This is a genomic window from Pseudomonas sp. FW306-02-D09B (assembly GCF_058782685.1).
The window spans coordinates 115344-173014 of the sequence record NZ_JBYSXY010000002.1 but is presented as its reverse complement, the minus strand read 5'-3'; the positions used below and the strand labels follow the sequence as shown (position 1 = coordinate 173014).

Below are 57671 nucleotides of genomic sequence, written 5' to 3'. Positions count from 1 at the left end.
CCATGACTGATCCGCTCGCGAATCAGCTCGGCAAACAAATGATCCAGCGCCAGCAACTCAGCTTCAGGCGCCTCACCACTCTCAACGAACGGCGCAAAGCGCTCAATAATGTCCGGCCCCGAAAGGTACTCGGTAATCAGATAGGCCCGACTGCGCAGCCAGAAAAAACGCTTCTCCAACAGCGCCAACGGCTTGGGCGTAGCGATACCGAGGAACCCCAGGCGATGCCCCTCGCGCCATGAATGCCAGGCGCGACTCGGGCGCCAGAAGCGCTTGAACCAATGGGCAACGCCCTTGATGTTGTAGCGCTTGACCAGCAGCGTGCGCCCCGCCACCTCGACCTTGCCAACACTCGCCGCACCACCGGTCTTGTACAGATGCCCCTGATCGAGCAACGCATCGGCCTGCGCCAATACCGGCAACATGGCCGCTTCTTCCTCGCGACGAATCGCGCGCAATCCGAACGCCCCGCGCTGCACACTGAACAACGTGCATTCGCGGCCGACCTTGATCAGGAAGTCTTTCAAACGCCAACTGCGGACCTTGTCGACCTGCTTCTGCAAAGCTTCCAGTGGCAAGGCATGCTCGCCGTTGCTCAACAGGTAATACACCAGTAATTCTTCGGTGAACGGCTCAAGCGACTTGGGCAACTGAGCGAAAAACACCCCGAGGTTCTCCAGGACTTTTTGTCGAGACAACGGCTGACCAGCCTGCTCGACCCGAATCCCCGCACCGTCGATCAAATACAGTTGGCCGTTGTGGCGCAGCAGGTTGTCCAGGTGCAAATCTTCCTGCCACAGGCCTTTGCTGTGCAATTGACCGATGGCGCCCAGCGCCTCGGCCAACACCGCCGCTTGCTCGTCCGCCAGCGCCGGCAGCGCTTCGACCTGCTTCCAGGCATCGCCGAGGCTCTCGGCGCCTTCGAGGAAATCGAACAGCAGCCAGCCGCCCTCACCATCCTTCAGGCCATCGGCCAGCAGCCTCGGCGTGGTCAAGCCTTGAGCGGCGAGCAGACGGACACCGTCCAGCTCACGCTGAAAATGCCGCGCTGCCTTGCTGCCCACCAACAGTTTGGCCAGCACCGGACGCCCACGCCAAACAGCGGCGCCCACGTAACGCTGGCCCGGTAAAACCCGCAACACGCTGAGCAGTTGCAACTGCGCCGGGCCTGCGGCGTCCGCCAGCTCGATGCTCAATGGCAAGTCTGGCGTACGACCGGCGCTTTTCAGTTCAGACAAACGCATCAACGCGTCTCCTTGTGGCTGCGTCGAGCGATCAGGCGCTGCACCCAACGCTCGACCTGCGGGCTATTCGCCGACTGATTCAGATAAGTTGCCAGCAACAGCCGCACCTCCTCGCAAGTCCAGACCGGCGCCCGGCGTACCAACGGCTCCAGATCCTTGATCCGGTCGCGCTGACCAAACAGCAGCGGCCGGGTTTTCTCCAGATCGATCAGTTGCGCCTGATAACCATCGCCAGCAGGCCGCAAAAAAATGTGCTTGGGATAAAAGCAGCCGTGCACTTGACCCACATCATGCAGCCGACGTGCAAGCCGCGCGCAGGCACGCAGAATCCCCGCCTGCTGCGCATCACTGAGACCCGACCACTGCTCCAGCAGCGAATCCAGATCATTCCAGCCGTCCAGTGCACGCGTCAGCAGAATCGCCCGAACTTCACCCTCTAGCTTGCGCTCACCAAAAAATACCGCCTGCAGCGCTGGAATTCCCAACTGTTGGTAGCGGCTGATGTTACGAAACTCACGGGCAAAACTGGGCTCGCCAAACGGCCGGAACAAGGACCGCGTCAAGTAGTTGCTCTGTCGTTTGAGGTAGTAACCATTACCCTCAAGATCCAGCCTGAAAACGCTGCTCCAACCGTCTTGTGACGTGTTCGGCTCATCCACTGCATCGAGCCGCCTGGCCCATAGGGCATCGAACCCATCGAGGCCATGACGTTCCAGCAGTTCGCGGTCGTCAGTGGCCAGAAAATCAGTCATTCGTATCCCTTGAGAATCTCACGCTCTTCCGGTTCCGGCGCGTGTCGAAGGCCTTGAGTCGAGACTCTTGGCGGTACAGCAGTTTCAGGCTCCATCCCCACCATCAGAGCGCATCTCCATAGCGCTGCTTGCGTTCATAAAGCTTGTTGGCCTTGCCCTCGAGCCACGCCAGCAACGACGCTTCCTCACGCAAAATCTGACGCAAGGGTTGCTGGAAGTAACCTTTGAGGAAACGCAGCTTGTCGCGACGCGTCAGGCCGATATCCAGCGCCGAGAAATACAACGCCGCCAGATCCTTGTTACGCCAGCGCCGGGTGATCGCCCGGCGGGTCTGGGCACGGTGCAAATCAATCACCGAGAGCTTGAAGTCGTCGGCTGTCACCGGTTTATCCGTGTGCAGCAGAAAGTGGCAGATGTAGCAGTCGCGGTGGTTGACCCCGGCACGGTGCATCATGCCGGTCATGCGCGCCACTTCGGCGATCAGCGCGCGCTTGAGTTTTGGCTCCGGCGGCTGCTTGACCCAATCGATGCTGAAGTCTTCCAGGCTGACAGTCGGCGCCAGTTCTTCAGTGACAATGAACGAGTGCTGGTCCGCCGGGTTACTGCCGCGCTCGCCGTAAGCCACGGCGGTCATGGTCGGCACGCCGACTTCCTGCAAACGCTGGATAGCCCGCCATTCCTGGCCGGCACCGAGTACCGGCAGCTTGGCGGTGAGCAGGTTCTTGCAGATCTCGCCCCAGCCAATGCCGCGGTGAATTTTCACAAAGAAGCCGTTCCCGGCCACTTCGGTGCGCAGGGTCCTGCGAGCTTCGAGCTCACGGTACACCTCGCCCTTCAGGCCTTCGACTTCGGTGAACGCATCGCGTCCGGCCCAAAGGCTCTTGAACGGTTCGGCAAGAATCAACTTCATCAGTGTTGCTCCGCCAGAATCACATCCGCCGCGTGCTGCGGCATGCTGTAGAGATCGGCCGTGTCAGCGAAGACCAGGCCATTACGGCTCCAGGCCGCACGCGCTGCGTCATCGCTCAACATGGTCGTCAGGTACTGCGTGAGTTGCGCCTGTTCGAACGGTTCGTCCAGCACCAGGCCACTGTCGGCCTCAGCGATGTAATGCGCGTAACCGCACACCGCACTGACCAGCACCGGCAAGCCCGCTACCAGCGCTTCAAGCAATACCGTCCCGGTATTTTCGTTGTACGCCGGGTGGATCAACAGATCGGCACCGAGCAGGAAACGCGGGATATCGCTGCGGCCCTTGAGGAACTGCACGTTATCGCCGAGCCCCAACGTGGCACTCTGTAGCTGGAATACTTTGGGGTCGTCCTGGCCAATTACAAACAGCCGGGTACGTTTACGCAGTTCCGCTGGCAACGCGGCCAGCGCCTTGAGGCTGCGATCGACACCTTTGGTCTTGAACCCGGACCCGATCTGTACCAGCAACAAATCGTCGTCGCCCAGGGAGAACTCGCGACGAAATTCAGCGCGAATTTCGGCCGCATTGGCCGGCGCACGACGGTCCAGGGCAATGCCCGGTGGCAACAGGTGGAAGCGCTCAAGCGGCGTGTCGTAATGCTTGATGAACAGCGGCTGCTGGACTTCGGAAATCATCAGGACTTCGGTTTTCGCATCCTTGGCGAACACCGCGCGCTCGTACTCGGCGAAGTGCCGGTAGCGGCCCCAGCGACGATAGAGGGAATTGCGCAGGGTCTGCGCCTTGTCCTCGAAACAACCATCCGCAGCGTAGTAGACGTCGAGCCCCGGCATTTTGTTGAAACCGATCAGCCGGTCCACCGGACGCTTGGCCAGGTCGGCTTCCATCCAGGCACTCAGTTTTTCGTTGCGGCGATGGTTGAAGATCGCCTTGACCGGCGCCACCAGCACTTCGAAACCCGGCGGCACATCGCCTTCCCAGATCAGCGTGTAGACGCGGATCTGATGCCCGCGCTGCTGACATTCCAGGGCGATGCGCATGAAATCGCGCTGCAATCCGCCAAACGGGAAATATTTGTAAAGGACAAAAGCCAATTGCATCAGCGCAGCTCCTCAGCCAGTAGCGGCGGCTGCAAAAGCGTGCTTAAACGGCTCGCGACACGCTCGGGGTTCAGGCGAGTGAAGCACAATGGCCACTCGCGCTTGAGATCGAATCGACGCTGATCTTCAGCGGTCGGTTGGTAAGAACATTTCTTTTGCATGCATGGCGCACACGGGAAGTCGCTCGCCAGGTGCACCTGGCTTTTGCCATAGGCACCGGTCAGGCCCGGATTGGTCGGGCCGAACAACGATATCGTCGGCACGTCCAGCGCAGCGGCCAGATGACCGAGACCGGTGTCTACCGCCACGCAGGCTTGCGCACCGGCCAGCACTTTGGCGACGCCGGCCAGGTTCAATTTGGGCAGCACTTCGGCATTGCGCAGACCCTTGGCGATGCGCTCGGCCCGGGCCTTTTCGGCCGGGTTGCCCCACGGAAGTTTCACCGCCATGCCGAGGTGGCCCATGCGTTCGGCCAACTCACGCCAGTAAGCTTCCGGCCAGTGCTTGGTGTCCCACGTCGTGCCGTGCAGAAACAGCACGTAAGGATTCTTGCGCGGCAGCTCGACCAACCGCTCGACGTTCAGGCCATAGTCGCCCAACCCTTGCGGCAGGTCGTAGCCCAGCGCCACGGCGAACAACTGACGCAGTCGTTCCACGGCGTGTTGCCCACGGGCTACCGCCAGACGTCGGGAATAAAATCGCGCGGCAATGGGCTCACGGGCAGAGTTCTTGTCCAGCCCGGCTATCGGCGCGCGGACGTAGCGGGTCAGCCAGGCGCTTTTGAGCAGGCCCTGGGCATCGATCACCAGATCGTATTTGGTGGCACGAACGTTTTGCTTGAAGCGTTTCCACTCGCCGCTTTTGAGGGTTTGCCAGAGGTTCTTGCGCCAGCGACGGATCGCCACCGGAATCACCTTGCCAACCGCCGGGTGCCAGCTCGGGATCTCGGCGAAGCCTTCTTCCACTACCCAGTCGAACTTGATGCCCGGGATCGCCCGTGCCGCGTCGGTCAACGCCGGCAACGCATGAATCACATCGCCCAGCGAGGAAGTCTTGATCAACAGTACCTGCAACTTAACGGACCTCGACCGGAGCGCCTTGCAGGCGTTCTAACGCTTCGTTCACCGGTTGCGGCGTAAGCTGGCGCAAGCAGTTGTAATGACCGAAACGGCAGGTACGATCGAAACACGGGCTGCACTCGATACCCAGGCGAACGATCTCGACCTTCTCGGCCAGCGGCGGCGTGAAGCCCGGCGACGTCGAGCCGTAGACCGCTACCAGCGGGCGGTTCAGCGCTGCCGCGACGTGCATCAGGCCGGAGTCGTTGGACACCACTGAATCGGCGCAGGACAGCAAGTCGATGGCCTCGGCCAGCGAAGTGGCGCCACTGAGGTTCACCGACTCTTCACGCAGGCCCGGAATCAGTCGCGAGCGAATGTCTTCGCCGACCGCATGATCGTTCTTCGAACCGAACAGCCAGACTTGCCAGCCTTCGCGGATTTTCGCCTCGGCGACCTTGGCGTAGTGCTCCGACGGCCAACGCTTGGACTCGCCGAACTCGGCACCCGGGCACAGCGCCAGCACCGGACGATCAAGGGCCAGATCGAACTTGGCCAGCGCAGCGTCGCGGCTGCTCGGGTCGATTTGCAGGCTCGGGCGCGGATACGGCTTGGGCAACTCGGCGCCCGGCTCATAGGCGAGCGCCATGAAGCGCTCGATCATCAGCGGGTAACGCTCTTTATCGAGGGTGCGCACATCGTTGAGCAGGCCGTAACGAAACTCGCCACGCCAACCGGTGCGTTTCGGGATGCCGGCAAAGAACGGCACCAGTGCCGATTTCAGCGAATTGGGCAGCAAAATCGCCTGATCGTACTGGCCAGCCAGGGACTTGCCGATCCGCCGCCGCGTTGCCAGCTCCAGCACGCCGTGGCCGAGCGGAAAGCTCAAGGCCTGACGCACTTCGGGCATCCGCTCAAGGATCGGCCGACTCCACTCGGGGGCCAGCACGTCGATTTCGCACTGAGGATGACGCTGTTTCAGGCACTGGAAGAGTGTCTGCGCCATCACCATGTCACCGACCCAACTGGGCCCAACGATCAGAATTTTCATAGTTATCCACAAACGAATAAGGGAGGCATAAGCCTCCCCGCCTCGATAATTACTGTGGGAGCAGGCTTGCTCCCAGCGGCGTTCCGACGATAGGGTCATCACATTCAACATTGATGTCGACTGTCATTGTGCTATCGCGAACATGCTCGCTCCCACATCAAGAGTTGTTTCGTCCATGACTTCGAGTTCAGCTTAACCCCAGCTCGCGCCAGATCCGCAACACTTCGCGTCGCTCGGCCACAAACTGGTCCCCCGCAATCACCCCGGCCTCATTCTGCAGGGCCTGGCGGTGGGCCGCCGCGCGGTAGGTTTTATAGGCCTCACGCAGCAGGCTGGCGTCTTCGGCGGGCATCAACCCGACTTCCTCCAGACCTTCCAGGATGCGGATGTTATCCGTATAGCGGAGCAGCGAAGGGTGCGTGTCAGACCACGCCAACGCGGCGTATTGCACCATAAATTCAATATCGACGATACCACCGGCGTCCTGCTTGAGGTCGAACGGCGCAGTGGCTTCGAAGGCGTTTGGCGCGGTCCCGGCAGCGGTGCCCTTGCTCCCCAGGTTGTCGCGCATCTTGGCGCGCATCTCACTGACTTCCTGACGCAGCTTGGGTAAATCGCGTGCCCGACCCAGAACCTTCGCCCGGACTTTCTCGAAGGCCTGGCCGACATCCTGACTGCCGACCAGCACCCGCGCCCGCACCAGCGCCTGATGCTCCCAGGTCCAGGCTTCGTTTTCCTGATAGCGCTCGAACGCCCCCAACGAACTGACCAACAGCCCCGACGCGCCGGAAGGGCGCAGGCGCATATCGACTTCGTACAACTGGCCGGAGTTGGTCTGGGTGGTCAGCAAATGGATGATCCGCTGCCCCAGCCGGGTGAAGAACTGCGCGCCGTCGATCGGTTTCGCACCGTCGGTTTCTGCTTGCGGATCACCATCGTGGATGAACACCAGGTCGAGGTCCGAACCATGCCCCAGCTCCAGACCACCGACCTTGCCGTAACCGACAATGACGAACCCCGGGTCGCACAAGGTTCCGTCGGAACGCTGCGGCGAGCCGTACTTGGCGACCGTCTGACGCCAGGCCAGGGCCAGCACTTGCTCCAGAATGGCCTCGGCGAGCCAGGTCAGGTAGTCGCTGACTTTCATCAGCGGCAGGCTGCCGGCGATTTCCGAGGCCGCCACCCGCAGGCGGTGCGCCAGCTTGAAGTGCCGCAAGGCTTCCATCTGTTGTTCGAGATCATCCTCGGGAATCCGCGTCAGCCGCTCGCGCAATTCGGCGGCCAGCTCCGGCGCCAACGGTGGCTTGAACAGCCGCCCTTCGTTGAGCAGTTCGTCGAGCAACAACGGAAAACGGGTGATCTGTTCGGCAATCCACGGGCTGGCCGCGCACAAGGTCATCAGCCGCCGTAGCGCACCAGGGTTCTCGGTGAGCAACACCAGGTAAGCCGAGCGCCGAGCCACCGCTTCAACCAACGGCAACACGCGTTCCAGCACCAGGTCCGGGCTGGCGTGTTCAACCGCTTGCGCCAGCAAACGCGGAATAAAGGCATCGAGCCGTTCGCGCCCCAGACGTTGCATCGCCCGCAATTGCGGACTGCTGCGCAGGCTGGCAAGCGTTTTCAGGGCCTTGGGCGCATCGACAAAACCACCCTCTTCCAACTGACGGCAAGCGGCCTCTTCATCCTGGGCTTCCTCCCAGAGCGGCAACCACTCACCGCCGACCACCACTTCGCTCTCCTCGCCGTCCTCTTCATCCGGGTCAGCGATCACTTGACGGAAGTGCCAGTCGACCCGGCCGCGCCAGTACATCAGTTGTTCATGGAACGCTGTCCAATTGGCAAAACCCAACATAAAGGCAATGCGCGCCTGATCTCGCTCATCATGCGGGAGCATTTGCGTCTGCCGGTCGGCAATCGCCTGGATCGCATGCTCGGTGTAGCGCAGGAATTCGTAACCTTCGCGCAGCTCGCTGATCACCGCCGGCGGCAGGTAACCTTGCCCTTCCAGCGTGCTGAGTACTTTTAATAGAGGACGCTGCTGCAAACTCAGGTCGCGCCCCCCGTGAATCAGCTGAAAGGCCTGCGCGATAAATTCAACTTCGCGAATGCCGCCAGAGCCGAGCTTGATGTTGTCGGCCATGCCTTTGCGCCGGACTTCCTGCTGAATCAACTGCTTCATGGTGCGCAGCGCTTCGATGGCCGAGAAATCCAGATATCGCCGGTAAACGAACGGCCGCAGCATGTCGAGCAATTGCGCGCCCGCCGCCTGATCACCGGCCACCACCCGCGCCTTGATCATTGCGTAACGCTCCCAGTCGCGCCCCTGGTCCTGGTAGTACTGCTCCAGCGCATTGAAGCTGAGCACCAGCGCGCCGGATGAACCGTACGGCCGCAAGCGCATGTCGACACGGAAGACAAAACCGTCGACGGTCATCGGGTCCAGCGCCTTGATCAACCGCTGGCCCAGACGAATGAAAAACTCCTGGTTGTCCAGCGCACGCTTCACGCCAACCGTTTCGCCACCTTCGGGGTAAGCGAAGATCAAATCGATGTCCGACGACAGGTTGAGCTCCACTGCGCCAAGCTTGCCCATCCCGAGGATGACCATTTGCTGTGGCTCGCCACTGCGCCGGCCAGTGGGCGTACCGAACTGCTGGCAATGGCGCTGATACAACCATTGATAAGCCTGATCGATGCTCGCATCGGCCATGTCCGAGAGGTCACGGCAGGTCTGGATCAGATCGGCCTGGCGGGTCAGGTCGCGCCAGATGATTCGCACTTGCTGACGGTTGCGCTGACGGCGCAATACGCGGCCCAACTCATCGTCGGTGGTAGCCGTCTGCACAGCAGCGGCGATCTGTGCGCACAACTCACCGGCGGTGAAACTTCGGTCGAGTTCGCCGGACTGCACAAGCTCAAGCAACATCAAAGGGTCACGCAGGCTCTGCTCAATGACGAAATCGCTGGCCGCTGTCACTCGGGCAAACGCTGCCCAGCGCTCTGGCGACCAGGTCGACAGGCCATGATCATCGTCAAACAGGGCAACAGCGGCACGGAACGACTGCTCGGCGCGGCTGGCAAGCGGAAGAAGAAAGGCCGGCAGTTCGGCAAGCGAAGGAAGGCTCATGGTCTATCCTTGATCGGCGTAGAAAGGGCCGTCTGTAGTGAATGAGTGAAATGCACTACGCAAAGGACTGTCGAACAAAAGTTAGAAATAGCTGAAATTTCGGTTTTTTTGGCAGCGAGCATCAAACTTCCACCTATCTCGGTTAGCTAAAGACCAACAGTAACGATTATTCTCACAACGCAGCAGGAGGCCACACGCCCGTCTTCTGTAGTTTTACTACTCGTATATACATCCGAAAGGCTGAAATGGCCGACGATTTGTAGTAAAACTACACGCCGCCGAATCAACCTCCGGCATTCCAAGAATTTATAACGTCTGCCCACAAGGCCAGTCGCTAACTCAGGCAACCGATTCTGGAAGCCTTTCCGCCCTGGAGCAAGCCATGCAAGACCTCGATCCCGTCGAAACCCAGGAATGGCTGGACGCCCTGGAATCGGTTCTCGACAAAGAAGGCGAAGACCGTGCTCACTATCTGATGACCCGTATGGGCGAACTCGCAACCCGTAGCGGTTCGCAATTGCCTTACGCCATCACCACGCCATACCGCAACACCATTCCCGTTACCCACGAAGCACGCATGCCTGGCGACCTGTTCATGGAACGCCGCATTCGCTCGCTGGTACGCTGGAACGCGATGGCCATGGTGATGCGTACGAACCTGAAAGATTCTGACCTGGGCGGTCACATCTCCAGCTTCGCCTCCAGCGCAACCCTGTACGACATTGGCTTCAACTATTTCTTCCAGGCCCCGACCGACGAACACGGCGGCGACCTGATCTACTTCCAGGGCCACACCTCGCCAGGCGTTTACGCCCGTGCATTCATGGAAGGCCGCATCACCGAAGACCAGATGAACAACTTCCGCCAGGAAGTCGATGGCAACGGCCTGTCGTCCTACCCGCACCCTTGGCTGATGCCTGATTTCTGGCAGTTCCCGACGGTATCGATGGGTCTGGGCCCGATCCAGGCGATCTACCAGGCACGCTTCATGAAGTACCTGGAAGCCCGCGGCTTCATCCCTGAAGGCAAGCAAAAAGTCTGGTGCTTCCTGGGCGACGGCGAGTGCGACGAGCCGGAATCCCTGGGTGCGATCTCGCTGGCTGGCCGCGAGAAGCTCGACAACCTGATCTTCGTCATCAACTGCAACCTGCAGCGCCTCGACGGCCCGGTTCGCGGCAACGGCAAGATCATCCAGGAACTCGAAGGCGTGTTCCGCGGTGCCCAGTGGAACGTGACCAAGGTCATCTGGGGCCGTTTCTGGGACCCACTGCTGGCCAAAGACGTCGACGGTATCCTGCAACGCCGGATGGACGAAGTCATCGACGGCGAGTACCAGAACTACAAAGCCAAAGACGGCGCGTTCGTGCGTGAACACTTCTTCAACTCGCCAGAACTCAAGGCGATGGTTGCCGATCTGTCCGACGACGAGATCTGGAAGCTCAACCGTGGCGGCCACGACCCGTACAAGGTCTACGCGGCGTACCACGAAGCGGTCAACCACAAAGAACAACCGACCGTCATCTTGGCCAAGACCATCAAAGGTTATGGCACCGGTGCCGGCGAAGCGAAAAACACCGCGCACAACACCAAGAAAGTCGATGTCGACAGCCTGAAGTTGTTCCGTGACCGCTTCGACATTCCGGTCAAAGACGAAGAACTGGAAAACCTGCCATTCTTCAAACCGGAGCCAAACAGCGCCGAAGCCCGCTACCTGAGCGAGCGCCGCACTGCATTGGGCGGTTTCGTGCCACAGCGCCGCGCGCAGAGCTTCAGCGTGCCGACACCATCGCTCGATACCCTCAAGGCGATCCTCGACGGCTCGGGCGACCGTGAAATTTCCACCACCATGGCCTTCGTGCGGATCCTCGCGCAGCTGGTCAAGGACAAGGACATCGGCCCGCGCATCGTCCCGATTATCCCGGACGAAGCCCGTACCTTCGGTATGGAAGGCATGTTCCGTCAGTTGGGCATCTACTCGTCCGTCGGCCAGCTCTACGAGCCAGTCGATAAAGACCAGGTGATGTTCTACAAGGAAGACAAGAAGGGCCAGATCCTCGAAGAAGGCATCAACGAAGCAGGCGCCATGAGCTCCTTCATCGCCGCCGGTACTTCGTACTCCAGCCACAACCAGCCGATGCTGCCGTTCTACATCTTCTACTCGATGTTCGGCTTCCAGCGTATCGGCGACCTGGCCTGGGCCGCTGGCGACAGCCGTACCCGCGGTTTCCTGATCGGCGGCACCGCCGGCCGGACTACGCTGAACGGCGAAGGCCTGCAACACGAAGACGGTCACAGCCACATTCTGGCCGCTACCATCCCGAACTGCCGCACCTTTGATCCAACCTACGGCTACGAGCTGGCGGTGATCATCCAGGACGGCATGAAGAAGATGACCGAAGAGCAGCAGGACGTTTTCTACTACATCACCGTGATGAACGAATCCTACCAGCAGCCAGCCATGCCGGCTGGCGTGGAAGAAGGCATCATCAAGGGCATGTACCTGCTCGAAGAAGACAACCGCGAAGCGGCGCACCACGTTCAGCTGATGGGCTCCGGCACCATCCTGCGTGAAGTTCGTGAAGCGGCGAAGATTCTGCGTGAAGAGTTCAACGTCGGCGCTGACGTGTGGAGCGTTACCAGCTTCAACGAACTGCGTCGTGATGGCCTGGCCGTAGAGCGCACCAATCGCCTGCACCCTGGCCAGAAGCCTAAGCGCAGCTACGTTGAAGACTGCCTGATCGGCCGTAAAGGTCCGGTCATCGCGTCGACCGACTACATGAAGCTGTTCGCCGAGCAGATCCGTCAGTGGGTTCCGTCCAAGGAATTCAAAGTGCTGGGCACCGACGGTTTCGGCCGCAGCGACAGCCGCAAGAAACTGCGTCATTTCTTCGAAGTCGACCGTCATTTCGTGGTGTTGGCAGCCCTTGAAGCGCTGGCTGACCGTGGTGACATCGAACCTAAGGTGGTGGCTGAAGCCATCGTCAAGTTCGGTATCAACCCGGAAAAACGCAACCCACTGGACTGCTGAGGAGAGACTCTGTGAGCGAACTCATTCGCGTACCTGACATCGGCAGCGGTGAAGGTGAAGTAATTGAATTGCTGGTCAAGGTCGGTGATCGCATCGAAGCTGACCAGAGCCTGCTGACACTTGAGTCGGACAAGGCGAGCATGGAGATTCCGGCCCCCAAGGCCGGCGTCATCAAGAGCCTGAAAGTGAAGCTGGGCGATCGCCTGAAAGAAGGCGACGAGCTGATGGAACTGGAAGTCGAGGGTGCCGCTGCGGCACCTGCGGCTCCGGTCGCTGCACCTGCGGCCGCTGCAGCACCTGCTGCTGCACCGGCACCGCAAGCTGCTCCAGCGCCAGCCGCTGCGCCTGCTGCTGCCACCGTTCAGGACATTCACGTCCCGGACATCGGCTCGTCGGGCAAGGCCAAGATCATCGAAGTACTGGTCAAGGTTGGCGACACCGTTGAGGCTGATCAATCGCTGATCACCCTGGAGTCTGACAAGGCCAGCATGGAAATCCCTTCGCCGGCTGCCGGCGTAGTGGAAAGCATCGCGGTCAAACTCGAAGACGAAGTCGGCACTGGCGACTTTATCCTCAAGCTGAAAGTGGCAGGCGCTGCGGCACCTGCTGCGCCAGCACCAGCTGCCGCTGCCCCGGCTCAAGCCGCTGCGCCTGCCGCTGCTGCACCTGCTGCGCCTGCTGCAAAAACCGAGGCCGCTCCGGCGCCGGTGCAAGCTCCAGCGCCAAGCGGTGCCAAGGTTCACGCAGGCCCGGCGGTTCGTCAGCTGGCCCGTGAGTTCGGCGTCGAGCTGAACGCGGTGAGCCCAAGCGGCCCACACGGTCGTGTGCTCAAGGAAGACGTGCAGGTTTACGTCAAAGCCATGATGCAAAAGGCCAAAGAAGCTCCAGCCGCAGGCGCAACCGGCGGTGCCGGTATTCCGCCGATTCCGGTTGTGGACTTCAGCCGCTTCGGTGAAACCGAAGAAGTGCCGATGACCCGCCTGATGCAGGCTGGCGCCGCCAACCTGCACCGCAGCTGGCTGAACGTGCCTCACGTGACCCAGTTCGATTCGGCTGACATCACTGAGCTGGAAGCTTTCCGTGTCGCACAGAAAGCCGTGGCCGAGAAGGCTGGCGTCAAGCTGACCGTACTGCCACTGCTGCTCAAGTCCTGCGCGCACCTGCTCAAGGAGCTGCCGGACTTCAACAGCTCGCTGGCGCCAAGCGGCAAAGCGATCATCCGCAAGAAATACGTGAACATCGGCTTCGCCGTCGACACTCCTGAAGGCCTGCTGGTACCGGTCATCAAGAACGTCGACCAGAAGAGCCTGCTGCAACTGGCTGCCGAAGCCGCTTCCCTGGCTGAAAAAGCCCGGACCAAGAAGCTCTCGGCAGACGAGATGCAAGGTGCCTGCTTCACGATTTCCAGCCTCGGGCACATTGGCGGCACCGGCTTCACGCCGATCGTCAACGCGCCGGAAGTGGCGATCCTCGGTGTTTCCAAGGCAACCATCCAGCCAGTCTGGGACGGTAAAGCCTTCCAGCCGAAACTGATGCTGCCACTGTCGCTGTCCTACGATCACCGTGTGATCAACGGCGCTGCTGCTGCACGCTTCACCAAGCGTCTGAGCGACCTGCTGGGCGACATCCGCACCATTCTGCTGTAAAGACCGAGCGGCCCTCCTTCACCGGAGGGCCACTCGCGCCCCACGTTTTCCGAGCGCCACGCTCGTACCTCAACCCCGCCAATTTGGCGGGGCTTTTTTTGCCCGGAAAAACACCCGCCACTTAAGCATGCGTCAACGTTCGATCAAGCGTTGTATGTATTCCTACCGCCGATAGCAGTCGAGACTACTTTCGTGGCTTATTCAGACCACAGCCAAAGTCCACTTACCTATCAATATTTATCACCTGACGAACAATAGGATAGTGCCAACAAAGCACACTGACTGCTTTCACAAAACACTGTAACTTTCACCGCTACATTTCGAACGGATTCGAAAATGTTTAAACTGACTGTCGGCCCGATTATTGGCCATACCACAACTAACCATGTGCGCATTTTTTTACGTGGCGATATAGAAAACAATACCCAGGCCTTTGCAGGGATACGTTATCGCCGCGTCGGTGATACTCACTGGCCCACCGGTCAGTTTGTTGCGTTAACAGCACTTCGCGACCTGTCCGACGTTATTGCGCTCAACAACCTCGACGCCGATACCGCCTATGAGTACCAGGCTGGCTGGTTCAGCACCATGAGCCCGGTACACACCGTGGATACGGTGCAAGAGCTACTCCTGCAATGGCCGAAAGAGATCTACCGCTTTCGCACCGCCTCAAGCAAAACCACTGTAGCACGCGGCTATATCGTCGGCTCATGCCGCTACCTGCGCATGACAGCGGGCGAGCCGTCGACACCCGCCAAGGGCGACCGGATTTTTGCCGCCATCGGCGCCCTGGCTGAAACTGCATCGCCACCGATCAGCGCCTTGTTGATGACGGGTGACCAGGTTTATCTGGATGACCTGAACATAATCGCCCCCGACCGGGAGTACACGGACATTCTCGGCAAGTATCGAGCCGCTTTTTCCCAGCCACATATAAAGAAGGTAATGGCATCCCTTGCGACTTACATGATCCTCGATGACCACGAAATAGAAGACAACTGGCCCGCCAACGAAAGCGCAGACGACAAACTCCTCTACACCAACGCAATGGCCGCGTATGAGTTATATCAGGCCAGTCATAGCCCTGTTCATGAGTTACTGCCCAACGGGCAACCCAGCCGCGAACTAAAACATTACTGGTATCAGTTTTCCGAAGGGGATATCGAATGGTTCGTGACCGACAGCCGAACCCGACGCACGCTCGCGGCCGATGACCGACGTATCCTCGATGCGGAGCAGGAACACACCTTGTTCAAATGGCTGATCAACAGCCCGGCACGGGTCAAGTTCGTGGTCACCAGCGTGATGCTCTACCCCGACCGCAAGCACTATGGCGACGACGCCTGGCAAGCCTTTCCCGAGCAGCGCCTGCGTCTGCTGGAAACCATCCGGACCCACAAGATCAAGAACGTCATCATCGTTTCCGGTGATGTTCATGGTTCGCTCACCAGCCGTCTGAGTCACAGCGAAGACCCGGACTTCGAGGTTCACACCATCGTCTCGTCGCCTCTGTGCAACAGCGCACTGCTGCCCTACGCCAAAGCCTCGACCTTCGTACTCGACCAGCCACTGGTGCGGACTGCCGCGGGCGACTATTACCACCAACTGACCAGTAACGTGGTCAGCCAGGATAACTTTGCGCACCTGGTGGTCGACGCACAGCAGATTCGCGTCGGTTATCACGACCGGGAGGGCAACCCTCTGCAATCGACAAACATTAAATTGCGTTAAGCCTGGAAAATATCGCAGCCTTCGGCAGCTCCCCCAAGGCGGCGATCTTTTCGCACTACCACATTACTTTCAGCCCCCAGCTGGAGAAAACCCCGCCCTCGCCGATACAGTCTTATAGCACTTAGCCTTCATCCTTACTTGTCAGTCAGTGCAGCATGATGCAACCTTGCCGCAGGCAACAGTAAAGAGGGCGCGAGCCCGGCGCGATCAGCATTTTCGAAGCGAGTTTCTTCCATGAAAAGCCATCCCGATGCCGCCAGCCGTATGGTGGCCGAGGTAGTGACGCAGTTGCCCGTGCCCTCGCGGCTCGGCATGCTGCGTTTCGAACGGCTGAATGAACCAAGCTGGGCGCTGCTGTTCCTTGACCCAAACTGCGAACGCCAGTTCGGTTTGCCCGCTGTCGAGCTGTGCGCTCTGGTCGGCTCACCCTATGCGAGCCTGATGGAGCCCGAAGCGCGCTATCAGTTGCACGATGCGATCCAGCAGCAATTGACCGCAAGCCCGCATTACCTGGTCCGCTACACGCTGCACACCGCCCAAGGCTCCCTCAGCCTGCTCGAATTGGGCGAAGCCTATAAACAACACAATCGCCACCTGCTACGCGGCTATCTGCTGGTGGTCGACGGTTTGTTTACCGATGATCCGCTGCTACCGGCGCTGGACCTGGAAACCCAGAACTCGCGCCTGCAGATTGCCCTGGAACTGAACCAGCGCGCCCAGCAGGAACAACTGCTGCACCTGGATCGCGTTCGCGCCCAGCAAGACCTGATCCTGCTGCTCGCCCGCCAGCGCTACAGCACCGGCAACTCCTTGCAAGAAGCCGCCGAACTGATCACCCGCAGCGCCTGCGACATCTACGAAATCGACTGCGCGAGCCTGTGGAACCTCGAAGGCCAGAAGCTGGTGCCGATTTCCGCCTACCACCGCGACTCTCAAGAGCACTGGTTACCGGACGTGATTGACGCCAGCAACTTCCCGGATTACCTGGAAGCCTTGCACACCAGCCGCGCAATCGACGCCCACAATGCCATGCGCGACCCGCGCACCCGAAGCATGGCCGAGAGCCTGCGCCCGCGTGACATCAATGCCATGCTCGACGCCAGCATCCGTGTCGATGGTCAGGTAGTCGGCGTGCTGTGCCTGGAGCAAACCGGCATGACCCGCGCCTGGCAGTCGGACGAAATCGCCTTCGCCGGCGAGCTGGCCGACCAATTCGCCCAGGTCATCAACAACCACAACCGCCGCACTGCCACCAGCGCCCTGCACCTGTTCCAGCGCGCGGTCGAGCAAAGTGCCAACGCCTTTTTGCTGGTCAATTGCGACGGTGTGGTCGAGTACGTCAACCCAAGCTTCACCGCAATCACCCAGTACAGCACCGAAGAAGTCCACGGCCATCGGCTGTCGGAACTGCCGGCGCTGGAGAACCTCAGCGAATTGCTGTTCGACGCGCCCTCAAGCCTGGCCAAGAGCAACAGCTGGCAGGGCGAGTTCAAGAGCCGGCGCAAAAACCTCGAACCCTACTGGGGCCAGTTGTCGATCTCCAAGGTCTACGGCGACAACCGTGAACTGACCCACTACATCGGCATCTACGAAGACATCACCCAGACCAAGCTCGCCCAGCAACGTATCGAGCGCCTGGCCTACACAGACAACCTGACCAACCTGGGCAACCGTCCGGCGTTCATCCGCAACCTCGACGAGCGTTTCGCCCGCGACAGCGACAGCCCGATCTGCCTGCTGCTGGTGGACATCGACAACTTCAAGCGGATCAATGACAGCCTCGGCCACCAGACCGGCGACAAACTGTTGATCAGCCTGGCCCGGCGACTGCGCAACAGCTTGAGCCCGAGCGGCAGCCTGGCGCGTTTCGCCAGTAACGAGTTCGCGGTGCTGCTCGACGACACCAGCCTTAAAGCCGGCCAACAGATCGCCAGCCAATTGTTGATGACGCTGGATAAACCGATGTTCGTCGACAACCAGTTGATCAGCGTCACGGGTTCCGTGGGGCTGGCTTGCGCACCGCTGCACGGCCGCGATCCGCAAACCCTGATGCGTAACGCGGGGCTCGCGCTGCACAAGGCCAAGGCCAACGGCAAACATCAGGTTCAGGTGTTTACCGAAGCGCTGAACGCCGAGGCCAGCTATAAGCTGTTTGTGGAAAACAACCTGCGCCGCGCCCTGACCCAGAACGAGCTGGACGTGTTCTACCAGCCCAAGCTGTGCCTGCGCTCCGGGCGCTTGCTGGGGATGGAAGCGTTACTGCGCTGGAACCATCCGGAAAAGGGCATGATCCGCCCGGATCAGTTCATCAGCGTCGCCGAAGAAACCGGCCTGATCATTCCCATCGGCAAATGGATTGCCCGCCAGGCATGTCGCATGAGCAAAGAGCTGACCGCCGCCGGGCTGGGCAATTTGCAGGTGGCGATCAACCTGTCGCCCAAGCAGTTTTCCGATCCGGACCTGGTGTCGTCGATTGCCAACATCCTCAAGGAAGAACAGCTGCCCGCGCGCTTGCTGGAGCTGGAACTGACCGAAGGCCTGCTGCTGGAAGCCACCGAAGATACGCACTTGCAGCTCGACCAACTCAAGCGCCTGGGCCTGACCCTGGCCATGGACGACTTCGGCACCGGTTACTCATCGCTCAGCTACCTGAAAAAATTCCCGATCGACATCATCAAGATCGATCGCAGCTTCATCCATGAAATCCCGGACAACCAGGACGACATGGAAATCACCTCGGCCGTGATCGCCATGGCCCATAATCTCAAGCTCAAAGTGGTCGCCGAAGGCATCGAAACCGCCGAACAACTGGCGTTCCTCCGTCGCCACCGCTGCGATGTCGGCCAGGGCTATCTGTTCGACCGACCGATCCCGGGCGCCGAGCTGATCGAGAAGCTGAAACGCTATCCGCGTGGCCCAATCGCCTGACAGCGCTTTAACACTCGGGCACACTGTGGGTCTTATTGCGTATATCGCTCATCCCAACCTGACTGAGAGGACTGATCATGGTTCTGCGCTCGGAAATTCTGGTGAACAAAAACGTGCTCCCGACTAAAGAACAAGCTCTGCCTGGCCGCGAAACTCCGATAAAAGTACCGGACGAACACTTCGTCAACGGTCATCCGTTGCTGGGCCCGTTCCCGGGCAACGTGGATTTCGCGATCTTCGGCCTGGGTTGCTTCTGGGGCGCCGAGCGGCGCTTCTGGCAGCGCGAAGGTGTGTACAGCACGTCGGTGGGTTACGCCGGTGGCTTCACACCGAACCCGACCTACGAAGAAGTCTGCTCGGGCCTGACCGGCCACAGCGAAGTCGTGCTCGTGGTCTACGAACCGGAAAAGGTCAGCTACGAACAATTGCTGGCGATGTTCTGGGAACTGCACAACCCGACGCAGGGTATGCGCCAGGGCAACGACATCGGCACTCAGTACCGCTCGGTGATCTACGCCACCAACCCAAGCCAACTGGCAGCGGCCAAGGCCAGCAAGGAAGTGTTCCAGGCTGAACTGACCAAGGCCGGCCTCGGCACCATCACCACTGAAATCGAAGAAGCCCCGACGTTTTACTACGCCGAGGCCTATCACCAGCAATACCTGGCGAAGAACCCTGAAGGGTATTGCGGGATTGGCGGCACGGGCGTGACCTGCCCGATTTGAGGGGTGAACGCAGTACCTGTGGCGAGGGAGCTTGCTCCCGCTGGGGCGCGAAGCGGCCCTAAAATCAGTGACAACGTTCTTTCAGATAGAACCTATATACCGATTTTACGACTGCTTCGCAGCCGAGCGGGAGCAAGCTCCCTCGCCACACATTATTCAGCGATCAACCAATCCATCTGCCACCCGCCCTGGGTCTGACCGAGTTTCTTCGACAGCCACGGCAGCAACTCGCGCAACTCTTCCTCCAGCCCCCACGGCGGATTGGCAATCGCCAGCCCGGAACCGTTCAGGCTGTTTGGCGTATCCAGCGGATGCACCAGCAACTCCACGCGCAACAACTTCGGCGCACCGGTGCCCGCCAGGTCCTGGTAGAACCGACGCAACATGCGCTGGTCCTTCACCGGGTACCAGATCGCCGCCACGGTTTGACGCATCCGGCCAATCGCCTCTTTCAGCGACGCGGCACAACGCTGCATCTCGTCGAGTTTCTCGAACGGCGGATCAATCAGCATCAACCCACGCTTCTCCGGCACCGGCAACAGTGCCCGGGGCACGTGCCAGCCTTCGCCCAGATGCACTTTGACCCGGCGATCGCCCTTCATGTTGTCCTTGAGCAGCAACCCGTCTTCCGGGTGTTTTTCGTTGAGCAACACCCGGTCCTGCGGACGGGTCAAACGCCGCGCCAGCTCAGGTGAGCCCGGGTAGTAGCGCAACTCGCCATCCGGGTTCATCTCATGCAAGACGCGCATGTAATCGGCGGTCAGCGGCGGCAGATCCTGCTCGCCCCACAAGCGTGCGATGCCTTCCAGGTATTCACCGGTACGGCTCGCCTGATCGCCCTGCAGGTCATACAGACCAATGCCGGCGTGGGTGTCGAGATAGGCAAACGGCTGCTCCTTGCGCGACATCAAGGCGATGAGGCGGGTCAAGGTCAGGTGTTTGAACACATCGGCGTGATTGCCGGCGTGGAAGGCGTGACGATAATTCATGGCTGCTCCTGCGAAGGAGGCGAAGTTTACCTTGTACCGCGCCCAGCGTCAGGGGTTCGCAGCCGAGCGGGCAGACAAACCATGATCGCCTGCTGATCGTTCCCACGCTCCGCGTGGGAATGCCTCAAGGGACGCTCAGCGTTCCAGCCGCAATGGTCGGTATCAAGCCTGGCTCCGATGTGACGCAGAGCGTCACGGGCTGCATTCCCACGCAGGAGCGTGGGAACGATCAATATTAACCAGCGGTTATTTTTCTTGTGTTGCTTGCGATTGATAACGCATCAAACACTCCAAGAGGACCCGCATGAACTGACGCTGATCCTTAACATCCTCATCAAAATAAGTATCAATCTTTGAAAATACCCCATCAAAATCATCGTTTATGCCTAAAAAATATACCAAAGTATCAATTAACAACTGTCGTTCATTCTGGCTATAAATAAGAAATTCTGGCCGCATTAAAATATCAAAAAGCTCAGCAAGCTCAGCAAGCTCTTGCTCATCGTTCACATCCTTCGAAACGATAATCTCCTCCCTCGCCACGTCACGTGTGTTTTCTATATCAAATACGAAAAGCAAACTACGTATATCCCAGATATTGTAGGCATCTTTCATTAATCAAAGTCCGTATAAGAAATTTCGCCTCCGTTTCGGGGTCGCTTCTTTACCAAGTGGACTGATCTTCAAGACTGGCTTTATGGAGGTCGTCTTTCCACGCTTCGCTTGCCAACCGATATATGTCCTCGAAAAATCCACGAGGATCGTCTATTTCTGTTTCATTCCACGCAATAGTGCGTGGCTCATCGTAATCACTTTCAAACTGAGCAGCAAAATCAAAATTTTCTTGTCTCAGGATATCCTCAAGCATTTTGAACGTTACAAATCTATGCCTATAAGTTAAATAGTCAAAGTCCGGAAGTATAAATACCTTTATTATCTTCTCCCTATCATTTTTCTCATTCGGATTATATACCCACAGCTCCTCACCCAGCGTTTCCTCTCTATCGTATATTGATATCCCTCCAAGCAAATACAAAGGGACTGGTACATAAGGGATGTTCACAAACGGATGAGTCAACATTCATTTCACCTTTCGTGGAAAAGCAGTAAATGGTCGTTTTATATTTCTCTTATCAAACTTAATTTCCGCGCCATCCAAACCCTCAATATACTTGGGGCTATTTCTATCTTTATCATTCGGCTTATACCCACGACCGGCTCCTGGCAACTCCATTCGAACAATAGGATTCCGTTCGCTATCATAGCCAGTTGGTTCAGGTGGGTCACGATGCATTTTCGACAGAGCATAACTTATCGCCCGAAACTGCATAGTCCAACTTTTAAACTGAGAGCTAGAATTAATCTTCTCTCTTACTCCTTTTTTTGTTGGATGCGAGCCGTCAATTGCCCGTTGCTTTAAGGCCTTGTCACCAATTTCCGGACCATGCTTCGCGACCGTATGCATTTTGTATTGTTTTTCCCAATCCAAAACTTGGCGTTTGGCCTCTGCCTCATTTTCTGGCTCAAACTTTTCCGTCTTAGGTAGTGCTGGAGACTGCTCATCAACCGCAGCACCACCCACATCATCCGGCGCCTTACAATCTGGCTTGTTCGGTGGCGGACAATTTCCGTTCAACCCCAACGGGTCAATCCACCCCGTTGGATTCGGGGTGTACTGGTAGCCGTTCAGCCCGCCCGCCAATTTGATCGGGTCGGGTGTCAGGTAACGGCCGATGTCCGGATTGTAGTAGCGATGGCGGTTGTAGTGCAGGCCGCTTTCGGCATCGAAATACTGCCCCTGAAAGCGCAACGGTTGCTCAAGCTGTTCTTCGCCAAAGTGCTTCAGGCTGGCGAGTTTTCCGTAGGCCTTGTAGGTCGCCGACCAGACGATCTCGCCGCTGTAATCCGTCAGTTCCTGCGGGGTGCCGAGGTGATCGAGCTGGTAGTAGAACGGGCAGGCCTTGCGCGGACCGAAGCCGTCGAGCATGGCCAGGGGGCGGAAGCTGCCGGGTTCGTAGACGTAGCTGCGGTAGTGTTCTTTGCCGCGTTCGGCGACGAGGTTGTCGCCTTGCCAGAAGAACTCGGTGGTGTGGCCATCGACGGTTTTGGCGATGCGCCGACCGAAGGCGTCATAGCGGTAGCTGGCAGTTTTGCCATCCGGCAGCGTGATGCCGATCAACCGGTGCTGGCAGTCGTAGCGGTATTCGGTGACGAGTTTCTGCCCGGTGCCTCGGCGTTCGCGGATCAGGTTGCCGAAGGCGTCGTAGTCGTAATGGCGGTCGCCTTGCAGCAGCAGGCGGTTGCCTTTGATCGTCGCCAGGCCCGGGCGATCGTGCATTTGCAGGTTGCCGGCCGGGTCGTGCTCAAAGCTTTGCGCGGGTTCGCCGCGGGCATGGCGTACGCGGGTCAGGCGGTTGAGCGCGTCGTAGTAATAGCTGCGCTGACCGTGGCGACTGTCAGCGATGGCAGCCAGGTTGCCATTGACCGCATAACTGTAGTGGCGCATGTACAGCGGGCGGTCTGACTGGTTGACCGCGTGGGATTGCAACCGGCCCTGTTCGTCATGGTGGTACTGGCTAAGCAGTTGGCCTTGCTGGCGTTGTCGCTCACGCCCTGCGTTAAAGACGTGCGTGGTCAGCCGTGTGCCGTTGAGGTCGATAGCGCTGAGCGCGCCGCCCTTGGCGTGGTGGTAATCGAGGGTGCTGTTGTCCGGCAAGCGCAGGCGATTGAGCTGGCCGCAGGCGTCGTAGCCATAACGCAAGGTGCCCCAACCCTGATGCTCGGTGATCAGGCGGTCCTGCTGGTCGTACTCGAACTCCAACGGGTGGTCGTGGCCGTCATCGACGCTGACCAGTCGGCCAAGACCGTCGTAGCAATACTCGACGTTGACGCCATCGGGCAGCGTCTTGACCAGCAGTCGTCCTGCCGAGTCCCGCTGGTAGGTGGTGATCAGCGTTGAGCCGTCATCGCCGAACTCGGTTTTCTCCAGCAGATGGCCATTGAGGTCGTAGGCATAGGCGGTGCGGCGGCCGTCGAAACCGGTTTCCTGTCGGATCTGGCCATTGGGCGTGTAGTCCAGCTGATACTTTTCGCCGGATTCGTTCTCGATTTCTGTCAGCAACAACAGCGCGTTGTCGTAGCGATAACGCAGTTGTGTGCCGTCGGCATTGATTCGACGGCTGACCAGGTGCAGGTCATCGACGTATTCGTAGCGCGTGACCTGGCCCGACTCATCGCGTTCGGCGATGATTTTTCCGTAGGCGTTGTAGCTGAAGGCGCGACTGGCACCGCTGGGAAGTGTTGTCTGAATCAGCCTTCCGATGGCATCCCATTGATACTGGGTGACGGCACCGTGTTCGTCCTGCCGGGTAATCTGCCGCCCCAAAGCATCATAGGAAAACCGACGCTGGCCACCGTCTGGCAACGTTTCTTCGAGCAGTTGCCCCAAGCCGTTCCAGACAAACACATGCCGACTGGTGTCCGGATAACGGATCGACAGCAGCCGCCCCTGAGGGTCGTAGTGGTAATGCGTGACATGCCCGTCGGGATCGGTCGCTTCAGTGACATCACCCTGAGCATTGCGCTGATACTTCCACACGGCTTTACCGCGATACCGCGCATACAGGAAACCGTCGCGGTATTCGTAGGCCGTCGGTTCGTCTTCCGGTGGAATCAGCGCGACAAGCCGTCCAACCTCGTCGTAACGGTACTCAGTGACGGCCCCCAGCGGATCCTGCTCGGCAATCAGCCGACCTTTGTCATCGTAGGCCTTGAGATGTTCGCCACCTTCCAGGTCGACCTTGCGCACCAGCCGCGCCCGATCGTCATGGACATAAACCTCTTCGCTGCCATCGATATTCAGGACGGTGACACCGCCCTGGTCATCCCAGACGTACTGCGCGTCCATCTGCGAAAACGACGCCCAGTGCCGAATGCATCTGGCAGCCTTGCCGGACCTTTCCCACTCCCAGAAAAAGCTCGCGCCACCGGCCAATTGCCGCTGCAAAATGACCTGCTGATCGTCGTAGTCGTAGCGCTCGCTTTCGCCTGCGGCGTTGGTCGCTTCGATCAGTTGATCGCGTTCGTCGTAGCGATAATTGACCAGCGTCTGCTCGGTGTGCCACGCCTCATCGAGGGTTGGAGCCGGGACAAAACGCTGGTAATCGACGGCGATCAAATGTCTGCGGTCATAGCGCAACAGCAAGGCGCGGCCCACGCCGTTATCGAGGCGCTTGATGCGTTCCTGACGGTCGCGGGTGATGCGCAATCGGTTGTTGTAAGCGTCGCTGACAGTCGTCAGCCGGCCGTTATGAAAGTGATAAAAACGCGCGTTGTCGCCGGCCTGGACGAGGATCAGTTCCTCGGGCTCATCGCCCAGATAAATCGCCGCCCGCGACAGACTGTTGTGGATCGCCGGGCGCTCGACGTTCGGTAACGGGAATGCCGTACGACGGTTTTCGTGGTCGATCCAGATGACGTTGTCGCCATCGATTTCCAGGCGGTGCGCCAGCGAATGGCTCCATCCAAAGCCCAGTCCGCTATCGATCTCGGCGGCGCTGGTGCGATAGAGCCGGGTGAAGTCGAACGGCAGAATCCCGTCGAGCGAACCATCGACCAGGGTCAGCAGTTCTTCGCCAGTGACCATCGACACCGGGCATTTGTTGGTGGCGGTTTTATCTGCCGAATCGGCGCTGTCGCCGTTGGGGTTTTTCGCCTGCGCCGGGACGTCGACGTGAGGTTCGTGTTTATTCAGCGTGGAGTTTTTGCGGCCATTCCAGCGCAGTTGCATCCGACCTTTTTTCAGGCCCGCTACGACACCCCGTGCGGCGATTTTTTTGTAGCGGTCAACGTAGGTCATGAAGTTGTTGATGATCGTGATCATCGACCTCACGAAACCCATGGCTGCCTGAAAAATCTGCGGGCCGTACTTGGCCAGGCGCACCGTCAACCAGGCAACACCGATGCCGACCACGCTCAGCACCAAGCCAATCAGCAGGTCGATGATCAAACCAACCACCACCTTGGAAATGGCCTCGGCCGAGGTGCCGGCCAGTTGCGTCGGTGGCAACATTTCCAGCCACAGTGCTGCGGTGCGCATCAACAAACACAGCGCCGCTTCATCACTGGCCAGCAGCATGGCTTTTTCCATCAAGTCCGGAGCGCTTTCGGCCAGATCAGCCAGTTGCCCGGCGCTGTCCCCAAGCTTTTCGACAAAGGCTTCGGGATTCTTCAAGATGTCGCTCAGCTCGCCAATCCCATCCCAGACACCCTGAATCGCCGCCCAACTGCCGGCGAGCATTCCATTGCCCACCGCCGCCAGCGATGCCGACGCCGACTGCTGTGACCACTGCGGCTTGAACCCTTCCCACTCGCTGCGCAGCCAGCGTTCCAGGTCCTTGGTCAGCCCACCGTAAGCATCAAAAAGCTCATCGACTTGCTCCGGCGTCACTTCGCTCTGGACATGAACGCGATAGAACTTCCCGGCGGTCCCCTTAAACGTCCCTTTGCCGTTTTCATCCAGCAGGACCGGCGTCTTTTCACCGCCCTCCACGGCAATCACATCGACCTGAATATTCCCCAGCGGAATGTCGTAGACCGATTCGAACTTGCTCTCGATCTGCAACAGGCCGCCGGCCGGACACTGCGCCACACTGGAGATGAAATCGTCATCGCCGCTGCCCACCGCAGTGGTCGTGCTGCCGAACTTGATCAGCCGTTCCATGCCCATCAGCGACGGCATGTCAGTAGCGTGGCTAACCTTGTCGGCGGCCTTGATGAACCAGTGGTTGAGTTGTTCGCGGTAGAGGCTGAGGGTGTCTTTAAAGCTGTCGAATTCCTGCTCGATACGTACGATCTGCTCCATCAGTTCAGCTCCGCCATCAGGAACTCCACCAAGGCAGTTTTCGGTGCTTGAGGCAGGTCAGGTGCGTCAAGAAAGATCGCGACCTTGTGCCGTAAAACGCTTTCGGAAAAGGCTTCGTACAGGTCCGGGCGATCGTCGCTCAGCCACGTCAGCAGGTTGTTGATTCGGGTGGCGGCAGACTGCACCGCGAGCTGTTCCAATAGCGCGCCGGGAATCTCCCACCATGGAAAAACCTTCGATGTTTTCAGCGCACAGCCACCGATTTCCAGGGCCTGCCCATTGATCAGGCAGCGCCCGATCGGCGGCATCAGTTGCGCGACATCAACCTGTGCAGACTGAAGAATCGGCAGCAAATAACGTCCGTCCCAGAAACGGAAAAATACTGCGTTGCCGTTGGGTAACAGGGCTTGCGTAAGGCTGCGCAGATGGTCGACCAAAGCCTCTTGAGGAGCAGAAGACACCGCCAGCCAACCCCAGTCGCGAGACTCGGTAGTGGCGACCCACTCCAGAAACTCACTGTCCGCAGCGACGATGCCGACATAGGGCATCACCGACATCCACTCGGCGTATGCGCTGTCGGCCCAGATGGCGCTCGGTGCTTGCGTAGTGATCGAGCGTTGCCAGGCTTTAAGGGGCTCGGCAGAGCTCGCATTGCCGAACACCGCGAACAACTGCTCGGAAGGTTTCAGCGGATGGCGCTCCAGCCAGGCACGAGGTGACAAGGCATCAGGCTGCACAGACACCCTCCTTGCAGCGCTCGCATTCTTCGCAGAACGGCGCGTCGCTTTTCAGGCTCAGAATCTGTGCGGCGCTCAGCAGCGCAATTGGAATTGCGGCGAGTTTCAATGGAACGTCCAGCGACTTCGGCGCAGCAGCAACCATCGCCACCATCGGCACGCCACCCAGCTGAATCGGCACACTGCTGAAGATCCCGGCAGCGCTGATGTTGATCCACTGCCCACCCGCCTGAATGGTCGCGCTGGCACCACCGTCGATGACCACTTGCTGGCCGGCGCTGACATGGAATTGCTGACTGGCATTGAGCGCCTGACTGGTCACCCGAATGTGCCGGTCGCCAACCACTACCAGATGATCGTCCTGCTTCACTTCGGTTTGGCGCTGACCGTGGGTGATGCGCTGTTCGTCAGCCTTCAGTTCATGGCGATCGAGACCCGCGACCACCACACTTCGCTGGTTGCCCACTTGCGTGTACAAGTCGTGCAATACGTGTTGTGTCCAGTCGCGCTGGGCCCGCAGATAGATTTCCTCGGCGCCCTTGCGGTCTTCAATGCGCAGTTCGTTGTAACCACCGCCACCGGGACTGCTCTGGCTGCGAAAAATGCTGCGGGTCTTGTCTGCCGGCAGATCGAGCGGCACCGAATTGGCCCCATTTGCCAAGCACGCCATGACCAAGGGTTTGTCCGGGTCGGCATCGACAAACCCCACCAACACTTCCATCCCAACCCGCGGGATCAGCGCACTGCCGTAACCGTCATGAGTCCAGCCACTGGCGACTCGCAGCCAACAACTGGAATGTTCGTTGCGCTGGCCTTCGCGGTCCCAGGCAAATTGCACCTTGACCCGCCCAAACTCGTCGCAATGGATTTCGCTATCGGTCGGCCCAGTGACGACCGCGTTCTGATAGCCCGGAATCCGCGGCTTGTTTTCGGCCAAAGGCGGACGAAACGGTACGTCCCACGGCGTCGCCAGAAAGGTATTGCGATACCCCTGAAAATCACCGCTGTCAGCGGACTCTTCCAGCACTTGCGGTTGCCGGCCGTGGTGCTGAATTTCTGTCAGTAGCCACAGGTCATTCCACTCTGTGCGCGGGTGTTCGGCGATCTTCAGAAAATGGCCGGTGAGCAACGCCGATTGATCACTGCGACCTTCGGCCTGACGGAAATCCGCGCCATGGCGCTCCAGCGCCCGTTGCGCCAGGTGTTTGCCGTGGTCGCGATCGGTGAACTGACCGGGATAGCGGTAATCCTCCAGCACCGTACGCTGCTCGCTGTCGACAGCGCTTTGCAGCAACAGGCCGGGTTTGTGGAAGTCATAGTCGCGACGGGTGACTGCGGTGGTGCGGGTTTCCAGGCGGACGTTGAAGCGCTTGATCGCAGGCTGCTCGGCGGCCATTCCACTGCCTGGCAAGTAAAGGGTCGGCTGCGCCGGTTTGCGGAAAACTGTCTGGTCGTCACCGAACACCAGCAGATGGCCGTGCGGGCTGTGCTGGAAGTGGTAGTGAATGCCGATCTCGGCGCACAACCGCTGAATAAATTCCAGATCGCTTTCGGCGAATTGCACGCAGTACTCGCGCTTGGGGTATTGGCTGCCAAGCTGTAACTCGAATGCATCACCCAAGATGCCGTGATCCTTGAGCACCAGAGCAATGATCTCGGGAACGCTTTTATGCTGGAAGATTCTCTGGTTGATGCGCTGACCAAGATAGGCCAGGCGCGGCGCCAGACTGATCTGATAACGAGTCAGGCGCGTGCCCGAATCGCCTTGGGCGATGCGATAAACCTGACCGTGAACACCAGCGCCTTGCGCGTCAAAACCGAGAAAAGCCTGACGATACAGCAGGCTCTCGAGGTCGAGGTCCGGGCGCTCACTGACCAGTTCCAGGTCGAAACGAAAGGGTTGGCTGATGGCTTCCTTGCCCGTGAACTCAAGCACTTTGAGCTCATTCTGGACGCCGTCGAGGGTCAACGTGAAATGCGGTTGATGGGCAGACGTGAGCATCCGATGCCTCTGAAGCAGAATGAAGGCGGGCGATTCTGCATGAGCGACAAGGGGGGGAGATCGAGGGTCAGAAAAATCAGATTTGCCCTGATTTTTTAGAGAATTTTCCTTCAGATATCGGGATGAACCACTACAGACATTTCTGTCGAACAGGCTGTATCGACGCCTTCTTGAGCCACAACACGATCCCTGTAGCAGCTGGCGCAGCCTGCGTTCGGCTGCGCAGCAGTCGTAATCCTGATGACGTGGTCATCCAGAGAAAGCGCGGTATGCCATTTACGACGGCTTCGCCGCCGAACGCAGGCTGCGCCAGCTGCTACAGGGATCGTGCGATGGCTTAAACCGGCGGAGGAAAAAAACGGCCCGCATCCATAAGGCTGCGGGCCGTTTTTTTTTCAGCGAAGGGTTAGCTCATCCAATCACTTGTTCAGGTGGAAATCTTTTTCCGCCGCGGCGAAACGCTGCAGCATACCGGCCGACGGCTCACCCATTTTGCTGACCAGCAAAATAGCGAGGCTGGCGAAGATGAAGCCCGGGATGATTTCGTACAGACCCAGCAGGTTGAAGTGCTTCCAGACGATCACGGTGAGCGCACCCACCACGATACCGGCGAGTGCGCCGTTACGGGTCATGCCTTTCCACAGTACCGAGATCAATACCACCGGACCGAACGCCGCACCGAAGCCGGCCCAAGCGTAGCTGACCAGACCCAGCACACGGTTTTCCGGGTTGGCAGCCAATGCGATGGCGATCAGTGCAACGGCCAGAACCATCGCGCGACCAACCCAGACCAGTTCAACCTGGGAAGCGTTTTTACGCAGGAAGGATTTGTAGAAGTCTTCGGTCAGGGCACTCGAGCACACCAGCAACTGGCAGCTCAGGGTGCTCATCACGGCAGCCAGAATGGCCGACAGCAGCACGCCGGCGATCCATGGGTTGAACAGGATCTTGGCCAGTTCGATGAACACGCGCTCGTGGTTTTCACTTACCGGCATTGCCACGGCCGGGTTCGCCGAGAAGTAAGCGATACCAAAGAAGCCAACCGCCACGGTGCCGCCCAGGCACAGGATCATCCAGGTCATGGAGATGCGACGGGCGTTGGCAATCGACTTGACCGAATCCGCCGCCATGAAGCGCGCCAGGATGTGCGGCTGACCGAAGTAGCCCAGCCCCCAGCCCATCAGCGAAATGATGCCGATGAAGCTGGTGTTTTTCAGCATGTCGAAGTTGCCTGGATCTTGCGCTTCGATGGCCAGGAAGGTGGTGTCGATACCGCCGGTAGCCAGCAGCACGATGATCGGTGTCAGCAACAAAGCGAAGATCATCAGCGTGGCTTGAACGGTGTCAGTCCAGCTCACCGCCAGGAAACCACCGACAAAGGTGTAGGCAATCGTCGCCGCAGCGCCGGCCCACAATGCAGTCTCGTAGGACATGCCGAAAGTGCTTTCAAACAGACGGGCACCGGCCACGATGCCGGAGGCGCAATAAATGGTGAAGAACACCAGGATCACCACAGCAGAGATGATCCGCAGCAAGCCGCTCTTGTCTTCAAAACGGCTGGAGAAGTAATCCGGCAGCGTCAGCGCATCGCCGTTGTGTTCAGTCTGCACGCGCAGCCGGCCGGCCACGAACAGCCAGTTCAGGTACGCACCGACGATCAGGCCGATGGCGATCCAGCTTTCCGACAGACCCGACATGTAGATGGCGCCCGGCAGGCCCATCAACAACCAGCCACTCATGTCGGAGGCACCTGCGGAAAGCGCAGTCACGACGCTGCCCAGGCTACGGCCACCCAGAATGTAGTCAGAAAGGTTGTTGGTGGAGCGATAGGCCATGAAGCCGATCAGCACCATTGCCGCGATGTAGATCACGAACGTGATCAAGGTTGGATTGCTTGCACTCATTGAGTTACGCCCTGGCTTTGTTTTTATGTAGCGGCGGTCTGCTGAACCGCCGCCAAACAATGAAGTTTGAGAGACGATCAGGGCATCCGCGCATTTATGACTGATGTTTCCCCAGGAAAGCCATCAGCCGATGAACCGCATCAACAGCGGTTGCACCTTGGTGCGCGAATGCTATTCAACAAAGCAAATGAGGTGCAACCAGTTTTTGGGAATAAGTTGCACCTAATACAAAATTTCTTTTAAACAGCGGTTTTTGCTCCTTTTCGGAGCAAGAACCTTCGCTAACTGCTGCAAAAAACACCAAGCAAGAGCGGAGGCCACGAACCAGAATTTATTTCCTGACAAGCTGCCGATTATTCCGACAAAAAAAGGGTTGCACCCGGTTGCACCTCTTTCGGCGCACGGCTAATCTTGCCGCCAGCTGATGCCACGCAGTCGTGGCAAACATGAGGATAAAAATATGGCTACCACCACCCTTGGGGTCAAACTCGATGACCCGACCCGCGAGCGCCTCAAAGCTGCCGCGACCTCGATTGATCGCACGCCGCATTGGCTGATCAAACAGGCGATTTTCAATTACCTGGAAAAACTCGAGGGTGGTGCAACCCTGACCGAGCTGAGCGGCTTGACCCGCTCCGAAGCTGATGAAGGCGCCGAGGTCCACGTCGATCACGCCCATCAGTGCTTCCTCGAATTCGCTGAAAGCATCCTTCCGCAATCGGTGCTGCGTGCCTCGATCACTGCCGCCTACCGTCGTCCGGAGCCGGAAGTGGTGCCGATGCTGATCGAGCAGGCGCGCCTGCCAGCCCCAATGTGCGACGCCACCAACAAGCTCGCCGCCTCGATTGCGGAAAAACTGCGCAATCAGAAGAGCGCCGGCGGCCGTGCAGGTATTGTTCAGGGCCTGTTGCAGGAATTTTCCCTGTCATCCCAGGAAGGCGTGGCGCTGATGTGCCTGGCCGAAGCGCTGCTGCGTATCCCGGACAAAGGCACTCGCGATGCGCTGATCCGCGACAAGATCAGCACCGGTAACTGGCAGCCGCACCTGGGCAATAGCCCGTCGCTGTTCGTCAACGCTGCCACCTGGGGCCTGTTGCTGACCGGCAAACTGGTCGCCACCCACAACGAAGCAGGCCTGACTTCGTCCCTGAGCCGGATCATCGGTAAAAGCGGCGAGCCGATGATTCGCAAGGGCGTCGACATGGCCATGCGCCTGATGGGCGAGCAGTTCGTCACCGGCGAAACCATCGCCGAAGCCTTGGCCAACGCCAGCAAGTTCGAAGCCAAAGGCTTCCGCTATTCCTACGACATGCTCGGTGAAGCCGCACTGACCGAACATGACGCGCAGAAATACCTCGCGTCCTACGAGCAAGCCATCCACTCGATCGGCAAGGCTTCCCACGGTCGTGGCATTTATGAAGGCCCGGGCATCTCGATCAAGCTCTCGGCCCTGCACCCGCGTTACAGCCGTGCCCAGTACGAGCGCGTGATGGACGAGTTGTACCCGCGCCTGCTGTCGCTGACCCTGCTGGCCAAGCAATACGACATCGGCCTGAACATCGACGCCGAAGAAGCCGACCGCCTCGAGCTGTCGCTGGATCTGCTCGAGCGCCTGTGCTTCGAGCCGCAACTGACCGGCTGGAACGGCATTGGTTTCGTGATCCAGGCCTATCAGAAGCGTTGCCCGTATGTGATCGACTACGTGATCGACCTGGCTCGCCGCAGCCGTCATCGCCTGATGATCCGTCTGGTGAAAGGCGCCTACTGGGACAGCGAAATCAAACGCGCCCAAGTCGAAGGCCTGGAAGGCTATCCGGTCTACACCCGCAAGGTGTACACCGACGTTTCCTACATTGCCTGCGCACGCAAACTGCTCTCGGTGCCGGAAGTCATCTACCCGCAGTTCGCCACGCATAACGCCCACACCTTGTCGGCGATTTATCACATTGCCGGTCAGAACTATTACCCCGGCCAGTACGAGTTCCAGTGCCTGCACGGCATGGGCGAACCGCTGTACGAACAGGTTGTAGGCAAGGTTTCCGAAGGCAAGCTGAACCGTCCGTGCCGCGTGTATGCACCGGTCGGCACTCACGAAACACTGCTGGCGTACCTGGTACGTCGCCTGCTGGAAAACGGCGCAAACACTTCGTTCGTCAACCGTATCGCCGACCAGTCAATCTCGATTCAGGAGCTGGTAGCCGATCCGGTGAGCAGCATTGAGCAGATGGCAACGCTGGAAGGCGGCTTCGGTCTGCCGCACCCGCGTATCCCGCTGCCGCGTGACCTCTATGGCAGCGAGCGCGCCAACTCCAGCGGCATCGACCTGGCCAACGAACATCGCCTGGCATCGCTGTCCTGCGCCCTGTTGGCCACCGCGCACAACAACTGGAAAGCCGCGCCGATGCTGGGCTGCGCCGCCAGCGCCGAAACACCGGTACCGGTGTTGAACCCATCGGACCTGCGCGACGTGGTCGGTCATGTGCAAGAAGCCACCGTCACCGACGTCGACAATGCCATCCAGTGCGCACTGAACGCTGCTCCGATCTGGCAGGCCACCCCGCCCGCCGAGCGCGCCGCAATTCTCGAACGTGCCGCCGATTTGATGGAAAGCGAGATTCAACCGCTGATGGGCCTATTGGCTCGTGAAGCCGGCAAGACCTTCGCCAACGCCATTGCCGAAGTGCGTGAAGCCGTGGACTTCCTGCGTTACTACGCGGTGCAGGCACGCAACGATTTCACCAACGACGCCCACCGCCCATTGGGTCCGGTGGTGTGCATCAGCCCGTGGAACTTCCCGCTGGCCATTTTCAGCGGTCAAGTCGCCGCCGCACTGGCCGCCGGCAACCCGGTCCTGGCCAAGCCTGCGGAACAAACGCCGCTGGTGGCCGCTCAAGCCGTACGCATACTGCTCGAAGCCGGGATTCCGGAGGGCGTGCTGCAACTGCTGCCGGGCCGTGGCGAAACCGTCGGTGCCCGTCTGGTCGGCGACGACCGGGTCAAAGGCGTGATGTTCACGGGTTCTACCGAAGTTGCGCGCTTGCTGCAACGCAACGTCGCCGGTCGTCTGGATGCCCAGGGCCGTCCGATTCCGCTGATCGCCGAAACCGGCGGCCAGAACGCGATGATCGTCGACTCCTCGGCACTGACCGAACAAGTGGTCATTGACGTGGTGTCTTCGGCTTTCGACAGTGCCGGCCAACGCTGCTCGGCCCTGCGCGTACTGTGCTTGCAGGAAGATTCCGCCGACCGCGTGATCGAAATGCTCAAGGGCGCCATGGCTGAATGTCGCCTCGGCAACCCTGAGCGCCTGTCCGTGGACATCGGCCCGGTGATCGATGCCGAAGCCAAGGCCGGCATCGAGAAACACATCCAGGCCATGCGTGACAAAGGTCGCAACGTCTACCAGGTCGCCATCGCCGACATGGAAGAATGCAAGCGCGGCACGTTCGTCATGCCAACCCTGATCGAGCTGGAAAGCTTCGACGAGTTGCAGCGGGAGATCTTCGGCCCGGTGCTGCACGTGGTGCGCTACAAGCGCAAAGACATCGATCAACTGATCGGGCAGATCAACGCTTCCGGCTACGGTCTGACGCTGGGCGTGCACACGCGTATCGACGAGACCATCGCCAAGGTGATCGACAACGTCAACGCCGGTAACGTCTACGTCAACCGCAACATTGTTGGTGCTGTGGTCGGCGTGCAGCCGTTCGGTGGTGAAGGCCTGTCGGGTACTGGTCCGAAAGCCGGTGGTCCGTTGTACCTGTACCGCTTGCTGTCGACGCGTCCTACCGACGCAATCGAACAATCTTTCGCTCGCAACGATGCTATCGCAACGCCGGACGTTCGTCTGCGTGACGCCATGAGCAAACCGCTGACCGCCCTGAAAACCTGGGCCGACAGCCACAAGCTGACCGAACTGAGCGCGTTGTGCACGCAGTTCGCCACACAATCGCAAAGCGGCATTACCCGCACGCTGAACGGCCCGACAGGCGAGCGCAACAGCTACGCCATCCTGCCGCGTGAACACGTGCTGTGCCTGGCAGAAGTCGAAAGCGATCTGTTGAGTCAACTGGCTGCAGTACTGGCCGTGGGTGGCTCGGCGGTGTGGCCGGAAGGTGAACTGAGCAAAGCGTTGTTGGCTCGTCTGCCGAAAGACGTGCAAGCGCGCATCAAGCTGGTCGCCGACTGGAACAAGGACGAAGTGGTCTTCGATGCAGTCCTGCATCACGGCCACTCCGACCAGTTGCGTGCGGTCTGCCAGCAAGTGGCCAAGCGTGCCGGCGCGATCATTGGGGTTCAGGGTCTGTCGCAGGGCGAAACCAACATTGCGCTGGAACGCCTGGTGATCGAGCGTGCGCTGAGCGTCAACACCGCTGCAGCGGGTGGTAATGCCAGCTTGATGACTATCGGTTAAACCGCAATACGACCGGGTGCCCGCAATAGGCGCCTGGAACGCAAAACCTGTGGGAGCGGGCTTGCTCGCGAAGAGGTCGGCACATTCAACATAGATGTTGGCTGCCAGTCCGTCTTCGCGAGCAAGCGAACGTCGCCCGGCCCTTCCCACATTTGATTGACGGTGTCCGCTAAGCCGCCGCTCTGCCCCTCCATCACCCGCATCAATCATCCTGTTCAGCCCACCCTCCCCGCACCTAGACTCGGTCCATTCCAATATAGGTAGGCCGCCATGTCCGAGACGTTGCTCAGTTCCCGCAATCTGGCTTTCGAGCTGTATGAAGTCCTTGATGCCGAGGGCCTGACCCTGCGCGAGCGTTTCGCCGAGCACAATCGCGAGACGTTCGACGCCGCCATTGGTACGGCGCGCAGCCTTGCCGAGAAGTTCTTTGCCCCGCACAACCGCAAGGGTGACGAGCACGAACCGCGCTACGAAGACGGCAAGGCGATCCTGATTCCGGAAGTGAAACCTGCGGTGGATGCATTCCTCGAAGCCGGCTTTCTCAACGCCGCACGCAGTTTCGAGGCCGGCGGCATGCAGTTGCCGACGCTGCTGTCGCAAGCTTGCTTCGCGCACTTCCAGTCCGCCAACGCCGCGACGACCTCCTACCCGTTCCTGACCATGGGCGCGGCCAACCTGATTGAAAGCTTCGGCACCGATGAGCAGAAACGGCGCTTCCTGCAACCGATGATCGACGGCCGCTTCTTCGGCACCATGGCCCTGACCGAACCTCACGCCGGTTCCTCGCTGTCGGACATCCGCACTCGCGCCGAACCGGCCGCCGATGGCACATACCGACTCAAGGGCAACAAGATATTCATCTCCGGCGGCGACCACCCGCTGTCGGAAAACATCGTGCACATGGTGCTGGCCAAACTGCCGGATGCACCGGCCGGGGTGAAAGGCATTTCGCTGTTTATCGTGCCTAAATTCCTGGTCAACGATGACGGCAGCCTGGGCAAGCGCAACGACGTGCTGCTGGCCGGGCTGTTTCACAAGATGGGCTGGCGCGGCACCACCTCCACCGCGCTGAATTTCGGCGATAACGGCGAGTGTGTCGGCTACCTGGTGGGCAAGCCGCACCAAGGTCTGAGCTGCATGTTCCAGATGATGAACGAAGCGCGAATTGGCGTCGGCATGGGCGCGGTGATGCTCGGTTACGCCGGTTACCTGTACTCGCTGGAATACGCCCGCGAACGCCCGCAAGGTCGCCTGCCGGACAGCAAGGACCCGAACACTGCGCCGGTCTCGATCATTCAGCACGCCGACGTCAAACGCATGCTGCTGACCCAAAAGGCTTACGTCGAAGGCGCCTTCGACCTCGGTTTGTATGCCGCGCGACTGTTCGACGACACCACCACGCTGGCGACCGAAGCCGAGCGTAAACAGGCCCATGAATTGCTCGACCTGCTGACGCCGATCGTCAAATCCTGGCCATCGGAGTTCTGCTTGAAGGCCAACGAACTGGCGATCCAGATCCTTGGTGGCCACGGCTACACCCGCGAATACCCGGTAGAACAGTACTACCGCGACAACCGCCTGAACCCGATCCACGAAGGCACTCACGGCATTCAATCGCTGGACCTGCTGGGTCGCAAACTGGCGCAAAATGGTGGTGCCGGGCTCAAGCAGTTGATTCGACTGATCGCCAATACCGCCAAACGCGCCCATGCGTACGAATCATTAACGCCACTGCGTGAGCCGCTGGAAAAACTGGTGGCACGCCTGCAAACCGTGACCATCGGCCTGCTGACAGATCTGGGCCAAGGCAAGGTCAACAGCAGTCTGGCGAACTCGGCGCTGTATCTGAAAGTTTTTGGCCACACGGTGATCGGCTGGCGCTGGCTGGAACAGGCGATCCGCGCAGAAGAAGGGTTGGCCAAGGGCAATGCGGCGGATGTCGGCTTCTATAAAGGCAAGCTGCAAGCGGCGCGGTATTTCCTGACGTGGGAAGTGCCGGCTTGCCATCATGAACTGGCGATTCTTGAGGCGCGGGATGATGTTTGCCTGAACATGCAGGAAGAGTGGTTCTGATCCCTGACAGTAACTGAGCGGGTAGCCAACATCGTATGTCAGTACGCGCACACCTGTCATATATGACAGGTGTGCACGTTAAGGATGCAGGATAAGGTATTTTCGCGGGACATCCAGTTTGCCCGGCAAGTATGGACTCAAGGTCCACCTCTTACCTCTAAACGAGCGAATTACCATGAACAGCCAAACTTTCGAAGAGCGATCCATAAAGCTTTCAGGGCTTATAACAAAGGATTACTGCATCCTCGCATCGATCTCAAATACGCCGTTGCGAAACGGAACTGTCTGGACGAATGAAAACTCAACTCTTTCCACAGTGATCACCAAAAACCATAACCGGCTTTCTGATGAAGAAACGCAGATAAGCATTACATCAACTCCCGACAATGCTGAATCCAGTGTAAAAACATCAGCGACGGCGATGTTCGAAGTCACTTCGGCGGACGACCACTATCTAGGCACCCATCGTGTCACTTACAAAGAGTTTACGTACATCGGGCCCAATCAATGGAATGCAACGGTTTATGGCACCCCATTACGCAAGGAAACGCCAGAAATAAAAATAGACCCTTATGTAAAGCTCACTGACAATCAATTTTTCTTGTCGGCCAGGGTCAACGATACCGTGAAGGATCAAGGTAACGTACGAATCACTGAAAAGAGACACATAAAGACAGGTAACAACACTTACATCAATGAAATTATAACTCCGACCAAACGTTATAGTAACAATGTATCGATCACGCAAGACGACATGTTCAGAACGCTGGCTGCAGACGATATCTACATTGATGAACAAGCAGCAGAATGGCGAGTTAAGGTAAAGTGGGTTTTTTACTTGCTGACAATGGGCGGGGTCGATTTTTATGGGCGGGAGATCTTGTTGATAAAGGTGTAGTTGCGGTCTTGCAGACGCGCTCTTATCGGCGCGTCTGCAAGACCGAAACGATCAGGTTCAACTCAAGCGAAACCCACCCATCTGCCGCGCCAAATCATCCGCCAACCGCTGCAACGTCTGGCAATCCTCCCGACACGCCCTCACCTCACCCGCCGTAGCCCGCGCCAGATCGGAAATCCCCTGCACGTTGCGGTTGATCTCTTCAGTCACCACCGACTGTTCTTCGGTGGCCGTCGCCACTTGATGGTTCATGTCGCTGATGCGCTCGACCTGTCCGGTAATCGCGGTCAACGACGCCCCGGTGCGCTGGCTTGACTCGACGCCGGTACCGGTTGCCGCTTGCCCTGAGTGCATCGACGACACGGCATTCTCCGCACCCTGCTTGAGGCTGCCGATCATCTGCTGGATTTCATCGGTGGACGATTGCGTACGGCGTGCCAGTGTCCGCACTTCATCCGCCACCACTGCAAAGCCGCGGCCCATGTCTCCGGCCCGCGCGGCTTCAATGGCTGCGTTCAACGCCAGCAAGTTGGTCTGCTCGGAGATCCCGCGAATCACCGCCAGCACCTGATCAATGGACGCAACCTGCGTCGCCAGCTCGCCGACAGCACTGGCCGCAATACCGATTTCATCGGACATGCTTTCGATATGCCGAATGGAACCGCCGACCACTTCACGCGCCTGCAACGCTTCATCGCGGGCGGTTTGTGAGGCGACCGCCGCGTTGCCGGCGTTCTGTGCAATTTCCTGCACGGTGAGGCCCATCTCGTGCACGGCAGTGGCGACCATGTCGGTCATTTCCTGCTGCCGACCGGAACGCTCGGCAGTGTTCTCCACCACTCGCGCAACCTGCCCGACAGCGGTGCGCAAACGCTCGCTGGTGGCCAGCACTTCGCCGATCATGTTGCGTTGATTTTCAAGGAACCGGTTGAAGCCGCGAGCCAGATCACCCAGCTCATCGGCACGACTGGAATCTAACCTGTGGGTCAAATCGCCACCACCGCTACCAATCGCTACCAGTGCCGCTGTTACCTGCCGGATCGGCCGCACCAGGCCACGAGCCAGCAACACCACCAATAACAGGCACACCAGCGCAACGCCCAGACCGATGGCGCTGGTCAACCACATCGCCTGTCGGGCCTCGGCGTAAATTTGCGATTGCGGCACTTCGGCCACCAGCGTCCAGCCCAGATCGCGTAATGGCAGGCTCAGGGCCAGGTAGTCTTCGCCATCACGCACAAAGCCGCTGCTGGTCGGGCCTTGATGGCCCATCACCGCTTGCGCAGCCGAGTCGCCGATCTGTTCGGCTAGCTGGCGCTTGTTGCTGAGCCCGGCCTCGGGATGGACCTGGATCAACCCGTCGGAACGCACCAGATAGACCTTCCCGCGCTCGCCGAAGCTGAAGTTGTGAATCAGCTCCGAGAGTTCCTTCATGCTCAGGCCCAGCCCGGCAACACCCACGACTTTGCCGCCCTGCGAGACCTTGAGGTCAATGAACAAGGCCAATTCGCCGGTCGCCGTATCGTTGTCGATATTGAGGGTGCGCGGCTGGTTGCCGTCGAGGAAGGCGTAGAACCAGGCGTCTGCGGGATTGGATCGACTGAGGGTCCGATCAAGCCCTTTTTCGGTGAAGTAGTGGCCCGACGCAGTGCCAGCGATCAGCGCGGTAAAAGCTTTATGCTCGGCGCGGATACCTTCCAGGTAGCTGACGAAGCCGCTGGCCCGGTCGGCGTTTTCTCCTTCGGCCAACCACTCGCGCACCATGCTGTTGCTGGCGATGTCCTTGGCCGCGGTGAGCGGCTGGACCAGAATCCGCTCGATGTCGTTGCGCATCGCTTCGATGCTCGACGGCAGCGCTTGCTCGACCAGATAGCGCTGGGCAAGGCGGTTGACCACCAGGGTATAAATGCCGACCACGATCAGAATACTGACCAGCAGGGCGGTGCCCATACTCAGGATCAACTGCCATTGAATACTGCGTCGCCAGAACTGCATGAAGCACCCCCAAAGAGTAAGAGGCAAAACTACTGCAACAGCTGTGCCGATTGTATACAACTCAATCGACAATCTACTCTTTGGTTGTGCGCAAGCTGATCAAGCCTGATTGATCGTCTTCGAAATCACTTCAACCGTGGCGCTGACTTGCTCTTGGTAACGGTCGAGTTCCCGCTGATGACGTTTCTGCATTTCGAGCTGCTGCGAGCACAGGTTCATTGCCGTCAGCACCAGCAGTTTGTCCCCGATCAGAGTCGGGTATTTCTTTTTGGTCTCGGCCAACACCGCTTTCAACATTAATGCGGCGTCCAGCAGGGTCTGCTCTTCCCCGGCCGGTGCCTTGATCGAATAGTCTTCCCCGAGAATCGAGACGACTTTTATCCCGTCGGCACCGTGTCTCATGCGTTCACAGGACCTGCGCTCACGCGCTCAACCAGCGCTTGAATGCGCGCGACGGTGGCGCCCTGTTTCTCTTCCTGTTCCATCAGGCTCAGTTGCAGGCTTTCGTTTTCATCCTTGGCCTGGGCCAGTTCTGCGCTCAGTGTTGCGTTCGTGCCGAGCAGCTCCTGGTTCTGCTGCACCAGATCGCTGACCAGTTGTTCCAATTGGCTTAGGGATGCTTCCAACATTTTGATTTTCCGAGCATTTTCAAAGGGCGCGTACGATAAAGAAAAGTCACCACTGGCGCCAGGGTTATTCAGGCGTAAAGCCTTGATTTGCCTGGCGGCAACCTTGCTTGCGAGTTTTAAAGACTGCGTTTGTCCGCTCTGGTTCCTGACAGCTCGTCAGTACGACCGATCTGCGGCAAAAGCGCACAGCGGCTCAAGACTTTAGTCGTATGACCGATAAGTCATACATACCTCGTCTCAGACTCGTGCCAATGCGCGCTTTACGGTGAACACCATGTCCCTTCGCAATATGAATATCGCCCCCAGGGCGTTCACAGGCTTCACCCTGATTGGCGCACTGATGTTGATTCTGGGTGTGTTCGCCCTGAACCAGATGAGCAAGATTCGCGCTGCCGGCGAAGACATCGTTCAGAACAGCGTGCCGAGCATCAAGGCCCTGGACGAGTTCACTCAAATCGGCCTGCGCCAGCGCACTCTGGCCTATCGCCTGCTGGTCAACCGCGAACCGGATATCCAGCAAAAAAACTTGGAGTTGCTCGACACCCGCAGCCAGCAGATCCGTTCGGCACAAACCGCCTATGAAAAACTGATCAGCAGCCCTCTGGAACGCACGACCTACGACCAGTACGTGCAATTGCTGGCTCAGTATCGCCAGATTGAAGACCGGATGAAGACGCTGTCGCGTAATAACCAACTCGACGAACTGCGCACGCTTCTGAATACCGAATTGCTGACCAACTCCGATGCGATTAACACCACTCTGAACCGCCTGGTGGAGATCAACAACGATCAAGCCGCCGACTTCAACCAGAAAGCCGCCGACCAATATTCCTCCGCCTTCAATCTGGTAGTGACCCTGCTGGTGATCGCCACGGGTTTGACCCTGCTGTTTGCCTGGCTGCTGACCAACAGCATCACGCAGCCCATCGCCAAGGCACTGAGCGCTGCTGAAGAAATCGCCGAGGGCAATCTGACCCGACCGATCATCGTCGACGGTAGCGACGAAGCTGGCCGCTTGTTGCAGGCCATGTTGAAGATGCAGGAAAAACTGCGCGACACCCTGCAGCGGATCTCGGGTTCGGCGACTCAGTTGGCCTCCGCCGCCGAAGAGCTGAACAGCGTCACCGACGAAAGCGCCCGCGGCCTGACTCAGCAGAACAACGAAATCGAGCAAGCCGCAACGGCCGTCAACGAAATGACCAGCGCCGTGGAAGAAGTTGCGCGCAACGCAGTGAGCACCTCCGAAGCCTCGAAAAACGCCACCACTTCTGCCGGTGACGGCCGTGACTTGGTGCAGGAAACCGTCAGTGCCATCGAACGCATGAGCGCCGATGTACAGAGCACTGCCACCCTGATCGGCGATCTGGCCAACGAGTCGCGCGACATCGGCAAGGTGCTGGACGTGATTCGCGGCCTGGCTGACCAGACCAACCTGCTGGCGCTGAACGCCGCCATCGAGGCTGCGCGTGCCGGCGAAGCCGGTCGCGGTTTTGCGGTGGTGGCCGACGAAGTTCGCGCCCTGGCGCATCGCACGCAGCAATCGACCAGCGAAATCGAACGCATGATCGGCAGCATCCAGAGCGGTACCGAACACGCCGTTGATTCGATGCGCAACAGCACCGAACGCGCTGAATCGACCCTGAACATCGCCCGTGGTGCCGGCCTGTCGCTGGACACCATCAACAGCGCCATCGTCGAAATCAACGAGCGCAACCTGGTGATCGCCAGCGCCGCCGAAGAGCAGGCCCAAGTGGCCCGTGAAGTCGACCGCAACCTGGTGAACATCCGCGACCTGTCGGTGCAGTCGGCCACTGGCGCCAACCAGACCAGCGCCGCCAGCAACGAGCTGTCGCGCCTGGCGCTGGACCTGAACAATATGGTTGGGCGGTTTAGCCTTTAACGGCGACTGCTATCCTGTGGCGAGGGGGCTTGCCCCCGTTGGGTCGCGCAGCGGCCCCAAAGCAGCCGCTGTGGTCGTTCAGACACAACTCAAACGCAGATTTGACGCCTGCTACGCAGCCGAACGGGGGCAAGCCCCCTCGCCACAATGACCTCACTCGGCTCAGATAGGGAAACGATCAGTTCCTTCGTCAAAAGCTTTTTGACAGCATCACATTTCAACAGGTTAGAATCGCTGGCACGCAGACTGCATGGTCAGTTTGCGCCCGCCTTTAGCTTTCTGGAGTACTGCCATTGAATGCGACGACCATCAACAGCCTGTTCTTGATCGGCGCGTTGCTGGTAGGTGCGAGCATTCTGGTGAGCTCACTTTCGTCCCGCCTCGGGATCCCGATTCTGGTAATCATCCTGGCCGTGGGCATGGCTGCCGGCGTCGACGGCGGCGGCATCATCTTCGATAACTACCCCACCGCTTATCTGGTCGGCAACCTCGCACTGGCCGTGATCCTGCTCGACGGCGGGTTGCGCACCCGGGTCGCGAGTTTCCGCGTGGCATTGTGGCCGGCGTTGTCGCTGGCCACCGTCGGGGTGCTGATCACCACCGTGCTGACCGGCATGGCCGCCGCCTGGTTGTTCAACCTGAACCTGATCCAGGGCCTGCTGATCGGTGCCATTGTCGGCTCCACCGACGCCGCGGCGGTGTTCTCGCTGCTGGGTGGCAAAGGCCTGAACGAGCGGGTGACCGCCAGCCTGGAAATCGAATCCGGCAGCAACGACCCGATGGCGGTGTTTCTCACCGTCACCCTGATCGACATGCTCGCCAGCGGCCAGACAGGTCTGCACTGGAGCCTGCTCGGGCACCTGGTCCGCGAGTTCGGTATCGGCGCAATCATCGGTCTGAGCGGCGGTTGGCTGATGCTGCAAATGGTCAATCGAATCCACCTGGCTGCCGGCCTGTACCCGATTCTGGTGATCGCTGGCGGTCTGGTGGTGTTCGCCCTGACCAACGCCTTGCACGGCAGTGGCTTTCTTGCGGTGTACCTGTGCGGCCTGGTGATCGGCAACCGTCCGGTGCGCAGCCGCCACGGCATTCTGCACATGCTCGACGGCATGGCCTGGCTGGCACAAATTGGTATGTTCCTGGTGCTGGGGCTGCTGGTGACACCTCACGACTTGCTGCCCATCGCCCTGCCCGCCCTCGGCCTGGCGCTGTGGATGATTCTGTTTGCGCGCCCGCTGTCGGTGCTGGTCGGCCTGCTGCCGTTCAAGGCTTTCCATGGGCGCGAAAAGGCCTTTATCTCCTGGGTTGGCCTGCGCGGTGCGGTACCGATCATTCTGGCGGTGTTCCCGTTGATGGCCGGGCTGCCGAATGCCCAGCTGTATTTCAACCTCGCGTTCTTTATCGTGCTGGTTTCGCTGCTGGTGCAGGGCACCAGCCTGCCGTGGGTCGCCAAGCTGCTGAAGGTGACTGTCCCGCCTGAACCCGCGCCGATCTCCCGGGCCGCCCTCGAAGTGCATGTCACCAGCGAGTGGGAGTTGTTCGTTTATCGCCTTGGCGCGGAAAAATGGTGCATCGGCGCCGCCCTTCGCGAGCTGAAAATGCCCGAGGGCACGCGTATCGCGGCGCTGTTTCGCGGCCAGCAACTGCTCCATCCGTCGGGTAGTACGGTGCTCGAAGTCGGCGATTTGCTCTGTGTTATCGGCCATGAACACAACCTGCCGGCCCTCGGAAAACTCTTCAGCCAGGCACCCCAACGAGGTCTCGATTTGCGCTTCTTCGGCGACTTCGTTCTGGAAGGCGACGCCCAGCTGGGCGCGGTTTCAGCGCTGTACGGGCTGCAACTCGAAGGGGTCGATCCGGACATGCCGCTGGGTCGTTTCATCACCCAGAAAGTCGGCGGTGCCCCGGTGGTCGGCGACCAGGTGGAATGGAATAACACCATTTGGACCGTCGCGGTCATGGACGGGAACAAGATCGCCAAAGTGGGCGTCAGATTTCCCGAAGGAAGTCGCCCGGGCCCCGGATTGTTCCTCTAAACTCCTTTTTTCGTTACGTTTTCGATCGGTCTCTATGCCAACTTTGCGCACATTTTTAGCTATTGCCCTGCTAGGGCTGAGTCTCTCCGTCGGCACCCTGCAAGCGGCCGAACCACCGTCCGCCGAGTCTGTCCAGAAGAGCCTGGACAAGATCGCCGAGCGCAAGCTGCCCGAGGCCGATCAAAAAGCCCTGCAACTGGTGCTGCAACAGACGCTGACCCAACTGTCCAATCGGGACGATTATGAGAAGCGCCTGGAAAACCTCAAGCAGCAACTGAGCACGGCACCCAAGCAGAACATCGAAAACCAGCGTGAGCTGGAGCGCCTCAAGGCCAGCAAAGCCGTACCGGTAGAGCAACGTTACGCCAACCTGTCGGTGCCACAACTCGAGCAGATGCTGACTGAACGCAGCACCCAGCAAAGCGATCTGCAAAAAGCCCTGGCCGATGCCAACAGCCTGATCATCACCGCCCAGACCCGCCCCGAGCGCGCCCAGGCCGAGATCAGCACCAGCCAGACACGCATCCTGCAAATCAACAGCATCCTCAAGCTGGGCAGAGACAACGGCAAAGCCCTGACGAATGAACAACGCGACACCCTCAACGCCGAGCTGGCAGCGTTGAATGCGCTGATCCCGCTGCGTCGTCAGGAACTGGCTGGCAACAGTCAACTGCAGGACCTGGGCAGCAGCCAACATGACTTGCTGCTGGAAAAAACCGCACGGATGGAGCGGGAGATCCAGGACCTGCAAACCCTGATCAACCAAAAGCGCCTGGCCCAGTCTCAACAGACGGTGACCCAACAATCGATCGAAGCGCAAAAGGCTGGCGGCAGCAATCTGCTGGCCACCGAAAGCGCCGCCAATCTCAAGCTCTCCGACTACCTGCTCAAAAGCACCGACCGTCTCAACGAACTGACCCAGCAGAACCTGCAGACCAAGCAACAACTCGACAGCGTGACCCAAAGCGACGCCGCGCTGGACGAGCAGATCAGCGTGCTCAAGGGCAGTCTGTTGCTGTCCAAGATCCTCTACAAACAAAAGCAGGCCTTGCCCCGCCTCAAGCTTGATCGGGACCTGGCCAATGACATCGCCGACATTCGCCTGTACCAGTTCGAGGTCAATCAACAACGCGAACTGATCAGCACGCCCGGCGCCTATGTGGATAACTTGCTGGCGAGCCAGCCGCCCGATCAGGTCACCCCGCAACTGCGCAAGAACCTGTTGGACCTGGCTGTCACCCGCGCCGACCTGCTGGAGCGCCTGAGCCGCGAACTGAGTGCGCTGCTCAACGAATCCATCACCCTGCAACTGAACCAGAAACAACTGCTCACTACCGCTCAGAACCTGCGCGCGACCCTCGACGAACAGATGTTCTGGATTCCCAGCAACAAGCCGCTGGATTTCGAATGGATGCGCGGCGTGCCGGACCGCCTGGAGAAACAGGTCGTCACTCTGCCGTGGGCTTCGAGCCTGAGCGAGCTGGCCGACGGCCTGACCCAGCGACCACTGCTGTTTCTGCCGCTGGTGCTGCTGATCGGCTTCCTGGTCTGGCGGCGCAAGTACCTCTATGCGCGACTGAACAAGGTGCACCAGGACATCGGTCACTTCAAACGTGACAGTCAATGGCACACACCACAGGCGATCCTGATCAACGTGCTGCTGGCAATGCCGGTGTCCCTGGCCCTGGCCCTGTGCGGTTTCGCCTTGCAGATCGACGCCCGCGGGCAAAACGCCAACCTCGGCGCCGCCCTGTTGCAAATTGCCCAGGCGTGGCTGCTGTTCTATACCGCGTACCGGATACTTGCGCCGGGTGGCGTGGCAGAACTGCACTTTCGCTGGGAAAGACCGCAGGTGGAATTCCTCCGCGGCTGGATCCGTCGTCTTGGCCTGGTGGTACTGGCGCTGGTCGCCGTGGTGGCGGTGGCCGAATTACAACCGGCGGCCCTGACGGACGACGTAATCGGCATCGCCGTGGTGCTGACCTGCTACGCCTTGATGGCCTGGCTGCTCAGCCGCCTGCTGATCAACAGTCCGACCCATAACAGCGCCTCCCTGTTTCGCAAAGCTGTCGGCGTTCTATTCACTGTGCTGCCGATCGCCTTGTTTATCGCCGTGTGCTTTGGCTACTTCTACACCGCACTGAAACTCAGCGACCGGTTGATCAACACCCTGTACCTGCTGATGTTCTGGCTGATCATTGAAGCCACCTTTGTGCGCGGTCTGGCCGTCGCGGCACGGCGCCTGGCCTACCAGCGCGCCCTGACCAAACGCCAGGCCGCCAAAGAAGCCGGCGACGGTGAAGCGGTCGTCGAAGAACCGACACTGGACATCGAGAAAGTCAACGAACAGTCCCTGCGCCTGATCCGCCTGGCCTTGCTCGGCGGCTTCATCGCTGCATTGTATTGGGTCTGGAAAGACCTGATCTCGGTGTTCTCGTACCTCGACAACATCACGTTGTACGAATACACCAGCGGTGTCGGCGCCAACATGAGCATGGTGCCGATCAGCATCGGCGACATGCTCGGGGCGTTGATCATCATCGGTATTACCGTAGCCCTGGCGCGAAACCTGCCGGGGTTGCTCGAGGTGCTGGTGCTGTCCAAGCTCGATCTGGCCCAGGGCAGTGCCTACGCCACGACCACCCTGCTGACCTATGTGATTGCCGGTGTGGGTTTCGTTTCCACCCTGTCGACCCTCGGCGTGAGCTGGGACAAACTGCAATGGCTGGTGGCCGCGCTCTCGGTCGGCCTGGGTTTCGGTATGCAGGAGATTTTCGCCAACTTCATCTCCGGGATCATGATCCTGTTCGAACGCCCGGTGCGGATCGGCGACACGATCACCATCGGCAACCTGTCAGGCACGGTGAGCAAAATTCGCATCCGCGCCACCACCATCACCGACTTCGACCGCAAGGACATCATTGTCCCGAACAAGACGTTCATCACCGGGCAACTGATCAACTGGTCGCTGACCGACACCGTGACCCGGGTCACCCTCAAGCTGGGCGTCGGCTACGATTCGGATCTGGAGCTGGTACGTACCCTGCTGCTCAGAGCGGCCATGGAAAACCCGCGCGTGCTGAAGGACCCTGCGCCCTCGGTGTACTTCCTGAACTTTGGTGAAAGCACCCTGGATCACGAGCTGCGTATTCACGTGCGCGACCTCGGCGACCGTAACCCGGCACTCGATGAAATCAACCGGTTCATCAACAGCGAGTTCAAGAAGCACGACATCAACATCGCTTTCCGTCAGGTGGATATCCATCTGAAAAACCTGACAGGCCAGGAACAGCTGTTGCTGACCAGCGATGCGGTCAAACCTGCCAAGTCTCCCAATGCAGGCAAGACCCCACCCGAGCCGCCGTCAGTGCATCTCGACTGACTGGACGCCATGCGCCATTCCCCAGCAGAATGCTCGGACATTCTGCTGGAGATGGCCGTTGAAAGCCCTCGACGAACTGACCTTCGATAACCGCTTTGCCCGCTTGGGCGACGCGCTCTCAACTCATGTACTGCCTGAGCCCATCGGCGAACCACGACTGGTGGTTGCCAGCCCGGCGGCCATGGCCCTGCTCGACCTCGACCCGAGTGTTGCCGAAACGCCGGTGTTCGCCGAACTGTTCGGTGGTCACAAGCTGTGGGCAGAAGCCGAGCCGCGGGCGATGGTCTATTCCGGGCACCAGTTTGGTTCCTACAACCCACAATTGGGCGATGGTCGCGGGCTGCTGCTGGGCGAGGTCTACAACGAGGCCGGCGAACACTGGGACTTGCACCTCAAGGGTGCCGGGCAAACGCCGTACTCGCGCATGGGCGACGGCCGGGCGGTGCTGCGTTCATCGATTCGTGAGTTCCTGGCGTCTGAAGCGTTGCACGCACTGGGCATCCCGACCACCCGCGCACTGTGCGTCATTGGTTCGAACACCCCGGTCTGGCGCGAGAAACAGGAACGCGCGGCCATGGTCCTGCGCCTGGCAGCGAGCCATGTGCGCTTCGGGCATTTCGAATATTTCTACTACACCAAACGGCCCGAACAGCAGAAAGCCCTCGGCGAACACGTGTTGGCGATGCATTTCCCCGAGTGCCTGGAACAGCCGGAACCGTACCTGGCGATGTTCCGCGAAGTCGTCGAGCGCAACGCCGAGCTGATCGCCAAATGGCAGGCCTATGGCTTCTGCCACGGGGTGATGAACACCGACAATATGTCGATCCTCGGCGTCACCTTCGACTTCGGTCCGTTTGCCTTCCTCGACGATTTTGACGCCAACTTCATCTGTAACCATTCCGATGATCAGGGTCGCTACTCGTTCAGCAATCAGGTGCCGATCGGCCAATGGAACCTCAGCGCGCTGGCCCAGGCCCTGACACCGTTCATCAGCGTCGAAGCCCTGCGCGAAACCCTCGGCCTGTACTTCCCGCTGTATCAGGCTCATTACCTGGACCTGATGCGCCGTCGACTCGGCTTGACCACTGGCGAAGAAGACGACCAGCAACTGGTCGAAAACCTGCTGCAACTGATGCAAAACAGCAGCGTCGACTACAGCCTGTTTTTCCGCCGTCTGGGCGATCAAGCCGCCGAGCTTGCCGTCGCCCGCTTGCGCGACGACTTCGTCGACATCAAGGGCTTCGATGCCTGGGCCGAGCGCTACTGCGCACGCGTCGCCCGCGACGGCAACAGCGATCAAGCACAGCGCCGCGCCCGCATGCACGCGGTCAATCCGCTCTACATCCTGCGCAATTACCTGGCGCAGAAAGCCATCGATGCGGCGGAGAGTGGCGACTATGCCGAGGTCCGCCGTCTGCACGCGGTACTGAGCAAACCGTTCGAGGAACAACCCGGGATGGAAAGTTATGCAGAGCGGCCGCCGGAGTGGGGCAAGCATTTGGAAATCAGTTGTTCGTCTTGAAACCCGTCAAGTACCGACCGGCCAGTTAAATGTTTACTCGAAAAATGAACAGGGACGTTCCATGCATTACCAACAGCATCTCAGCATCGGAGAACTGATCGGGCTTCTCAGACAACAGGAAAAAACCCTGCATTTCTGTGTCTATGGCACTCAGGATTCCAGCACCATCACCTTGCAAACCGTGTGCGTGATCGAAGCCTTTCCGCAAATCACCGACAACGACGAAGAAATCTATCCGGACTTTGTCATCCGCCAGGGTCTTGAGTTCTGGTTCAGTGACGACTTGCTCGAAGATGTGGTGATGAGTGCACTGCAGCACAAACCCTCGGTAACAGACGTCGAGTTGCTCAAGGCGATCAGGTATTACGCCGAGCACGATTGCTTCATGAGTTTTTACTGCCCCCCTCCTGCCACCCCGTAACAACACGCGACAAGGACGTTCCCGTGCAAGGATTGTTGTCTATCGGCATCATGCTGCTCCAAGTGCTGTCACTGGCGATTTTCATTGGCAGCATTTGGGCGTATCGCTTCAAATTCAAGTGGTTTCGTGGCTTACGCCAGTGGCGGGCTATGCATTGCTTACGGCATCAACATGTTACGGCGGATTCGCCAACGTCGGCCTCATGCCGAAGACGCTCAAACGCCCATTGCTGCAACGATGCCCCTTTCTAACCAAGACGAGGTATCGGAGTGATGAGCAATGGCGGCAAAAACGACTTCCTTGCACAAGAATCGGACTCGACTGAGCCCGCGCTCATGAGCTGGTCGATCAACGTTCAAACACGGCCGACCGGTGCATGGGATATCACGATGGCGTTGTTGGTGCTGTTCGGAGTCATCTCCCTGACATACGGCCTCTATGAAGAGCACTTCAGCGCACCCGGCGGTGAGGCAAAGTCCGTGCTGTTCAGCACTGGCTTTGGCGCGGCCTGGCTGTTCATCACCGGTTACCTGTGGACCATGGTGGTTCACCGCAAAATCACCTATCACTACAGCATCCACACCGGTAATGGTTGGTGCCTGCAGCATTTGGCCGTCCCGAACCATGCAGGCCGGATCCTTGAACTGCTGCAGATCGGCGTCCCTCTACTGAGTTTTGTTCTGATACTCGACAACCCGCCACTGACCTGGTTGCTCGCACTGCCCGTCGCAGTGACCCTGATAGGTCCACGCTCTTGGTTGGGATTGGACCTCAACACGCGCTCGAAAATCTCGGCACCCTGGAGCACCTGTCAACGCGTGCTAATCGACCGCCAAAATAACCGGGTTATCGCCTATCAGGCTGACCGCAATGACATGTTCGAGGTTTATCTGCCAGAACACCTGCTGGAGAGCTACCTGAAGACACTGAGTTCGTTACTGCCAAGCAATGCCCTGTTCGAGCAGGCTCACTAACTCCGCGCGCGATCCTGACAGCGCCACTGGCGAAGAAGACGACCAGCAACTGGTCGAAAACCTGCTGCAACTGATGCAAAACAGCAGCGTCGACTACAGCCCGTTTTACCGCCGTTTGGGCGATCAAGCCGCCGAACTTGCCGTCGCCCGCTTGCGCGACGACTTCGTCGACATCAAGGGTTTCGATGCCTGGGCCGAGCGCCCGCCTGAGTGGGGCAAGCATCTGGAGATCAGCTGTTCGTCTTGAGGGCGGTCAGATAAAGGTTTCTATCGCCGTTCTAAAGCCGGCACTACAGGCAGTCACATGGCCATGATGCGCAAGAACTTGCGCAGCATGCCTGTGGATAACCAGCTTTTGATCAGACTCGCAGCATCGCCTGTATGGCTTTCGAGGCACTGCGCAAGTTCTTGCGCTGTGGTGCGCAAGAACTTGCGCACTTTTCTTGAAAATTTATCGATATCAGCTTTAGACAAACTATAGCTTATTGATTTTTATAGATTAAATTTAAGTGGCATGAAGCTTGATCACTATCAGGTGTGCATCGGGCGATTTTCCTCTCCCGGATACCTTCGATTGATCAGGCAAGGAAAGCATTCATGCCAACACCCGCATATCTGTCCCTATCAGGCGCCACGCAAGGATTCATCACTGAGGGCAACCTCACTCGAGACTCGGTAGGGAATGTCTATCAGGACGCCCATCAAGATCAGATTCTGGTTCAAGCATTCAGTCACCAGGTCATCATCCCTCGCGACCCGCAGTCCGGACAGCCAACCGGTCAACGCGTTCACAAACCCCTGATGATCACCAAAATCTTCGACAGGTCCTCGCCACTGCTTTTCGCGGCCCTGACCAGCGGCGAGCAAATGACCGAATGCCACATCGAGTGGTACCGAACCTCAACTCTCGGTACTCAGGAGCTCTACTTCACCACTACCCTCGAAGACGCCATCATCGTAGAGATCCAGTCGCACATGCCCAATTGCCAGGACCCTGGCAACGCGCACTTCACTCACCTGGAAGATGTGTACTTCAGCTACCGCAAAATCACATGGGAGCATGTCATCTCCAATACATCCGGTTCTGATGACTGGCGTGTTCCAATCGCAGGCTAAGGCTGCACCACCGATTCGTTGCAGCGGCCAGCGTTGCTAATGGCATCCAAAAACCCAAGTGCGCAAGAAGTTGCGCACTCACCTTCTGAAAAACACCACTCCATCCTGCTCCAGGCCACGCCGCACAAGGCCTGTAGCCAAGTGCGCAAGAAGTTGCGCAGCACTGTGCAACTTCTTGCGCACATTAGCGACTTTTCCTACAGAAAAACCGGACAAGCCCGACACTTATAACGCATATATCATTGATTTATATACGAAATGTACTACATGGCACGAAGCTTGATCTGTAAGGAGTACCCACCGGGCGATCTCGCCTCCCGGGCACCCTCATTTATTCAGCAAGGAGAGCATCCATGGCTACACCAGCGTATATGTCCATCACTGGCACCAAACAAGGCCTTATCACTGCCGGTGCATTCACCGCTGATTCGGTTGGCAACACCTACCAGGAAGGTCACGAAGACCAGGTCATGGTTCAGGGTTTCAACCACGAAGTGATCATCCCGCGTGACCCGCAGTCCGGCCAACCCACCGGCCAGCGCGTGCACAAGCCAGTAAAAATCACCAAGGTTTTCGACAAGTCCTCGCCACTGCTGCTGGCTGCGCTGACTTCCGGCGAGCGCCTGACCGAAATCACCATCCAGTGGTACCGCACTTCGGCTGCCGGCACCCAGGAACACTACTTCACCACCAAACTTGAAGACGCGATCATCGTCGACATCAAAGACTACATGCACAACTGCCAAGACCCGGCGAACTCGCACTTCACTCACCTGGAAGACGTAGAGTTCACCTACCGCAAAATCACCTGGACCCACGAAGTATCCGGTACTTCGGGTTCCGATGACTGGCGTTCCCCGGTCGCTGGCTAAGTCTGGCCGACCGTTACAAAACATCGGCCAGCGCTGCTGGTCGATGTTGTTTGTGCCACCCAAGAATTCTTGCCTTCGTTGATCGCCCACTCAGGGCTTGATGGATGCTGCTGCACTGCACGAGGAACATCGGATGTTCGCGCCGGCCAACCAGACTCACTTCGCCCTGACCGTAGAAGGTCTGGCGAACGATCTCCAGGTACTTGCCCTCACTGGTCGAGAAGCCATCAGTCAGCCATTTCAGTTCGACGTCGAACTGGTCAGCGAAAACCCGTCCCTGGACCTCGAAAGCCTGCTGCACAAACCGGCGTTTTTGCAGCTCTCGCAAAACGGCACGGGCATTCATGGGCAGATCTATCGCGTGGCCCAAGGCGATACCGGTAAACGCCTGACCCGCTACTCGGTGACCCTGCGCCCGCAACTGTCTTACCTTACACACCGCATCAACCAACGCATCTTCCAGAACCTCAGCGTGCCGAAAATCATCGGACAGGTCCTCGAAGAGCACGGCATCCAAAGCAACGCCTACGAATTCAAAGTCGGGGCGATTTATCCCGAGCGCGTGTACTGCGTTCAGTACGATGAATCGGACCTGCATTTCATCCAGCGCCTGTGCGAGGAAGAAGGTATCCACTACCACTTCCAGCACAGCACCACCGCCCACAAGCTGGTGTTCGGCGATGACCAGACGGAGTTCCCGAAACTCGCGCCCGTGGCCTACCAGCAAGACTCCGGCATGCTCGCCAACGACCCGGTGATCAAGCGCTTCGACCTGCGCCTGGAAACCCGCACCAGCCGCACCACGCGCCGCGACTACGACTTCGAAAAGCCGCGCATCACCCTCGAAAGCGAGTCCCGTGGCGACGCCAAACCGGACCTCGAAGACTACGACTATCCAGGCCGCTTTATCGACCGCGAACGTGGCAAGCACCTGGCCAAGCGAAACCTTGAACGGCACCGCAGCGACTACCAACTGGCCGAAGGCAAAAGCGATCAGCCGCTGCTGGTCAGCGGGCATTTCCTCGCCCTGAGTCAGCACCCCAAAGCCAAATGGAACGATCTCTGGCTGCTCACTGAAATCCTTCACGAAGGCAAGCAGCCACAGGTGCTCGAAGAGTCGGTGACCAGCGACACCACCGACTTCAAGGACGACTTCCACCAGGGCTACCGCAACCGCTTTCAGGCCACGCCGTGGGACGTGCCCAACCGTCCGCCGCTGATGCACCCGAAACCGCGCATCCTTGGCAGCCAGAGCGCGGTGGTCACCGGCCCCAAAGGTGAAGAAATCCACTGCGACCAATACGGTCGGGTGAAAGTGCAATTTCACTGGGACCGCATCGGTACGGCCGACGACAAGACCAGCTGCTGGCTGCGCGTCTCGTCCGCCTGGGCCGGCGCCCACTACGGCGGCATCGCCATCCCGCGGATCGGCATGGAAGTGCTGGTCACCTTCCTTGAAGGCGACCCCGACCAGCCGCTGATCAGCGGCTGCCTGTACCACAAGGAAAACGTCGTCCCCTACGACCTGCCAGCGAACAAAACCCGCAGTACTTTCAAGAGCCTCAGCTCACCCGGTGGCGGTGGCTACAACGAGCTGCGCATCGAAGACAAGAAAGGCCAGGAACAAATCTTCCTGCACGCCCAGCGCGACTGGGATGAAAACATCGAGCACGACCAGAAAATCCGCGTCGGCAACGAACGCCACGACACCGTCGAGGCCAACAGCTATAGCGAATTCAAGGCCGAAGAACACCACACTGTCCACAAAGACCGCAAAGTCGAAACCCGCGCCAACGACCACCTGACCGTCGGCGTGAACCAGCACATCAAAATCGGCACTGGCCAATTCATCGAAGCCGGCCAGGAAATCCACCTCAGCAGCGGCCTGAAAGTGGTGCTCGAAGCCGGCAGCGAACTGACCCTCAAGGGCGGCGGCAGCTTCATCAAAATCGACGCCGGCGGCGTGACCCTCAGCGGGCCGGCAATCAACATGAACAGCGGCGGCTGTCCGGGCAGTGGGACGGGAGCTGCGCCGATATTGCCGGGGCCGTTGAAGCAGGCGGATGCGGACAAGGCTGGGCAGTTGCTAGTGCCGGCGCAACGGCAGGCGCTGATGCGCGGTACCCCACGCTGTGAGATCTGTGAGCAAGCGGCCAAGGAGCCAGCGGCGAAGGAGAACGCTACGTGAACAATGTTTCCCAGGCCAATTTCTTGCTGATTGATGGTGTATTACGGCCCGACGCGATTACCCATCTCTACCAGCGCAGTGAACCGTTGGAGATTGAGCCGCTGTACATCGGAACGCGATGGCAAGAGCTGCATGACCTGGGTCCGATATTGGTATCGCTTCGAGGCTCATCCCACTTGATCAGCGAGACGCTCCAAAACGCTATTCAACCGGCAGACGCCAGCCTTTTGTACAGTCTCGCGCCGATGAATATCGTAGCGGGCCATTTGCGGCGCTTCATTGCTCCGCCGGATGTACTTGGCAGCAACGCTCTGCTGCGTTTTGCCGACCCATTGGTGGCACGTTATTGGTTAGGTAGCTATCAAGGTGCGCACTTGGATGCAATGCTTGGCCCGATAGAGGCCTGGCACGTGCCCGAAAACCAGCACTCCTGGGAGCTTGCGGGGTCATCCGAATGGCGAAGCATTTTTCGTGCAGCATCTCCCCCTGAGTGGGTTGATACCTACGCTCAATTGGGAGAAGTACAGCTGAGTGCGCTGGACCAGGCTGCCCGTTGGCGCTTCATGGAGCGGCTAAACCAGAGTTTGGAGCGGCGCCATCCTCAGCTCCTGGCACAACTGGATACCAGTACCCGGACTCAGTGGTTCAATAAGCGGTTGGATGAAGCCGATGCCTGGGGGCTGTCGAGCGAACGCAGCCTCGCGATCTGGGTCGAATACACTTTGCGTTGGGGCGAAGGATTTACGCTACACCCCAACACCCCCTACCAGCACTGGTTGGCCCGTACACCCAAGGCGCTGAAGCTTTCACCCGAGTTGCGTATCCAGCAGATGGATGACGATTGCCTGGACGTCGAAATGATCAAGGAAGTGTGATGACTCAGCCCGCAACAGAAGCCCAACTGAAACAGGCTAGACGTAACCAAGAGTTTACCAACACCCCCATGGGGAAAGGCCAATGTCCACTGATGCAGGGGGAAGTGGCTATATTTCCGGTGCGTTATGCTTTGGACGAGTCCCCGATAAAAAAGGGCAGCAGCCAAGGGCCACATCCACTGCCAAAAAACTGGTCAAGCAAACCGCCAGAGCTGAAAACACGCAGTTATACCCTGCGCCAATTGCGCGACGGTTGGCTCTATGTGTGGAACAGTATCGACAAGACCTTTCATGAGTACCAGATAAAAGCCGAACAGTTCACTCGTCACAAATGGACCGACAGCCAGCTGAACAAGGACGCGCGCAACAACCCGGGCGAGACGCACCCGTACCTGCTCTATCCGCGACGTAGCCAATTGCGTATCGCTTACTCGCCTGTGCAATGGACCTGGCGCATGTGCGAGTTGATGCGCAACAGTGCCACCGAACAAACCCAATGGATGCGTAAGATTGATCTGCCAGCGTTTTGCGGCAGCGGGAAAGTCGCCCACGGTGACGCGATCACAGAGCTTGGTAAAAGTGTCGCGGATATTCTGGTTTCGGGCAAAAAAGCCTCGACCTTCACCAGCACCCTTTTGCCGACCAAAGCAACAGACACTGGCGCTCCGTTCAAGCCGGCCTTTGAAGAAGCCCTGGTACGCGGCAAAGTTCCAGCACAGGATACTGCCCTCTTCGTCGCTTTGGATGATCCACTGGCGATGGTCGATGACCTGAACATGAACCTGATCGGTCGGCTCATGGAACAAAGTCAATTCGAAGCCCTGCATCAACACAAACTGCAAAGTGCGTTTGCCGTGCAGAATTTGTGTGGGTTCGATGCCGATCCTTTTATTCCGCCCTCGATCAAAGACCCGATTCAGCGGCAAGCCTATACCGATGACCTGTACACACTTCTGAAAACCAATGATGAAGTCGAACGGGGCAAAGACCTGGTGCCTGCCGATCAAGCTGGAATGGTGGAGATGGGAGCCACATCGACAGTCGCTGCCGCCGAAACCCCATTCAAGGCTAAATGGGGGCAACTGCCCGATCAAAACAAATGGAAAAAAGCCCTTGAAGAATGGAACGCCAAACGCTTTTGGCGCGAGGACGTGCGCTTTGACGAAGTACAGAAGTACCTGAGCCAGACCACCACCGAGGCACAACGGCTCCACGACCATTGTCAACGCAGCGAGCGTGATCTGATCACCTGGCTCGACCAACTCAGCCCCAGCGCTGAGGCGGTCTACCACGATACCTGCAATGAAGACCAAGCCAGTCTGCTTCTGGAGACCGCCCACGCTATTTACACGGCACTGGGCAATGGGGAGAACGGGCAAAAGTGGTTGTGCAAACAGGCCAGGCAACCGAGCACACTGTTCAGCTTGGCGCTGTTCAACTTCAACCCGGAAGTCGCCACTTTGATAAAGAAGGTGACGCACAACTTCAGCGCTACCGGCAAGCTTGATGACCAGGGCAGTGAAGGCGACGGCAGCTCACCCGCGTTGGCTCCGACCTCCG

36 protein-coding genes and 3 pseudogenes (2 of these 39 cut by a window edge) are annotated in these 57671 nt (G+C 58.9%); 21 read left to right on the top strand and 18 right to left on the bottom strand.

Annotated elements, in window-relative coordinates; translation table 11 throughout:
• The 7 genes from AC3WK5_RS05040 to glnE all read right to left on the bottom strand — a co-directional run.
• Positions 1-1244 carry the 5' portion of a lipopolysaccharide kinase InaA family protein gene (locus AC3WK5_RS05040; protein WP_103316344.1) on the bottom strand. The gene continues 196 nt to the left of window position 1, outside the view, so the window shows 1244 of its 1440 coding nt (coding positions 1-1244); its start codon is at positions 1242-1244; its stop codon lies off the left edge, out of view.
• Entirely contained in the window at positions 1244-1996 is a 753-nt protein-coding gene (locus AC3WK5_RS05035; protein WP_103316345.1) for a lipopolysaccharide kinase InaA family protein, read from the bottom strand. Before AC3WK5_RS05035 ends, AC3WK5_RS05040 begins: the two co-directional genes overlap by 1 nt.
• A gap of 103 nt (positions 1997-2099) precedes the next feature.
• A complete protein-coding gene (gene rfaP / locus AC3WK5_RS05030) occupies positions 2100-2906 on the bottom strand; it encodes a lipopolysaccharide core heptose(I) kinase RfaP (RefSeq protein ID WP_103316346.1) in 807 nt (268 codons plus the stop codon).
• On the bottom strand, positions 2906-4027 hold the full coding sequence (locus AC3WK5_RS05025) for a glycosyltransferase family 4 protein (RefSeq protein WP_103316347.1): 1122 nt from the start codon (positions 4025-4027) through the stop codon (positions 2906-2908). The genes rfaP and AC3WK5_RS05025 overlap by 1 nt, the downstream gene beginning before the upstream one ends.
• Complete coding sequence (gene waaC, locus AC3WK5_RS05020; protein WP_103316348.1) at positions 4027-5100, bottom strand: lipopolysaccharide heptosyltransferase I; 1074 nt, start codon at positions 5098-5100, stop codon at positions 4027-4029. Before waaC ends, AC3WK5_RS05025 begins: the two co-directional genes overlap by 1 nt.
• A 1-nt stretch (position 5101) precedes the next feature.
• Complete coding sequence (gene waaF, locus AC3WK5_RS05015; protein WP_103316349.1) at positions 5102-6136, bottom strand: lipopolysaccharide heptosyltransferase II; 1035 nt, start codon at positions 6134-6136, stop codon at positions 5102-5104.
• A gap of 187 nt (positions 6137-6323) precedes the next feature.
• On the bottom strand, positions 6324-9263 hold the full coding sequence (gene glnE / locus AC3WK5_RS05010; protein WP_103316350.1) for a bifunctional [glutamate--ammonia ligase]-adenylyl-L-tyrosine phosphorylase/[glutamate--ammonia-ligase] adenylyltransferase: 2940 nt from the start codon (positions 9261-9263) through the stop codon (positions 6324-6326).
• Between the two features lie 382 nt (positions 9264-9645).
• On the opposite strand from glnE, the gene aceE reads away from it, so the two are divergent.
• The 5 genes from aceE to msrA all read left to right on the top strand — a co-directional run bounded on the left by aceE (position 9646) and on the right by msrA (position 19321).
• Positions 9646-12291 (top strand): pyruvate dehydrogenase (acetyl-transferring), homodimeric type, encoded by a 2646-nt coding sequence (gene aceE / locus AC3WK5_RS05005; RefSeq protein ID WP_054595300.1) that lies wholly within the window; start codon positions 9646-9648, stop codon positions 12289-12291.
• Positions 12292-12302: 11 nt separating this feature from the next.
• On the top strand, positions 12303-13937 hold the full coding sequence (gene aceF, locus AC3WK5_RS05000; protein ID WP_103316351.1) for a dihydrolipoyllysine-residue acetyltransferase: 1635 nt from the start codon (positions 12303-12305) through the stop codon (positions 13935-13937).
• Positions 13938-14273: 336 nt separating this feature from the next.
• Entirely contained in the window at positions 14274-15668 is a 1395-nt protein-coding gene (locus AC3WK5_RS04995; RefSeq protein WP_103316352.1) for an alkaline phosphatase D family protein, read from the top strand.
• A gap of 234 nt (positions 15669-15902) precedes the next feature.
• Positions 15903-18596, top strand: a complete 2694-nt coding sequence (locus tag AC3WK5_RS04990) for a sensor domain-containing phosphodiesterase (protein WP_054595297.1) — start codon at positions 15903-15905, stop codon at positions 18594-18596.
• Between the two features lie 77 nt (positions 18597-18673).
• Positions 18674-19321: a peptide-methionine (S)-S-oxide reductase MsrA gene (gene msrA / locus AC3WK5_RS04985; RefSeq protein ID WP_054595296.1), complete on the top strand. Its 648-nt coding sequence runs from the start codon at positions 18674-18676 to the stop codon at positions 19319-19321.
• Between the two features lie 152 nt (positions 19322-19473).
• Here the strand turns inward: msrA and AC3WK5_RS04980 are convergent, their stop codons facing one another.
• The 7 genes from AC3WK5_RS04980 to putP all read right to left on the bottom strand — a co-directional run bounded on the left by AC3WK5_RS04980 (position 19474) and on the right by putP (position 30816).
• Positions 19474-20310 (bottom strand): 23S rRNA (adenine(2030)-N(6))-methyltransferase RlmJ, encoded by an 837-nt coding sequence (locus AC3WK5_RS04980; RefSeq protein WP_054595295.1) that lies wholly within the window; start codon positions 20308-20310, stop codon positions 19474-19476.
• 246 nt (positions 20311-20556) lie between these two features.
• Positions 20557-20925: a hypothetical protein gene (locus tag AC3WK5_RS04975; protein ID WP_103316353.1), complete on the bottom strand. Its 369-nt coding sequence runs from the start codon at positions 20923-20925 to the stop codon at positions 20557-20559.
• Between the two features lie 49 nt (positions 20926-20974).
• Positions 20975-21391: a hypothetical protein gene (locus AC3WK5_RS04970; protein WP_103316354.1), complete on the bottom strand. Its 417-nt coding sequence runs from the start codon at positions 21389-21391 to the stop codon at positions 20975-20977.
• A complete protein-coding gene (locus tag AC3WK5_RS04965; protein ID WP_492574140.1) occupies positions 21392-26173 on the bottom strand; it encodes an RHS repeat-associated core domain-containing protein in 4782 nt (1593 codons plus the stop codon).
• Positions 26173-26910, bottom strand: a complete 738-nt coding sequence (locus AC3WK5_RS04960; RefSeq protein WP_103320379.1) for a DUF4123 domain-containing protein — start codon at positions 26908-26910, stop codon at positions 26173-26175. The genes AC3WK5_RS04965 and AC3WK5_RS04960 overlap by 1 nt, the downstream gene beginning before the upstream one ends.
• Positions 26900-28912: a type VI secretion system Vgr family protein gene (locus AC3WK5_RS04955; protein WP_103320382.1), complete on the bottom strand. Its 2013-nt coding sequence runs from the start codon at positions 28910-28912 to the stop codon at positions 26900-26902. Before AC3WK5_RS04955 ends, AC3WK5_RS04960 begins: the two co-directional genes overlap by 11 nt.
• A 419-nt stretch (positions 28913-29331) precedes the next feature.
• The gene (putP, locus tag AC3WK5_RS04950; RefSeq protein WP_103320384.1) at positions 29332-30816 is read right to left on the bottom strand and encodes a sodium/proline symporter PutP; all 1485 of its coding nucleotides are present in this window, start codon (positions 30814-30816) and stop codon (positions 29332-29334) included.
• Between the two features lie 460 nt (positions 30817-31276).
• Here putP and putA point away from each other — a divergent pair, with 460 nt between their 5' ends.
• The 3 genes from putA to AC3WK5_RS04935 all read left to right on the top strand — a co-directional run bounded on the left by putA (position 31277) and on the right by AC3WK5_RS04935 (position 38201).
• Positions 31277-35230: a trifunctional transcriptional regulator/proline dehydrogenase/L-glutamate gamma-semialdehyde dehydrogenase gene (gene putA / locus AC3WK5_RS04945; protein WP_103320386.1), complete on the top strand. Its 3954-nt coding sequence runs from the start codon at positions 31277-31279 to the stop codon at positions 35228-35230.
• Between the two features lie 270 nt (positions 35231-35500).
• Entirely contained in the window at positions 35501-37303 is a 1803-nt protein-coding gene (locus tag AC3WK5_RS04940; RefSeq protein WP_103320391.1) for an acyl-CoA dehydrogenase, read from the top strand.
• 175 nt (positions 37304-37478) lie between these two features.
• Positions 37479-38201 carry a hypothetical protein gene (locus tag AC3WK5_RS04935; protein ID WP_103320393.1) on the top strand — a complete coding sequence of 241 codons (723 nt, stop codon included), beginning with the start codon at positions 37479-37481 and terminating at the stop codon, positions 38199-38201.
• A gap of 57 nt (positions 38202-38258) precedes the next feature.
• Here the strand turns inward: AC3WK5_RS04935 and AC3WK5_RS04930 are convergent, their stop codons facing one another.
• From AC3WK5_RS04930 to AC3WK5_RS04915, 4 genes and pseudogenes are all read right to left on the bottom strand, one after another.
• The gene (locus tag AC3WK5_RS04930; protein WP_371920869.1) at positions 38259-38990 is read right to left on the bottom strand and encodes a methyl-accepting chemotaxis protein; all 732 of its coding nucleotides are present in this window, start codon (positions 38988-38990) and stop codon (positions 38259-38261) included.
• Between the two features lie 135 nt (positions 38991-39125).
• Positions 39126-40151: pseudogene (locus tag AC3WK5_RS04925) on the bottom strand (HAMP domain-containing protein); the annotation flags it as partial.
• Between the two features lie 144 nt (positions 40152-40295).
• A complete protein-coding gene (locus AC3WK5_RS04920) occupies positions 40296-40598 on the bottom strand; it encodes a cell division protein ZapA (protein WP_054595286.1) in 303 nt (100 codons plus the stop codon).
• A complete protein-coding gene (locus AC3WK5_RS04915; protein ID WP_019691434.1) occupies positions 40595-40825 on the bottom strand; it encodes a hypothetical protein in 231 nt (76 codons plus the stop codon). The genes AC3WK5_RS04920 and AC3WK5_RS04915 overlap by 4 nt, the downstream gene beginning before the upstream one ends.
• Positions 40826-41099: 274 nt before the next feature.
• Here AC3WK5_RS04915 and AC3WK5_RS04910 point away from each other — a divergent pair.
• The 13 genes and pseudogenes from AC3WK5_RS04910 to AC3WK5_RS04850 form a co-directional block, all read left to right on the top strand.
• Positions 41100-41822, top strand: a pseudogene (locus AC3WK5_RS04910) (MCP four helix bundle domain-containing protein); the annotation flags it as partial.
• A gap of 30 nt (positions 41823-41852) precedes the next feature.
• Entirely contained in the window at positions 41853-42725 is an 873-nt protein-coding gene (locus tag AC3WK5_RS04905; protein ID WP_371917727.1) for a methyl-accepting chemotaxis protein, read from the top strand.
• Between the two features lie 293 nt (positions 42726-43018).
• Positions 43019-44761, top strand: a complete 1743-nt coding sequence (locus AC3WK5_RS04900; protein ID WP_103317206.1) for a potassium/proton antiporter — start codon at positions 43019-43021, stop codon at positions 44759-44761.
• A gap of 34 nt (positions 44762-44795) precedes the next feature.
• Positions 44796-48143 (top strand): mechanosensitive channel MscK, encoded by a 3348-nt coding sequence (gene mscK, locus AC3WK5_RS04895; protein ID WP_103317204.1) that lies wholly within the window; start codon positions 44796-44798, stop codon positions 48141-48143.
• Positions 48144-48201: 58 nt separating this feature from the next.
• A complete protein-coding gene (gene selO / locus AC3WK5_RS04890; RefSeq protein ID WP_103317202.1) occupies positions 48202-49665 on the top strand; it encodes a protein adenylyltransferase SelO in 1464 nt (487 codons plus the stop codon).
• Between the two features lie 61 nt (positions 49666-49726).
• The gene (locus AC3WK5_RS04885; RefSeq protein WP_103317200.1) at positions 49727-50086 is read left to right on the top strand and encodes a DUF7716 domain-containing protein; all 360 of its coding nucleotides are present in this window, start codon (positions 49727-49729) and stop codon (positions 50084-50086) included.
• Positions 50087-50421: 335 nt separating this feature from the next.
• Positions 50422-51060 carry a hypothetical protein gene (locus tag AC3WK5_RS04880; protein ID WP_146039820.1) on the top strand — a complete coding sequence of 213 codons (639 nt, stop codon included), beginning with the start codon at positions 50422-50424 and terminating at the stop codon, positions 51058-51060.
• Between the two features lie 25 nt (positions 51061-51085).
• Positions 51086-51307: pseudogene (locus AC3WK5_RS04875) on the top strand (hypothetical protein); the annotation flags it as partial.
• A gap of 350 nt (positions 51308-51657) precedes the next feature.
• Positions 51658-52176, top strand: coding sequence for an Hcp family type VI secretion system effector (locus AC3WK5_RS04870; RefSeq protein WP_054595279.1), 519 nt, complete (start codon positions 51658-51660; stop codon positions 52174-52176).
• A 353-nt stretch (positions 52177-52529) separates the two neighbouring features.
• Positions 52530-53048, top strand: coding sequence for an Hcp family type VI secretion system effector (locus tag AC3WK5_RS04865; RefSeq protein WP_054595278.1), 519 nt, complete (start codon positions 52530-52532; stop codon positions 53046-53048).
• A 133-nt stretch (positions 53049-53181) separates the two neighbouring features.
• Positions 53182-55236, top strand: coding sequence for a type VI secretion system Vgr family protein (locus tag AC3WK5_RS04860; protein ID WP_103317196.1), 2055 nt, complete (start codon positions 53182-53184; stop codon positions 55234-55236).
• Positions 55233-56111, top strand: coding sequence for a DUF4123 domain-containing protein (locus tag AC3WK5_RS04855; protein WP_103317194.1), 879 nt, complete (start codon positions 55233-55235; stop codon positions 56109-56111). Before AC3WK5_RS04860 ends, AC3WK5_RS04855 begins: the two co-directional genes overlap by 4 nt.
• Positions 56111-57671 carry the 5' portion of a T6SS effector BTH_I2691 family protein gene (locus tag AC3WK5_RS04850; protein ID WP_103317192.1) on the top strand. It continues 1904 nt past the right edge of the window, so the window shows 1561 of its 3465 coding nt (coding positions 1-1561); the start codon lies at positions 56111-56113; the stop codon falls past the right edge of the window. Before AC3WK5_RS04855 ends, AC3WK5_RS04850 begins: the two co-directional genes overlap by 1 nt.

Bases quoted from the DNA above. Each gene is read 5' to 3' on its own strand.
- putP (WP_103320384.1), bottom strand. From the start codon at position 30,816: ATGAGTGCAAGCAATCCAACCTTGATCACGTTCGTGATCTACATCGCG.
- AC3WK5_RS04980 (WP_054595295.1), bottom strand. From the start codon at position 20,310: ATGAATTATCGTCACGCCTTCCACGCCGGCAATCACGCCGATGTGTTC.
- aceE (WP_054595300.1), top strand. From the start codon at position 9,646: ATGCAAGACCTCGATCCCGTCGAAACCCAGGAATGGCTGGACGCCCTG.
- glnE (WP_103316350.1), bottom strand. From the start codon at position 9,263: ATGAGCCTTCCTTCGCTTGCCGAACTGCCGGCCTTTCTTCTTCCGCTT.
- AC3WK5_RS04975 (WP_103316353.1), bottom strand. From the start codon at position 20,925: ATGAAAGATGCCTACAATATCTGGGATATACGTAGTTTGCTTTTCGTA.
- AC3WK5_RS04965 (WP_492574140.1), bottom strand. From the start codon at position 26,173: ATGGAGCAGATCGTACGTATCGAGCAGGAATTCGACAGCTTTAAAGAC.
- AC3WK5_RS04990 (WP_054595297.1), top strand. From the start codon at position 15,903: ATGAAAAGCCATCCCGATGCCGCCAGCCGTATGGTGGCCGAGGTAGTG.
- AC3WK5_RS04880 (WP_146039820.1), top strand. From the start codon at position 50,422: ATGAGCTGGTCGATCAACGTTCAAACACGGCCGACCGGTGCATGGGAT.
- AC3WK5_RS04940 (WP_103320391.1), top strand. From the start codon at position 35,501: ATGTCCGAGACGTTGCTCAGTTCCCGCAATCTGGCTTTCGAGCTGTAT.
- AC3WK5_RS05035 (WP_103316345.1), bottom strand. From the start codon at position 1,996: ATGACTGATTTTCTGGCCACTGACGACCGCGAACTGCTGGAACGTCAT.
- msrA (WP_054595296.1), top strand. From the start codon at position 18,674: ATGGTTCTGCGCTCGGAAATTCTGGTGAACAAAAACGTGCTCCCGACT.
- putA (WP_103320386.1), top strand. From the start codon at position 31,277: ATGGCTACCACCACCCTTGGGGTCAAACTCGATGACCCGACCCGCGAG.
- waaF (WP_103316349.1), bottom strand. From the start codon at position 6,136: ATGAAAATTCTGATCGTTGGGCCCAGTTGGGTCGGTGACATGGTGATG.
- AC3WK5_RS04870 (WP_054595279.1), top strand. From the start codon at position 51,658: ATGCCAACACCCGCATATCTGTCCCTATCAGGCGCCACGCAAGGATTC.
- AC3WK5_RS04955 (WP_103320382.1), bottom strand. From the start codon at position 28,912: ATGCTCACGTCTGCCCATCAACCGCATTTCACGTTGACCCTCGACGGC.
- AC3WK5_RS04885 (WP_103317200.1), top strand. From the start codon at position 49,727: ATGCATTACCAACAGCATCTCAGCATCGGAGAACTGATCGGGCTTCTC.
- mscK (WP_103317204.1), top strand. From the start codon at position 44,796: ATGCCAACTTTGCGCACATTTTTAGCTATTGCCCTGCTAGGGCTGAGT.
- AC3WK5_RS04905 (WP_371917727.1), top strand. From the start codon at position 41,853: ATGTTGAAGATGCAGGAAAAACTGCGCGACACCCTGCAGCGGATCTCG.
- AC3WK5_RS04930 (WP_371920869.1), bottom strand. From the start codon at position 38,990: ATGGTCGCCACTGCCGTGCACGAGATGGGCCTCACCGTGCAGGAAATT.
- AC3WK5_RS04860 (WP_103317196.1), top strand. From the start codon at position 53,182: ATGTTCGCGCCGGCCAACCAGACTCACTTCGCCCTGACCGTAGAAGGT.
- rfaP (WP_103316346.1), bottom strand. From the start codon at position 2,906: ATGAAGTTGATTCTTGCCGAACCGTTCAAGAGCCTTTGGGCCGGACGC.
- AC3WK5_RS04995 (WP_103316352.1), top strand. From the start codon at position 14,274: ATGTTTAAACTGACTGTCGGCCCGATTATTGGCCATACCACAACTAAC.
- AC3WK5_RS04915 (WP_019691434.1), bottom strand. From the start codon at position 40,825: ATGTTGGAAGCATCCCTAAGCCAATTGGAACAACTGGTCAGCGATCTG.
- AC3WK5_RS04935 (WP_103320393.1), top strand. From the start codon at position 37,479: ATGAACAGCCAAACTTTCGAAGAGCGATCCATAAAGCTTTCAGGGCTT.
- AC3WK5_RS04920 (WP_054595286.1), bottom strand. From the start codon at position 40,598: ATGAGACACGGTGCCGACGGGATAAAAGTCGTCTCGATTCTCGGGGAA.
- AC3WK5_RS05025 (WP_103316347.1), bottom strand. From the start codon at position 4,027: ATGCAATTGGCTTTTGTCCTTTACAAATATTTCCCGTTTGGCGGATTG.
- AC3WK5_RS04865 (WP_054595278.1), top strand. From the start codon at position 52,530: ATGGCTACACCAGCGTATATGTCCATCACTGGCACCAAACAAGGCCTT.
- AC3WK5_RS04970 (WP_103316354.1), bottom strand. From the start codon at position 21,391: ATGTTGACTCATCCGTTTGTGAACATCCCTTATGTACCAGTCCCTTTG.